Raw genomic sequence first — 43,397 nt, forward strand, 5'->3', positions numbered from 1 at the left:
CTGCTGGCGGCTCAACCGCAGCTTTCTGCAACCGCTGACGGACGCCGGCGTGCGCGTGGCGTACTTCCTGCCGGTGTACCATTTCCCGTTCCGCAAGCGCTGGAGCCTGCACCTCCGCAATCACCGCAAGATCGTCGTCATCGACGGGCAGACCGCGTTCATGGGCAGCCAGAACATCGGCGACGAGTACCGCGGCCGGCTCGCCCGGCTCAGCCCCTGGTACGACACGCACATGCGGCTGCGCGGGCCGGCGGCGCTGTTCCTGCAGCAAACCTTCGCCGAAGACTGGTACCTGGCGACGCGCGAGGACCTGAGCGCCGGCCTGTACTTTCCCGAGCCCGAGCGGCCGGGGCCGTCGATTGTGCAGATTCTCCCCACCGGGCCGGACCGCCGGTTCAGCACGCTGGCGCAGATCATGTTCGCCGCGGTGTCATCCGCCCGCAGCAGCATCAGTATCGCGACGCCGTATTTCGTCCCCGACCTCGCCGTGCGGCTGGCGCTGGTGCACGCGTGCTATCGCGGCGTGCAGGTGCGGCTGGTGCTGCCGTCCCGGAGCGATTCGGCGCTGTCGCTGTGGGCGGCGCGCAGCTTCTACGCGGAGCTGATCGAGGCCGGCGTGGAGATTCACGAGTACGACGCCGGCGTGCTGCACTCGAAGCTGGTCACGGTCGATGACCGCTGGTGCATGCTGGGCTCGGCGAACATGGACGCGCGCAGCTTCCGGCTAAATTTCGAGGTCACCGCAGTCATTTACGATTCGCAGGTTGCCGCCGAGTTGGGGCGCTCGATCGGCCAGTTCTGCGACAACGCCCGGCGGATCACGGCGCGGGCGGCGTGGCGCGGCGACATGTGGCGCCGTATGGGCGAAGGCGCGGCGCGGCTGTTTGCACCGCTACTCTGATCGGATAGAACTCCCCTCCCTTCCATGGAGGGGGCAGGGGGAGGAGTTAAAGCACGCGGAACCAGAGCACTTTCAGATACGCCGACTCGGGGCAGTCCAGCAGCATCGGATGATCCGGGGCCGCGCCGCTTTGATCGAACAATTGCAGCGCACGCCCAGCACGCTGCGCCGCGCGCCGCACCGTCTCGAGAAACGCACTGCGCGACACCAGCCCGCTGCAACTGCACGTCACGAACACGCCGCCGGGACGGACCACCTGCAGCGCGAGTGCGTTCATGTCGCCGTACTTCCGCAACGCGTCCTCGTATTCCTCGCGATACGTGACCAGCTTCGGTGGATCGAGGACGACCACGTCGAACTGTCGCTGGTTCGCGAGCATCTGCCGCACATACGTGAACGCGTCGGCGTACACGAAATCGACGCGCGTCTGGTTGAGATTGGCGTTTTCGCGCGCAATGGCGATCGCGGCCTCGTCGAGGTCCACGCCGGTGACGGCCCGCGCGCCGCCCAGCTTCTGCGCACAGAGCGCAAACCCGCCGGTGTAACAGCACAGGTCGAGCACTTCCGCGTCGCGGCAAAGCGTCGCCAGCCGGCGGCGGTTGTCGCGCTGGTCGCAGAAGAAGCCGGTCTTGTGCCCCTCCTTGACATCGACGCGGTAGCGGATGCCGTGCTCGCGGATCGTGAGGCGGGTCGATGCATCGCCGCCCGGCAGATCGGGATGCACGGGGACGGTGAAGCCTTCGAGCCGTTCAACGCGCGGGTCGGCGCGGAGGAACATCCGCCAGGTCGGCGACGCACGGTCCGGGCGGTCGAGCGATGTCGGCGGGCCGAGCACCTCCGCGAGCAGCGTGCCGAGCTCGCGGGCGCGCTGGAACATCGCCAGCGAGAAGACCTCGAACACGAGGCTGTCGGCGTAGCGCTCCACGATCAGGCCGCTGAGGCCGTCGCCCTCGGCGTGAACGAGGCGATACGCGTCCGTGGCGGCGTCGAGGTCGAGGCGGCGGCGGAGGGCGACTGCCCGCTCCAGACGGGCACGCCAGAACGCCGTGTCGACGGGAATGTCCTCGTGCGTGAGGATGCGGACGACGATCTGCGAACGCGGGTTGTACAGGCCGCGGCCGAAGTAGCGACCGGATTTGTCGTACAGGTTGACGATGTCGCCGGGCCGGGCGGCGGGGTCGGCGGAGCGGACCATCTTGCGGTAGACGAACGGGTGCAGCGACGCGGAGCGCAGGAGGACCCAGGGCGACCGGGCGTCCGGCGGGGGTTCGACGTGGTGCGGCTCACGCGACACGGGGGCTAGACCTCAGCCTGGAAGCGTACTCAAAACTCCTCCCCCTCTTAGCGGGAGGGCAGGGTGGGGGTGCAGCGTCCCGTAAGCCGCCGCTCCCTCCATCCATCCGAGCCCGAAGCGCAAGCGAGGGCCATCTGTTCCTTTGCTCCTTGACCGGCCACGCACATAATTGTCACGGGGCCGCGGCGTGGCAAGAGAGGCCCCGGCGAACTTCGGAGTCAGCGACCGTGCGCGAGCAACCGGACGATGCGATCGAGAAACGCGACGACCCAGCAGTCGTGCGGTATGCGGCGCGTCCATCGCCGCGGGGGATCCGTTTCCTTATCTATTGCGTCCTTGGCATGTCCGTGGGCTTGCTTCTGCTATTCGCATACTGGGCTCGCCCGAGGGTCCACAGTCGCGACATTTCTCCGCGGGCATGGTGTGCCTCAAACCTGCGCGGAATCGGCCAAGGCCTGAAAGTGTACGCTTCCGATTACGCGGACGCGTATCCTCCCACGCTGCGGACCTTGATCGATGACGGCGTAGTAACCGCGTGGCAACTCATCTCCCCCGTCTCGGGGCATGCCACGCCGGCCTGCGACTACTACTACGTCACCGGCCTGACACTCAACGATCCGGCCATGTGGATCGTCGCCTACGGCGATCCGGCGTACCTGAAGGGCGCAGGCGCAAATGTCCTTTATGTAGACGGGCACGTCGCTTTCGTGAAGGAGCCGCAGTTTTCGCAGGACCTGGCGCGCTTCAGGGCCGACTACGAGACGGCCCGCGGCACGCCGCCGGTGATCATTCCGCCGCGCTAACGTCGTAGCGGCCGACCCCCGAGTCGGCCGTTGTGTGTGATACCGCGCCTACGCTCGACCCTCCCTCTGCCCCCTCCCTGGAAGGGAGGGGAGTTACACCGCGACACACATCGATTCCTTTGCTCCTTGACTGGCCACGCACATAATTGTCGTGGGGCCGCGGCATGGCAAGAGAGGCCCCCGGCGATCTTCGGAGTCAGCCACCGTGCGCGAGTACCCCGGCGATGCGATCGAGAAACGCGACGATCCAGCAGTCGTGCGGTATGCGGCGCGTCCATCGCGGCGGGGAACACGTGTGCTCGTCCTCTGCGTTGTCGGCCTGCTCGTGGGCATGCTCCCGCTATTGGCGTACCGGTCTATTCCGCGGATTCACAGTGGGCGCGACACGTCGCCGGGAGGCCAATGCCGTTTCAACCTTCGTATGATTGGCAACGGTCTTGAAGTGTACGCTCTTGGCAACTGTGACACTTATCCGCCCGCCTTACGGGCTTTGATTGACGATGACACGCTCATCCCGCAGCAACTGGTTTCGCCTCTGTCGGGACATACCCAGCCCACGTGCGACTACTACTACGTTACCGGCCTTACGCCCAACGATCCCGAAACGTGGATCGTCGCGTACGCCGATCCTGCCTACACAAACGGCGAAGGCGCCAACGTCCTGTATCTCGACGGTCACGTTGACTTCGTGAAGGAGCCGCAGTTTTCGCAGGACCTGGCGCGCTTCAAGGCCGACTACCAGAAGGCCCGCGGCGCGCCGCCGGTGATTATTCCGCCGAATTGAGGCGCGATCCGCGGCGCCGTATTGCGGCAAGGCGACAGCCGAGCGCTCAACCCTCCCCCTGCCCCCTCCCTGGGAGGGAGGGGAGTTGGAGGGCCGCGGACCCTCGCTCGCACTTCAGGATTCGATGGCCCTCGCTTGCGCTTCGGGCTCGGATTGGGGGCGCGCTACGTTGTGAACCGTGCTTGCAGCCAAGCTCGGAATGGCTCGTACGCCGCTGGCAAGTGCTCGTAGGACTCCGGCTTCTTTTCCAGGCCCGCCAGGCTGGGCGGCACCTCCGGATCGACGCCGATCGTCGCCTGGATCTCTTCCGGGAACTTCGCCGGATGCGCCGTCTCCACGCTGATCGCCAAGCGCTCCGCCGCCGCGGGCTCGTCGCGGAAATAGCGCATCAAGCCCGCCCAGCCGACCGCGCCGTGCGGCTCCAGGATTACGCCGTAGCGGTCGTACGCGTCCTTGATCGTCGCACGCGTCTCGTCGTCCGGAATGCTGACGGCGTACAGGTCGCGACGCATGCGGTCCATGTCCGGCGGCCGGCGCAGTCCGCCGGTCTCGTCCATGTGGCCGCCGTAGGCATCGACGAGCCGCGCGAGGTTCGACGGGTGGCCGACGTTCATCGCGTTCGAGATGCACACGCGCGACGGCGCGATCTTCTGATAGCGCCCCGTGCGCAGGAAATTCGGCACCTCGTCGTTCGCATTTGTCGCGATGACCAGCCGCGCGATCGGCAGCCCCATGCGCCGCGCGATGACGGCCCCCATCATGTCGCCGAAATTGCCCGACGGCACGCAGATCGTGACCGGCTCGCCGCTGGCGGCGTCCGCCAGATTCACGTACGCGTACACGTAATACACGCTTTGCGGCAACAGCCGGCCGATGTTGATCGAGTTCGCCGAGCTGAGCCGGATCGCCCGCAGGGCCGGGTCGGCGAACGCCTGCTTCACCATTGCCTGGCAATCGTCGAACTGCCCATCTACGGCGATCGTCGTCACGTTGCCGCCGATCGTCGTCATCTGCTTGCGTTGCCGGTCGGACACCTCGGCCGGCGGGAACAGCACGACGACACGCACATGCGGCACGCTGTGGTACGCGTGCGCGACGGCGCTGCCGGTGTCGCCCGACGTCGCGGTCAGGATGACAAGGTCGCCCCCCTGCTGCCGCATCAGCACGCCCATCCAGCGGGCCATCATGCGGGCGGCGAAGTCCTTAAACGACGCGGTCGGGCCGCGATCCAGCCGCAGCAGATGCCAGTTGCGCGTTACGTGCTCGGTCGGCACCGCAAAGTCGTATGCGTCCGCGCACAATTCCCGTAGCGTCGCGCCGTCGAACACGCCGCGCGTGTACGGCTTGAGCAGCGCGAATGCGACCTCCGGGTACGGCTTGCCCCGCAACGTGGCCAATTCGGCGGCCGAGAACGCCGGGAATGATTCCGGCATGAACAGCCCGCGATCGGCGGCCTGGCCCTGCAGCAGGGCCGCGTCCAAGGTCACGGGCGGCACGTCATGGTTGGTGCTGTAATATCGCAGTGGTTCGGTCATGTCCGGGCACCCGCAAACGGCGGCCCAGCCGCGACCACCGACCGGGCAGCGCCAAACGCGACTGTACCGGATCGTCGCTCGGTGAACCAGCGGCCTGACGCTATCCGCGCTCGCCCGTTTGGTGGCGTGGTGGATAATCCGATATACTGGGCATGTTGCACAGCACCGGCGGGGGCGCCGCTGTGCCCATCAAAGGAGTGCCACCGTGTACGGCAACGAAGACGTCCACATCACGCCGGGGATGCAGCGGTATATCGAGCACAACAACGATTACCTGGCCCGCCGGGCGCAATACATCCGCGACGTGGTCAAGAAATGGAAGTTCGACACGATCGCCGTCCACGGCCTGTACTCGGTCCAGGACGCGCTCGACGACTACCAGGGCGCGATCATCGAGCCGGTGTTCATGAGTTCGTCGCAGGCCTACCGCGACTCGGACGAGATGGCGGCGGCGCTGGCGTATCTGATCCCGACATGGTGCTACTCGCGCATCGCCAACCCCTCCACGTATTATTACGAGTGGACACTTGCCCTGCTCGAAGGGTACGGCTTCAGCGGCGAGACCGGCTGCTGCTCCACGTCGTCCGGCATGGCCGCGATCATGACCGCCGTCCAGCCGTTCCTGGTGCACCGCTTCCACAAGAAGCTCGAGCCGCGCAACTTCATCGCCACGGCCCAGTGCTACGGCGGGACGTTCCAGCAATTCAACGTCCGGCTGGCGGAAGAGCGTGACATCGAGTGCCGCTGGGTCCAGGACCCCACGAACATGGACGAATGGGCCTCCAAGATCGACCAGAACACGCGGTTCCTGTACGGCGAGCTGCCCAGCAACCCCGGCCAGGGCTTCTTCGACATCGCCGCGGTCGCCGACCTGGCGCACAGCCACAACCTGCCGCTGATCTGCGACACCACGGTCGCGTCGCCGGCCCTGTTGCGCCCGATCTGCCACGGGGCGGACATCGTCGTGCAGTCGGCGACCAAGAGCCTCACGACGAGCGGCTTCGGGGTGGCCGGCGCGGTGATCGCGCGGCAGAACGTCACGACCAACCTCGACAATGACGACCTGAAGCGGGATTTCGCGGCGTACGTCAAATATCTGCCGAACCGCGATTACGGCCCTAACCTGCATCCGATGCAGGCGATCCTGACGCTGAACGACATGCGGACCTTGCGGTCGAAGATGGACCTGATGAGCCGCAACACGATGAAGGTGGCCGAGTTCCTGCAGGGGCACCCGCAAATCGCCGGCGTGCAGTACCTGGGTCTGCCGGACCATCCGCTGCACGAGCTGGCCAGCCGGTACATGTGGCTCGTGGACGCGGAGTACGACGAGCTGTACGGCAAGCCGGTGAACCGCTACGGCCACCTGATGTCGTTCCGCGTCAAGGGCGGCCCCGAGGCGGCCCGCAAGTTCTTCGACGGGCTGCAGCGCATCTGGCGGGCCACCGACCTCGGCCGCATCAAGAGCGTCGCCACGATTCCGGCGATCTCGACGCACCAGCAGCAAGGCGAGGCCGGCCGCTGCCTGGCGAATATCTCGCCGGACATGGTCCGCTTGTGCGTGGGGGCCGAGCACCCGGACGACGTCATCGCCGACTTGGACCAGGCGCTGGCGAAGCTGAAGACGAAGGCGGCTTTGCAGCCGGCGCGCGCCAAGTAGCGCTGCGCGGCAGCCCGCGGCTGGCAATGGTCTGTTCCGCCCGCCCGTTGCATCGGCGGTGGCGCTCTGCGTCCACGCGTCGGCGAACCAACGATTGTCCCGTGCGCGACCGTACGCGCCGCTCCGCTCGCATGACTCCACCCGGATTTGCGGACTGTCACGGATCGGCGACCGCGGCCGACCGCCTCCAGCGCAGCGTTCGGCCCAGCGTCATTCCACCGCCCGGCCGCCGGGGCCGGCAAATTGTTTTGCCTGTCCGATAACGGTCTGGTATGATACTGGCTGAAGGGAGCCGGCGCAGCTCGCCGGCGTCATGATTCAGGCTCCGCGGCATTCTCATCTCTGCGACCTTGGCCAGACGGACCTGCGTGTGTCGGGCTCGGCCGGTTGAGTGTCGTTTCATGCCGCCCGCAAGGAGGAGGTAGATCCATGTCATTGCGTTTGAATTCCAGTTGGTCCCGAGTCTTGCTGGGCGCGGCGGTGGCGGCGCTCTGCGCCCCCGCGCTGGCCGACAACATCGAGGTGATCTACACCGAGATCACCGGCCATCCGACGGCGGTCGTGCCCGGTGCCCGCGATGCGGCGGGCAATCTCGCGTTCGCCGAATGGACCGCCATCGAGGAAGTGGCGCTGCGCGCCGACGGCGGCGAGTGGATGATCAAGGGCCGCAGTTCGCTCGCCTCGACCCTGGACGCCATCCTGGTGCTCGGCTCCGACACCACCGGCTGGGCCTTCGCCCAGGATGGTCAGCCGCTGCAGGGCGGCGTGGCCGGCGAACTGTATGACTTCTTCGATTCCCCCGTGCCCGCCGCGTGGGATGACGCAGGCAACATCGCGTTCAGTTGCCGCGCAAAGGGTGGCGTTGCGTCTGTATTCGAGAAGGTGATCGTCTACAGCGGCGGCGTCCACACGGTCGTCCTGCAGATGGGCGACCTCGCGCTCGGACTGATTGACGCCCCGCCGAACCCGTCCGGCGACGAGCGATTCGGCAATTCGATCAACTCCGTGTACCTGCTGAACTCCGGCCAGGTGGCCTTCGTCAACACGCCGATCACGAACTGCCACAGCAGCCGCTACCCGGCCAGCTTCCGCGGCAACACCGGCTTCCGGCAGTCCGGGGTCAGCGTGATCGGCGGCGAGACGTGGGACAACATCGACTACGACGATTGCGGCGGCACCGCGGACGGCCTGCACTACTTCCACAAGGGCGACACCGAGAACCCGAACACCGCGGTGGACGACATCCTCGACGTCGACGGCGTCGTCGTACTGCGCGAGGGCTCGCCCGTCGCCGGCTCGTCGGTCACCATGGCCGCCGTGTTCTTCACGCGCATGCTGTCCGACGGCACCTGGTTCTGCCGCGGCGACGATCCGCTCGACAACGACTGGGCGGTGCGCAACGGTGTGCTGCTCGCCAAGACCGGCGACCCGATCACCGCGACGGAGAACTGGGGCAACTCGTTCTCCGCGTTCAACGGCAACCGGGTCGGCGACTGGATCATGGCGGGCAACACCGACAATCCGGATGTCAACGCCGACAACGTCCTGGTCCTGAACGGCACGGAGATCGTGGCCCGCGAGGGCGACCCGGTGGATGTGAACGGCGATGGCGTGTTCGACGACAATGCCTTCATCAACACGTTCCAGCCGAACGACCTGTTCCTGACCGACGCGCGCATGGCATACTTCCTCGTCACGCTACGCAACAGCGCGGGCACCGGCATCGGCGACGCCTTCGTCCGCCTGCAACTGCCGTGGCCCACCCTGCCGGGCGATATGAACTGTGACGGCGAAGTCAACTTCCGCGACATCAACCCGTTCGTGCTGGCCATCACCAACGCGCCGCTGTGGCAGGCCACCTACCCGGACTGCAACCTCATGAACGGTGATATCAACGGCGACGACGAGTTCAACTTCCGCGACATCAACCCGTTTGTCGAGCTGCTCACCAGCTTCTAGCGTGCGACCGGTAACCGGAACCCGCGGCCGGCGCCGTGTTTCGTGCATGGCGCCGGCCTTTTCTTGCGCCCGCCGATAACGTCGCGGGCGGCATCGCCGGATGGACGCGCAGAATCCGCCTACATCACTTTCTGTTTGCCCCACGCCCCGGCGATTCGCAGGTTACCTGTACGGGACGGTCTGCCCGTGCAGGATACGGTGTATGCAGGTCAACACAAACTACAGCCTGACCAGCCTGTGGGGCACACCCAAGTCCGGCACCGGCACCAGCACCGCCACCGTGCGTCTGGTCAGCCGGACCGACGGCTCAACCTTCGGTCCCGCCACCGACGTCTCCGTCAACGAGAACGCGCCGAACATCACGGGGTTCACCGACTACACCGCGCTGGGCAGCTCCGGGCTGTGGCAGTTCGATCTGACCGGCGTGCTGAACGCGACCCCGACCGGGCTGGGCGAGGCCACCGTCTCCGCGGATCAGCAGAAGGCCGAAGAAAAGGCCGTCGCGCTGGCCTACGAGTACATTGACCAACTGCAATATGACTCGGCCCGCAAGCTGCTCCAGAGCGTGCTGGACCAGAACGCGCGCAACTCCGCCGCGCTGCGAGCACTGGGTTATGTGAGCATCGGCGAGGGCGACTACCAGGGCGCAGAGGAACTGTTCCTCAAGGCGCACGCGATCAACCCGTCGCTGGGGTATGACAGCGACGCACAGATCGCGCGGATTCTTCAGAAGGACGACCCGTCCGTGCTCGTCGCGGCGCGCGGCATGCTGGCCACCACGAGCCAGCGCAAGGCCGGCCGGCAGCTGCTGATCGCGCTGACCGAGCGCAGCCCCCGGAACACGGCCGCGCACATGCTGCTGGGCGAAACGCTGCTGAAGCAGGGCGACACGCTGAACGGCCTGATGCAGTACAGTTCCGCGATCACCAATGCCGACACCGGCGAGCTCAGCCAGCTCGCATCCCGCTTCGAGCGGATGGCCAGCGAGAAACCGGGCAGCGCGTTCGTGCAGCAACTGCTGGGCAAGGTGCAATTGCGCCAGGGGGACTACGACGCGGCGCTGGAGACGCTCACGCATGCCACGCAGATCGCCGAGGATCCGACCCCCTATCAGGCCACGCTGGCCCAGGCGTACATCGGCCGCGGGCGCGCCAAGCTGACCAGCCGCGACATCCCCGGCGCCATGGCCGACTTCACACAGGCCCAGACGCTCGATCCGACCGGGCGCGACACCAAGGCCGCCGTCGCCGAGGGCCGTGTCGCACAGGCCGAGGAATACAGCCGGCGCGGCGACTACCGGGCGGCGAAGGATGCGTACCGCGCGCTCAGCGAACTGCTCGCCGAAAACCGTAACCAGGCGCTCAAGACGCGCGCGGCGGCCGGGGCCTACGCGGTGGGCCGCGCGCTCGAGCGCCGCCGGATCGCCGCCGGCGCGGAGATCGACAGCGAAGTGACGGTGTTCCAGACGGCGTACGATCTGGATCCGGAGAACAAGGCGTACAAGCGCAAGCTGGCCGAGACGCGCAACGCGATCGGAGACCAGCTCTACGCCACCGACAAGTACCAGGAGGCGGCCCAGTCGTACAATCGCGCGCGCGAACTCTACAAGTACGACAAGACATACAAGTCCAACACGATTAACGCGTTCGTCAAGTACGGCGACGAGCGGGCGGCGAACCTGAACTACGGCGACGCGATCGAGGCGTATCGGCAGGCGTACCTGGTCGACACGTACAACGCGGAAGTGAAGCAGAAGCTGGCGACCCAGTACAACGCGCGCGGCCTGGACTACGTGAGCTGGGAGAAGTACAAGCTCGCCGCGCTGGACTTCAAGGAAGCGCTGCGGCTCTTCCCGGGCAACGCGGAGTACCAGGCGAACTACAACAGGTACAGCGCCTGGGACACTACGAACGATGAGGAATAGGGCCGTCGGCCGTCAGCTACCGACCTCAGGCCATTAGCCATGGGCCGTAAGCCGTGCGCCCAGCTGGCGGCGCTGTGGGGGAGATCAATGGAGACAAGGCTGGAGAGCTGGGGCACCCGGTCCTACCGCTCCGCCCCGACCGGTTCAGCTTTGCCGTTGAGGTAGCCGGGCGGGAGTTCCTTCGTACCTTTGCACTTCGGGTAGCCACTGCAGCCGAGGAACTTGCCGCGGCGGCCGGCGCGAATGACCATCGGCTGGCCACATTCGTCGCACGGGATGTCCGTCACGATCGGCTTCGGACGGACCGGCGCAGGCATCAGCTCGTCTGCCTGTTTCTTCGCTTCGCCGCGCAGGTTCGAGTTGAACTTGCACTGCGGGAAATTGCTGCACGAGAAAAACGGGCCGAAGCGGCCGCGCTTCAGCTCCATCGTGCTGCCGCACTCCGGACAGCGCAGCGTCCCCGGCTCCGGCAGCACTTCGACCACCGGCCGGCCCGTCCGGGTCAACGCAAACCCCGGCGGCGGCGCGTCGCCCGGGCGCCAGGGCTGGCCCGCGGGGCCGGGCGGCGAAGCAATCGCCGCGGGCGCGGCCGCGCTGGCCGGTGCGGCGGCGCGGGCTTCATCGAGCTTTTCGAGCGGCATCGTCTGGCGGCACTTCGGGAAGCCGGAGCAGGCAACGAACTTCCCGCGGCGGCCGGAGCGCACGACCATTGGCCGGCCGCACTTGGTGCAATTGACGCCGGCCTGCTCGGGCGGCGGCGTGGGCTTCTTCTCCAGGCGCACGCCGTCAGGCAGGCTCGCGGTGTTCTTGCATTCGGGATAGCGGTTGCAGCCCAGAAAGGCGCGCTGGCCCTTGCGTTTCACGATCATCGTGCCGTTGCCGCAGACGTCGCAGGGGCGCTGCAGCTCAGCTTCCTGCACCAGACGCAGGGGCTCGCCTTCCTCGTTGCAGGGGATGGTCTGGCGGCAGAGCGGGTAGGCGCTGCAGCCGAGGAAATAGCCGGAGCGCGACTGGCGCACGACCATCGGCTTGCCGCACTGCTCGCAAACATGGCTGGAGGTCTTTGGCTGCACCGGGCAGCCGTGGCGATCGACGTTCAGCGTGCCCTTGCACTTGGGATACGCGCTGCACGCGAGGAAGCGGCCGGTCTTGCTCCAGCGATAGACCATCGGCGACTCGCACAGCGGGCATTGGTGCGCGCTGGGCTGGCTGCGGACGGTCTCCATCTCCTCGCCGGCCCTGAGCAGCAGCTCGCAGAACGGATCGTGGAACTCGTGCAGGACGCGCACCCAGTCAAGGTGCGCATCTTCGATCTTGTCGAGCTCGTCTTCCATGTACGACGTGAACTTCACGTCCATGATCTTCGGGAAGTGCTGAATGAGCTTGTCGGTCACCAGCTCGCCGAGCGCGGTCGGGCAGAACTTGCGATCGTCCTGCTCGACGTAGCCGCGGCTCTGAATCGTGTCAATGATCGTGGCGTACGTGCTCGGCCGCCCGATGCCCTCGGCCTCCAGTGTCTTGACAAGCGAGGCTTCGGTGTAGCGCGGCGGCGGCGAGGTGAACTGCTGCTTCGCTTCGAGGTCGAGCAGCCCGACGGGCTGACCGGTCGCGAGCGCCGGCAGGAGCTGGTCTTCGCTGGACACGCCGGCCACCCGGAGGAACCCGTCGAACACCAGCTTGCGGCCGTTGCCGGCGAAGCGCGCGGGGCCCTGCGACGTCGGACAGGTCACCGAGACCGACGTGGAGTCCCACTGCGCGGGGACCATCTGGCACGCAATGAACCGCTTCCAGATGAGTTCGTAGAGCTTGAACTGCTCGGCATTGAGGGCCTTGCGGACGCGCTCCGGCGGATGCTGCAGCTCCGTCGGGCGGATGGCCTCGTGGGCTTCCTGCGCGCGCTCCTGGCGCTTGCCATAGACGTTCGGCTTTTCCGGCACGTACTGCGGGCCGTATTCGGCCGCGATGTACGCGCGGGCGGCGGCGACGGCCTCCGGGGCGAGGTTCGTGGAGTCGGTACGCATATAGGTGATGAGACCGACGGGGCCCTCGCCGTTGAGATCGATGCCTTCGTAAAGGGACTGCGCGATACGCATCGTGCGCGAGGCGGCGAAGCGCAGCGTGGTGCTCGCCTGCTGCTGGAGGCTGGCCGTGGTGAACGGGGCCGGCGGGCGCGTCGTGGTGCGCTTCGTGTTCAGGTCGGAAACGGCGAGTCGCAGGGCGCGGCCCTCGTCGAACGTGCCGATCAGCGCGGCCTGCTCGAGGTGCAAGTGACGGTATTCATCCCAGGGCCGCCGATCGACGCGTTCAACGACGAGCCCGAGCGCCTCGGCGACGGCACGGGCCTGCTCGGCGTTGGTCGCGCTAAACGGCTGGCCACCCACTTCGACGAGCTCGGTGCGCAGGCAGCCGTGCTCACCGAGCCAGGCCTGAATGTCCTTCTGGGTGCGCTCGCCGGTGCGAAGGAATTCGCGCCAAGGCGGCCTACAGGCGGCAGTAGCACTCGCGTCACCGACGAGATAGGCGACGATCTTCCAGCTTTCTTCGGGGACGAACGCGCGGATTTCGCGCTCGCGCTCGACGATGAGACGGACGGCCACCGACTGCACGCGGCCGGCCGAAAGCCCTTTCGCAATCTTCTTCCACAATAAAGGGCTGAGCTCGTAGCCGACGATGCGGTCCAGGATGCGGCGGGCCTGTTGCGCGTTGACCCGATCGTGATCGATTTCGTGCGGATGCGCAAAAGCTTCCGTAATGGCAGCCCGCGTAATGGCATTGAAGATGACACGCCGGACGCGATTCTCTGGCAGGTTCAGCGCCTCGACAAGGTGCCAGGCGATGGCCTCGCCCTCGCGGTCCAAGTCGGTCGCGAGGTAGACGGTCGGGGCCTCCTTGGCCAGCCGCCGAAGTTCGTCCACGACCTTGGCACGCCCTTTCACAATCTCGTAAGTCGGCTTGAAATCGTCGCTTACATCGATTCCGAAGTCCTTGGTCGGCAGGTCGCGCACGTGCCCCAGGGAGGCCTTCACGACATAGTCGTGGCCGAGGTACTTGTTGATCGTCTTGGCCTTCGCGGGGGATTCGACGATCACCAGAGCCTTGCCTTCGGTCTTGCGCTTGGTCATGGAATACGACCTAACCCATTGTATGATCGCCTGTTACACGCCAAGTAGGCCCCGCCGCACGCAGCGCCCAGGGCCGGCACCGAACAGACAATATCGGAATTTCGAACCATCAACTTCCTCAGATCGTTAGCGGCTGCCGCCCCGGTGTCAAGCCGCACGCGACGTCGCGGCCTGCCGCGGACCGCACGAAGAGCGGCCTGAACGGCTCCAAAAACCGCGGCTGCGGCGTTAGTATCAGGCTCGCCGCGAGAGTGGCGGAATTGGCAGACGCACCAGATTTAGGTTCTGGCGGGGAAACCCGTGCGGGTTCGACTCCCGCCTCTCGCAGTGGTCGGTTCGTGGGCGGCGGCGGGGCTACTCGCCCTTGAGCCAGTCGACCCACATTCGGCCGTGGGGGAAATCCACCGTACAGCTCTTCATCTCCCGGAACGCCGGCATGCCAATCAGGATGTCGATGCGGACGCCCAGCACCGGGCCGAGCACGTCGTCCAGCACGTCCAGCCCCAGCCCGCTGTAGTTCTCGAACTTGCGCCCCGCGAACTCCAACGCGACGCCGGAACCGACGGTGATGCTCGGCGTCTGTTCGCCGCCCACGCCCAGCGCGAGGCCGGTATCGAACTTGCGGACGGGGCGATCGGGGAACAGCTCGGTCAGCCGCGTGGGCGCGAGCGCGACGGCATCGGCCCCGGTGTCGAGCATCGCCACCGCGGGTTGACCTTCCAGCGTCACCGGCACGATGAGCTTGGAATCCGCGACGAGGCGAAGCTCGGTCTCGTGCCCGGCGGCCGGCTGCGCGCCGGAGGGCGCGATGATCAGTTGCCCACCGACGAAATCGAGCGTCATGCGTCCGTTCGCAAAGATGCCCGTGCCGATGATGCCGTCGGCGGCGTTCATTATCGCGCCACGCACGTCGAACGTCCGCGTGACGACGCGCCGGCACTTGATCGTGCCGATTTGAAGCTCATCAATCAGGACCTGGCCGGTTGCCTGCTTGCCGGACACCCCGCGAACACTGGAGGACGCGATGGATTTAAGGCCGATCTCGTGCGCGACTTCCTGGTCCAGCGCGACGGTGAGGCTGCCGCCGGTGTCGACGACCATGCGGTATGGGCCGCGCCCGTTGATGAACACCTCGCAGCTCGGCAGGTTCAGCAGCACCAGCGGCGGCATCGGCGCCGCGCCGTGCGCCGCGATCTGATTGAGCGGCTGCGTCCCGACGGCGTCGAGGAACTCGGCCAATCCTTCGATCGCTTCCTGCACGTACATCTCCGGGTAGCCGTGCGCGGAGTCGCTGAGCTTTTCCGCCCGGCGCAGGATCGCGGGCAGGCCGTCCAGTTGATTCAACGCGAAGCGGGCCGCAAAGACGGCGTAAAGATCCTCGGCCGATTCCGGCTTGAGCCTGGCCAGGCGCGTCGCGCGCTCCTCGACCTCCGTGAACCGGCTGCGTACCAGGTTCAGCTCAATGCCCGTGCGCAGCGCGATCAGATCCGACGTGTCCGCCGGCAGTCTGGCGAAGAGGCGCTCGGCGTCCGCGATGCGCCCCCCGCGCCACAGGGCGCGCACGGCGGGGGCGAGCAGCGTCGGGGCGTCGGGATGCTTCTGCTGCGCGAGGTCGGCGAGTGTGAGCCCGGCACGCCAGTCGTCGGCCCGCCAAGTCACGTCGAACGCCTCACGGATCGCCGCCACGCTACCGTCGCGCTCGGCGCGCTGCACCGCGGCGGGGACTTTGGCCTTCCAGGGGTTCTCGGACTGGTCGCCCGCGGGGAACAGCAACATCATGACAACCACGGCTGGCGGCAAAGACATTGAGCACCTTTCATGGACACAACGTAGCTACGAGCGGCGCCGGCCGCGACCGGACGCACCCGGGCCCTTCGATTTCGCCGGCCGCAGCCCACGGGCCTCGGCTTCCTGCGGCGAAGAATAATAGCGCAAGTTCGTCGCCGCGATTTCCTGGACCCAGTCGGAATCGCCGGCGTGGTAGATGTTCCTTTCGATCGAGCCGTAGACGGTCGTCGTGGTGGACGAGCCGACGCTCTTCTTCAGGAAGCGGGCGATGCGCTGCTCGAGTTCGGGAACGACACCGAGCATGTCGGTGCCGTGGGCCTTCTGGTCCTGGAAGATCTCGACCTCGACGCCCTTGGATTCCCTGCGCAGTGTGTACGGGGCGTCGCGCTCGTCCGCAGTGGCGAGCATGAGGATCTTGCGGCCCGTGATCTGGCGCAGGTCGCCCGCCGAGTCGAGCCCCATGTAGTTCAGCCCCGGCGACAGGCACACGACCGCATCCACGCTGCGGTCCCTGGCGGCGTACTGCAGCGCGATGCTGCCCCCGACGCTGGCGCCAACGAGCGCAAACCGCGCGCGGTCGATGCGCGGTTGTTGGACAAGCCAGTCGTAGGCCCCACGCACGTCGTCCTGCATCTTGCGGAAAATCTCGGGGTCGCGGTTCAGGACCAGCTCGCGTGTCTCCGTCGTCGCACTCTCACCGTGGCCGCGCAGGTCGAGTGCCAGCACGGCGAAGCCCGCATCGTGGAGCGGCGCGATCAGCGGGGCCCACGCCGTGCGGTCGCTCCGGTACATATGCAGCAGCATCACCATCGGGGCGTCACCACGTTCGGCCGGCGGCGGCGCGTAGTAGTCGGCCGCGATCCGGACGCCATCCGCCGCGTTGAACGACACCGGCTGCGGTTCGACCGCACCGGCCCAGCGCGCCGCGGCCAGCGCGCCGAGCCACACCCCCAGCCACCGCCCCGTCACAGCCTGCACGCACATGTGCGTCCCTCCGGTGCGCCCCGCGGTCGAACCACCCGGCTCCGCCGGCCGTCACGAGACGGCGGCGGTATTCACCGCGGGCCGCATTTCCAGCCGTGGCCGGATTCTACCGCCGTGGGCGGGCACGCCGCCACAGAATCACCCCGATGCCGCGCGCGTGATTGTCGGGAGTTGTCCCGCGACGGCGGTCGTTGCGGGATCATGGCTAGCTGCCCGCGGGACGGCGGGCCGGGGGGTAGACGGTGCGGAGGGCCGTCAGGATCGTGCGCGTCGCCGGCGATTTGTTGAGCGTGTAGAAGTGGATGCCGGGCGCGCCGCGCTGGAGCAGCTCGACACATTGCGCGGTCGCGTGGGCGACGCCGAGTGACAGCACTGCGTTGGGATCGTCGCGCAGCAGCCGCAACTCGCTGAGCAACGGCTCGGGGATCGTGGCGCCGCATTGCTGCGTGAAACGCTCGATTTGGCGGACGTTCGTGATTGGCATGATGCCGGGGATGATCGGCACGCCGATGCCCGCGGCCCGGGCCCGGCCAACGAAATCGAAGTAGCGCTGGTTGTCGAAGAAGAGCTGCGTGATGAGGTATTCGCAGCCCGCCTCCACCTTGGCCTTCAGGTTCTCTAAATCAATCTCCGGGCTGGGCGCCTCGATATGCCCCTCGGGATAGCACGCGCCACCGAGGCAGAAATCGAAGTAACGCCGGGCGAACGCCGCCAGCTCGCTCGCGTAGGTGAACCCGTCGGCGTGCGGCACGAACGGCCCAGTGCCGCCCGGGGGATCGCCGCGCAGCACGAGCACGTTTTGGACGCCGGCCTCATCGAGGCACTCGAGCACGCTCAGGATTTCCGAGCGCGACGAGTCGACGCAGGTGACGTGCGCGACGGGCCGGATGCCGTATTCGCTCTGGAGCTTCGTCACGAGGTCCAGGGTCTGCCGGCGGGTGCTGCCGCCGGCCCCGTATGTGACGGACACGTACGTCGGTTGCAGCTCATGCAGGGAGGCAATCGTCGCCCGCAGTTGTGCGAAGCCCTCGTCGTCCTTCGGCGGGAAGAACTCGAAGGAGAAGCTCGGCCGGCCCGTCGTCAGCAGTTCGCGAATCCGCATCGCCTGTCGATCCATCCGTGATGCGCCCGGCAGCGTCCCGCCCGAGAGAGACGCCACACCCAAGCTTTGGCCCGACATTAGAACGCCTGGGCCGATAGATGAATAGTAGCGGCGGGCAGACAACTGCCGTCCCGGCTACTGTCTGGCGTGTGGACGACTATGATCACGCATTGCCCGCAGGCGGCGGGATCATGGCGTCTCACGGCGGAACCACACGATGACTCAGGTCACCACGCTCGCGGCAAACCCCCGGCACTACAAGTACTACGACCTCATCATGGCGGCGTTTGTCACCGTGCTGCTGTGCTCGAACCTGATCGGGCCGGGCAAGGTGTGCCTGCTGTTCGGTGTCGCGTTCGGGGCGGGCAACCTGTTCTTCCCGATCAGCTACATCTTCGGCGACGTATTGACCGAGGTGTACGGCTATGCCCGCACACGCAAGGTGATCTGGGCGGGCTTCGGGGCGCTGGCGTTCGCCGCGGTCATGGGGCTGGCCGTCGTCCACATCCCGGCCGACCCGCGGGTGCCGTACAACGCGGAGATTCAGCCGGCGGTCGCGCTGCTGTTCGGCGGCACCTGGCGAATCGTGGCGGCGTCGATGCTGGCGTACTGGGCCGGCGACTTCGCCAACTCGTTCGTGCTGGCGAAGATGAAGATCCTGACGCGCGGGCGCTGGCTCTGGACGCGGACGATCGGGTCCACGCTGGTCGGGCAGTCCGTGGACAGCCTCATCTTCTACCCGCTCGCGTTTCTGGGCGTCTGGCCAACCGAGACGATCTTCATGGTGAGCTTGTTCAATGCCGTGTTCAAGGTCAGCGTGGAGGTCGTGTTCACGCCGGTGACGTACCTGGTCGTGAACTGGCTGAAGCGCGCGGAGAACGAGGACTACTACGACCGGCACACGGATTTCACACCGTTTTCGCTGCAGGATTGAACGCGCCCACGCGGCGTACTGCCGGCAGCGGCGAGGAACCAGCCGGTCCCGGTGCGTTGCCGCGGCTATGGCCGGCCGGTGGCACCCGGCGGTGCGCCCGCGGGCACGGCCGGTGCCGACGTGGGTGTCAGCGGCTCCCAGAATCCGAAGTTCTCTTCCTCGATCTTGCAGTAGCCGGTGGCCTGGTACTTCGCGAACGAGTTGTAACCCCACCCCAGGTACGTCGAGTCGCCGCCGCCCTGCGTGGTGATCAGAAAGCGGTTGGACAGCTCGCCGAAGCCGCGGGCCTGATCGGCCGGCGATTTCGCATCACCGCGGTTGGCGTCCACCGGCACCCACCCGTAGCCGGGCAGAAACACCTGGGCCCAGCGGTGGAACGCTTCGTCGATGCTCGCATCGTCGCCGCGCACCACGATGCTGCCCTCATAGCGCGCGGGCAATCCGGCAGCACGGCACAAGGCAATGAAGGTGAACGTGTACTCGGAGCACGAGCCGAGCCCGCGTTGCAGCACAACCTCCGGCACGTCCCAGCCCCCCACCATCTCATACTCGAGCTTCTCGATGACATGGTCGAAGATGCGGCGCGCGACCCAGTACGCGTTCCGCTCCTCGCCCACGATCTTGCGCACGGTCTCCTGCACGAAGGGTGTGTGGACGCCGTAGCGCGCTCCGTCCGCGGTATATGCCTGGCGAATGTCCGCCGGGATGTCGGCGAGCGTGCCGACCGCGTCGGGGAAGATCAGGTAGCGCATCGCCGACACCTGCGCGTTTACGCTGTACGACAGCGTCTGGCGCGTGCCGGCCGGTACTGCGGGAATATCGAAGACCGCGCAGCGCTGCCCCCATTGATCGGCGGCGGTCTGCGTCGGCGGCTGCGAAAACTGGATCTCGGACAGCAGCTCCTGCTGGGGCAGCGTGCCGGGCAGCGCGACGCCGACCCGCAGGTCACGGACCTCGCCGGGGCCGTAGTTATAGAGCGACCAGAGGAACTCCACGCGCGCCGTCCGCGTCTCGGTCAGGCGCGGCTTGGGCTCGTTGCGCACGGCTAGCGCGTAAAGCTTGCGCGTCTGAAAATCGACGTTCCACAGCAGCCCCTCCAGCCAGGCGAGCCCGGCCGCGTAGGGCCCCGGGGCGTCGACAATGCCAAGCACCTGCCCATTCACGGGTGACACGAGGTACAACTCGTTCTTCACGCGGTCCGCGGCCCAGAGATACTGGCCATCGTGTGTCAGGCACGTACAAGTGTCATTGGGGGCGGCGAAGTACCCGTAGATCGTGCCATCCTCCGGCGAAACCTGGTAGATCTGGCCTGACTTCCGTTCCAGGATGAACAGCCGCCCGTTGGCGTACGCCAGTCCCGTCGGGCGCTGCCCTGGAGCCTCGAACGAGTTCTCGACGACACCGGTCTGCGGATTCAGCGCATACACCCAACCCGTGTGGTCATCGGACACGAACAGGTGGCCGTCGCCCCAGGCGAGACCAGCGGGCTTCAGGGTCGGGGCCGGGAACGACTTGTCCACGTCGCCGCTGGCGGGCGTGAGCTGGTGTATTTCGCCGGCGCGCCAGTCCGCCACGAACAGGCGCGTGCCGTCGGCCGTGAGCCCACTGGGGTAGCGACATGGGGCGTCGAGCGTGCGCTGGACGTCACCGGGGGCCGCGTGCGCCGCGACGACCTGCAGGACCAGGAACGATACCGGGCTGAAACGGCGACGTTGGGACATGGCAGACCTCCGTGCCGAGACCCGCGCAGTAGACCCGCTTCGCGACGGCGCGGCAAGCGTCTGGTCGGGGTTGCGCCGGGAGGTGACCCGCAGAGGTTGACGCGCCGGCCGGAAGCCGCAATAGTTGCCACACCATCCCGCTGAGGCGGGCACGACCCATCAGACTCTTGCGACAGGAACGAGAAGATGCGCATGGCAAAATGGCGGCGGCTGGCGTTCGCGGTGCTGAGCGGCGCAATGTTGTTTCAGGCTCCGGGCTGCACAGACGTGGCCCTCGGCATTACGACCCTGGCATCGGTCGTGACCGCCGGCGGCGTGGTCTACCTGGTCGTCCGCGTGATTGACTAACTGCAGACCGCGCGGCAGCGTGGACGAGACTCGGAAAGGCACGGGCGGCGTGTCCGTCGGCCTGTGTCATCCGGGGGCTGGTATTTTCGGCAGACACGGCCTGAGGCGCGACTCATGAGCAAGAACATCATCGCATGTCGGACACCGAGCTACGCTCCCTTTGAGAGCCTGGCGTACGCGCATCTGGCCGGCCTGGGCATCCGATACGTGGAAATCCCGCTGCCCGCCGCCGACGCGCTCGAGCAGGAGCGGGCCGCGCTGCAGCGACACGGCCTGATGGCCAGCAGTCTGCACGGCGAGTGCGACGTGCGCCGAGCCGACACCGGGGCGCAGATCGCGGCCCAGATCCCGATACTCGCCGCCCTCGGCACGAAGATCCTGTTTGTCTCGGTCAAGGCCGAAAATACGCCGCTGCCGACGGTGTACGCGCGGCTGCGTGAAGCGGGGGAGGCCGCGGCCAAGCATGGTGTGACGATTGTTCTGGAAACGCACCCGGACCTGATCACCAATGCGGAGGTGGCGCTGGCGACGATGCGGGGTGTGGGGCACGCGAATGTGCGCATAAACTATGACACCGCAAACATTTACTTCTACAACCAGGATGTGGACGGCGTCGCGGAACTGCGACGGATGGCGCCGTATGTCGGCGCGGTGCACCTGAAGGACACGGACGGAGGCTATCGGCACTGGCATTTCCCGGCGCTTGGACGTGGGATCGTGCGTTTCGCCGAGGTGTTCAAGATTCTGGATGGAAGCGGTTTCGCCGGCCCGTACACCCTCGAGATTGAGGGCATCGAGGGTGAACCGAAGACGGAGAGGCTGATCTGTGACCGAGTGGCGGAGTCGGCGGGGTACCTGCGGGGGTTAGGGCGACTCTAACCGACGTTCCGGCCGAACCTGTGGGGGCTCGAAGTGGCATGCACACGGATTGGCGCGCTCCCGTCGCACGCGGCGTGGGCGCGTAACTTGCTTGTAGTGCGTTGTTTCCGGCTCAGCCAGTCGATAGAATGGACGAAACCGCGCTGGTGAGTCATATGCCGTATCGGAACATAACGCTGGAGGAGCTCGCGCGCCACATCGGCATGGATGCGCGCATCGTGCGCCGCATGGCCGAGAAGGGGACGCTGCCGGGGCAGATGGTCGGCGGAGAATGGCGGTTCAATCGCGCGCAACTGCTCGACTGGCTCCAACGCGAGATGCACACCCTCGACGAAATCCACGTGCGGAACCTCGAACGGGCGATGCGCGAGCAGGGCGACGCCGGCGACCGGGTGATCGGGGCATACCTGGCCTCGGAAGCCGTGGAGATGTACCTGCCGGCCAAGTCACGGCCGTCGGTGCTGCGTGAGCTCGTGCGGCTGGCGGAGCGCACGGGCCTGGTCTATGACGCAGCAGAAATCATCGCCTCGCTGGAGGAGCGTGAAGCCCTGGCACCGACCGCCCTGCCCCGCGGCATCGCGTTTCCGCACCCGCGGCGTCCACTGCCCTACGCAACGGCGGAGCCGTTGGTGTGCCTGGGGCGGATCCCCGGCGGGATTCCGTTTGGGGCCCCGGATGGGCGGCTGACCGACCTGTTCGTGCTGGTGTGTGCCAATGACGAACGGCAGCACCTCGGGATTCTGGCGCGGCTGGCCATGATGTTCAGCACGGACCTGCCGGCCAGGCTACGCGAGGTGGAATCATCGCAGGAGGCGCTGGAGCTCATGCTCGCGACGGAGGTGGCGTTCGTCGCGCAGGACTGAACGCCGTTTCCCGCGACTTGGGCTTCGGGTAGACTCCGCGGGGGCAGAGCAAAAAGGGCAAGACGATGCGCGCTGTGTACATCCCGCTGCTGACGACCCTGTGTCTCGACTGCATCGTGCCGGTTTGGGGGCAGACGCCACCCGCGTCCGCACCTACGGCCGCAAGCCAGCCGGCCACACAGCCCGACGCCGTCGCTGCGGTCGTGAATGGAAAGCCGATCCTGGTCCGCGAGGTTGAGGAGCGGGTGAAGGAGCGCACACCCGCGGAGGTATTGAACAACCCGCAAATGGCGAATGTACTGGCGCAGCAGCGCTCGCGCTATCTCGAATCGCTGATCGAGAACCGCTTACTCGACGACGAGGTGGACAAGGAAGGCATCCGGATCACCGACGAAGAGATGGCCACGCTGATGGACGAGGAACTGGAGGGCTACCTGTCGAACAACGGGCTGTCACGCGACGAGTTCGAGGCCCAGCTCCTGGCCCAGCGCGGCAAGACGCTCAAGGAGTTCCTGGCGGACCGCGTCAAAGACCCCACGCTACGGGCGATGGCGGCGCGCAAGCGGCTCCTGGAGAAGCGAAACGCGGCGGGATTGGCCGCGTCCGACACCGACGTGGCGGGCTATTACGAGAAGACCAAGGAGAAACGGTACACGCGGCCCGAGCAGGTCCGTGCCAGCCATATTCTCATCAGCACCGAGAATCTGCCGGAGGCCGAGAAAGCGGCCGCGCGGAACCGGGCCGAACTCGTGCGCGCGGAAGCCTGCAAGCCCGGCGCCGATTTCGCCACGCTGGCGGCGCAGTATTCCGCGTGCCCGTCGCGGGCGCGCGGCGGCGACCTGGGTTTCTTGTCCCGAAAGGGTCTGATGACGGAGGCGTTCGCGGCCGCTGCGTTTGCCCTGCAGCCCGGACAGGTCAGCGAGCTCGTCGAGTCGCAGCACGGCTTCCACATCATCAAGGTGACAGATCGGCGGGGGCCGGCATTGCTGCCGTTTGAACAAGTCGAGCGCGGCATCCGGGTCCTGTTGTCGCAACAGCGCGTCGGCACCGAGCTGAAGAACCTGGGGACCACGTTGCGCGCCGCGGCGCAAGTGACGTATACGCCGGGCTGGGAACCCAAGTTCCTGCCGCTGCAGCCAGGGGCGGCCGCGTCGCAACCCGCGCCGGCGCCACAATAGGACAGCACGCGAGACCCGAATCCGCACCATGAGAGCCACAACCGACCCTGCCCTGCAATCCTGTCTCGACGTCGCCGCAGTGCCGCGCGGGCTCATCCAGTGCCAGCCATACGGGGAGTGCGTGCCGGATCCGGGCGAAACGACGCGGCACAGCGCCACCGGCCTTGCCGCTGTAACGGAGTCAGCACCGGTACAAGCGTCGTGAGGCATAGCCGATGGCAGAGAGATTGAACACGATCGAGCGGCGGGTGCTGGGCGTCCTCATCGAGAAGGCCCTCGCGCAGCCACAGTATTACCCCATGACGCTCAATGCGATCGTCGCGGCGTGCAACCAGAAGAGCAACCGCGACCCGGTGCTGGAGCTCGACGAGGAGGAGGTCTGGAACACCCTCGAGGTCTTGCGGGCGGCGGGCGTGATCTCACGACTGCTGCCCGGCGGGGCCTCGCGCGTCGAGCGCTTCAAGCACGAGGTCAAGGAGTTCTTCGGCTGGGAGAAGCCGCAGCGCGCCGTGATGGCCGAACTGCTGCTGCGCGGACCGCAAACCGTCGGTGAGCTGCGCACCCACTGCATGCGCATGTACGCCTTTGAGAACACGGAGGCCGTCGCCGCCGTGCTCGACACGCTCGCGCAGAGCACGCCGCCGCGCGTCGCCCCCTTGCCGCGCGGCCCGGGCCAGTCGGCCATACGCTACGCGCACCGGCTGTACAACGACGCCGAGTGGACGGCACTCGCGCAGGTGGGGCTGGCCGCAGCCGCGCCGGTTCAGCCGGCGACTTCCGCGAGCCCGGCGAGCGACTGGCAGACGCCGGTGGAGCGACTGCAGGCCGAGGTGAACGAGCTCCGGAGTACGCTCAGCGATTTGCAGCGGCGCATCGAGGCGTTGGAGGGGTAAGTTGCGGGCGGGGAACAACGCTCTCATTCCGTGGCACGCAACTCCACGAGGTGCAGCTCAGTCCGGGCGTCGGGCCCCGGCCGCACGAAGTCCAAACCGACGTACGCCGCCACGGCTGGATCGTGCAGCAGCTTGTCCAGCAGCTCGCGATTGCCGGCGCGCTCGAAGCCCGGCCCGACCTCGAGGGCGAAGTAACCGCGTCCGCCGCGCGTGATGAGGCGCGTCAGCGCGGCGTAGTACTCCGGCTGCTCGGCCCAGAATTCCCAGCGCATGTCGGCATAAAAGGCAATGCGACGCGGGCTGCTGCCCGACAGCAGCCGGCATGCACGGATGTCCGGATCGTGCCCGGTCAGCCACGCCGCCGCGTCCGTGAGATACCCGTCCTGGCCATTCGGGATGCGCAGCGCGTATAACGCGGACGGGACAACGCTGACCGCTACGACCAGGACCGCCACCCGCCGCCAGCCGACCTGCCAGAGCAGGGTGGTCACGCGTGCCAGGAGCATCGCCGCCAGCGGCGTGAGGAGCATCACGGGCACGAGCAGGTGGCGGGTAGAGAGGTAATCGAAGCGTCCGAGCAGCACGAGCGTCAAGGCCAAGTGCCCGGTCGCGCAGGCGCTCAAACCCGCCAGCGGGTATGCAAGCAACCGGCGGCGGAGATCCAGCAGCGGCGGAAGCGCCAGCAACGGGACCACGACACGGCCGGCATGCATCAGTTCGTAGAGCACAACGGGCAGCAGCGCGTACCAGCGCACGTCGCGCAGTTCGAGCTTGCCGAGCGCATACGACGGTCCCTGCGCTTCGTCCGCGACGGTCGCCACGGCGCGCTCGGTGGGCAGCATCTCGAGGACGTCCTTCTTAGCGCTGAACCGACCGACGACCGTCCAGTACGGCACGGCACAGACGAGGAAGCCCAAAAGTAACAGGCCGGCCCGGGCCAACAGCCGGCGTGGCGGCATCTGCGGGCGCGCGGCCACCAGCGCCACCAGCCCGGCGAGGAGGGGCACGGCACCTTCCGGTCGCGTCAGGAAGGCCAGCCCGCTCAGCAGTCCGCAGGCCGCCGCCGCGCGCCACGACTCCAACTGCACGAGCAGCAGACCGGCGGCGAGGTAGAACACGAGGTGCGGCCCATCGGAGAGCACGTCGCAGGACAGCCAGACATTCAGGTCCAGCAGCGCCGCCAGCAGCATGGCGAGCACCGCTGCCAGCCGCCGGTCGAGCGGCAAGGCCAGGCGTCGCACGAGCCGCGCGGTCAGAGCGCCGACGAGCCCGACCGCCGCCAGGCCGGCCAGCCCGCTCACAAGCTGCCCGCTGCGCTGCCAGGTCAGCGGGGTGTCGGCCGCGCCCAAGGCGCGCGCCGTGCGTTGCGCCGCCAGGATCAACACGGGGAAGAGCGGGTGCTGCCGCGCGTCCGGACCACGCAGGTAGGCGCTGCCCTGCGTCCCCAGGTCGCGCGCGTACCAGCAGAAGGTCACACCATCGCGGGAGACAGCCGGCATCGCCCCCGCCAGGACGAGGCGCCAGACGCCCGCGAGCAGCAGCACGGCGAGCACGCCGGTGTAGAAGAGACGCGTGCGACGGTCGGCGGGTGGCGGCACCAGTGCTCTCGCGGTGTAACCAGCGGGGCGCGCCCCGCCCGGGGTGCGGCGGCCCGTGGCCGCGGATTATAAACCAGGTTGGGACCCCATGACGATGCGCACCAGGCCCACGGCGCTGTGCACCCCCATTTTCTGCATGAGCCGTTTGCGATGCACCTCGATGGTTTTCTCGCTGACGCCGAGCTCGGCAGCGATCTGCTTGTTCACTTGCCCGCCGACGACGAGATCGAGCACTTCCCGTTCGCGCGGCGTGAGCGTCGCCAGGCGGGCCGCGAGGTCGTCCTGGGCGGTCTGCTGCTGATGGCGGCGCTGGCTTTCGAGCAGGGACATGCGAATCCGGCGGATGAGCACCTGGTCGTTGACGGGCTTTTCCAGGAAATCCACGGCCCCGACCTTCATCGCCCGCACGGCCATCGGGATGTCCCCGTGTCCGGTCATGATGATGACCGGCAGCGCAAGGTTCTCGCGCGCCAGGCGGCTTTGCAGCTCGAGGCCGCTCATCCCGCGCATCCGCACATCCAGCACCAGGCAGCCCGGCACACCCGGCCGGTAAGCCGCCAGAAACGCCTCGGCCGAAGTGAAGCACTGCACGCGCAGCCCCTCGGACTCGAGCAAGGCCCGGAGCGCGTCGCACAGCGCTTCGTCGTCGTCCACCACGAAGACGGTCGGTTCACTGACGTTCATGCTCAGCCTCCGCGGTGACCGGGAGCGTGAATCCAAAGGTGGTCCCGCCCTCCGCACCGCTGTGGACCCAGAGCTCGCCGCCGTGCGTGTCCTCGACGATCGTGCGGCTGATGGACAGCCCCAGCCCGGTGCCATGCGGCTTGGTCGTGAAGAACGGATCGAAGACATGCTCGAGCACCTGGGCATCCAGCGGCGGACCGTTGTTGTGCACACCGACCTGGACGTGGTCCGCGTCCGGCCGCGCGGTGCGCACGACCAGCAGGCGCTCCGCCGGGGGCAGCGCGAGCAAGGCCTCGATCGCGTTGCGCAAGAGGTTCAGCACCACGTGCTCGATCTGGATCCGGTCCAGCAGCGCCATCAGCGGCTGGTCGGCCAGCTCGAGCCGCGGGGCCATATCGTGTTCGAGCAGGTCAGGCGCCGCAAACGTGAGTGCTTCGCGGACGACGGCATTGACATCCACCAGCGCGCGGCCGGGCTCGGCCTTCCGCACGAAAGCCTTCATGCGTCGGATGAAGTCGCCGGCCCGCTCGGCCTGGGCCGCAATCTTCTCGAGCGTGCCCAGGGCCTGGGGCACGCTCCAGGCGCCGCTGTTCAGGCGCGTGCCGCAGGCGCGGGCGTGATAGAGAATCGCGGACAGGGGCTGGGTCAGCTCATGGGCGAGGCCGGACGTCATCTCGCCGAGGGTGCTCACGCGCGCGGCGTGGGCCAGCTCGTCGTGGTGTCGCCGGTTGGCTTCCTGCGCCGCCTTGCCGACGGTGATGTCCTCGACGGTCCCGACGCGAAGCCATGTGCCGTCGGTCTGCGTGGCCATGTCCGTGACGCGCACGTGCACCCAGCGTTCGGCGCCGTCCCGGCGCAGGAGTCGGAACTCGCGGCCGAACGGGCGGCGCTCGGCGAGGGTGCGCTGCATCTCGGCGCGCACACCGTCGCGATCCTGGGGATGCACCACGTCCAGCCAGCCGTGGCCGTAGCATTCCGCGGCGGACAGGCCTGTAATCGCCTCCAGGCTGGGGTTGGCATATAAGCACTGCCCACTGTCGTCGGAGAGGAAGATACCGGTCGGGGCGGTCGTGCACAGGACGCGGAAACGCTCCTCGCTCGCGCGCAGGGCCAGCTCGGCCCGGACGCGGGCCATCGCGCCGCCGACCGAGGCCGCCACAGCCTCGAGCGCGTGGCGCGCCATGGGTGGCAGCTCGTCGAGCGCACGCGAGCCCAGATTCAGCGATCCGATGACTCGGCCTTCGTGCCGGATCGGGATTACCGCCAAGTATCGGATCCCCTCACGCTGCAGAGCTTCGTCCAGGACGGGCAAGTCCACGGCGGGGCCGTAGAACGGCTCGCCGGCCAGAACAGCCTGCACGTGCGGCTCGTCCGCGGGCCAGTGGGACTCCCGGTCCACGAACGCCGGGGAGAGGCCCCGGTGGGCCCAGAGATGCAACCCGCCCGTCTGCGGATCCGTGAGATAGATGCCGCCGGCCTCGATGCCGGCGATGTGGCACGCCGCGTCGAGGACCAGGCGCAGCGCCTCCTGCAGATCGCTGGCGGCGCTCAGGGCCAGGCCGAGGTCACGTTGGATGCGCAGCAGCTCCTCGGCCTGCTTGCGATCGGTGATGTCGATGGCCGTCGCCGAGACGTATTCGCGATCTGCGTGCTCGTCCTTGATGGACGTGATGTTCATCAGCGTGGGAAAGACGTGCCCATCGCGGTGCAGACGCCACACTTCCACGCCGACCAGAGTCTCGCCGCGCCGCAGCCGCTCGGTGAGCTCTCGCACGTGTACCATCTGCTCGGGCGTGTAGAGCATGGAGATGTTGCGGCCGACCATCTCGGCCACCTCGTACCCGTGCATGCGGGCCCCCGCGGCGTTGACGTAGATCATGCGGCCGTCGATGTCCGCGATCGCGGCCCCGTACCCGGCGCTGTCCGAGATCGTCTTGAACAGCCGCACTTCCCGCTCCGCGAAGCGGTGCTCGGTGATGTCGCGGGTGACCCCGACGACAAACCGCGCGCCCGCGGCGTCGACGTACCGCGACTTCTTGGTGACGACTGTGTGCGTCACGCCGCGCGCATCCGTGTACTCCTCCTCGCTGACTTGCGCCGCGCCGCTGGCCAGCACGGCGTCGTCTTCGCGGTGATAGACGGCCACGCGGTCCGGCGGCAGGAGACCTGCTTCGGTGCGGCCCAGTAATTCCTCCCGCGGGCGATCAACCAAGGCGCAGAACCTGTCGTTAGCCAGCACCAGGCGGTGGTGCTCGTCCTTCACGAACACCGGATCCGCGATCGCATTGATGATGCTCTCCAGATGCTGCCGGGAGTCGCGCACCGCTTCTTCGGCCCGCTTGCGCTCCGTCACATCCGTGCCGAGGCCGATGATCTCGCGCAAGCGGCCCTGCGCGTCGCGCCGATTGATCGAGTTCCACGAGATCGTGCGCTTCTCCCCCGTCTTGGTGGTCAGCACCATCTCGTAGTCGCGGACATCGCCCTGCTCGAAGTCCCGCAGCAGGCGCTCGATCTGGACGCGCTCCTCGCCCGGATAGAAGATCTCGAACCAGTTCCGGCCGATCAGCTCTGGCGCGCGATAGCCGGTGACCTGCTCGACGGCCGGGTTGGCAAACGTCGTCAACCCCTCCGGCGTGACGACGCACACCAGCGCGGCCGCGCCCTGAATGATCTGCGCCGAGTGGTCCCGCTCGGCCTGCAGCCGTGCGTTGGCCTGTTCCAGCTCGCGGGTGCGCTGCGCGACCAGGGTCTCGAGGTGCTCGCGGTGACGGCGCAATTCCTCGTCCGTCCGCCGTTGCTCCGTCACGTCCCGGACCACACCCACCGCCGCACGGGTCGCCGCGTTCCCGTCGGCGATGAAACACTGTGTGACACTCATACAGCGGTAGGTGTCATCGCGATGCCGGAAACGGAACTCCACGGTCGCGTCACCAGTCGCCTGCAACACGTCCAGCGGCCAGACGCGCCCCCGGTCGTCGGGATGCACGCGGGCCACGAGACCTTCATAGCCCAACGCGGTGATTTCATCGCGCGTCAGACCCGTCAGCGATTCACACGACCGGCTGACGTACTCCATGACCCCGTCAGGAATGCGGAGGCAGTAGATCAGGTCGCGGGAGTGCTCCAGCACTTCACGATAGTACGCCTCGCTGGCGGCGCGCTCCGGCGTGCCACCACCGCGCGCGGCTTCATAGGACGCGACCAGCCGCGCAAGGGCGCCCATCGCGGCCGCCACGCACTCCCCTCGCACGACACCCTCCGCGGCCGCCAGGTCCGCCAGCCCGCGCGCGTGGGCCGCGATCAGCTCCGTCAGCGGCACCCCCGCCTGCCCGAGTTGCGCGCCCAGCTCCGCGGCCCGCGCCAGGCCCGGCTCTCCCGGCTGCGCGACCTGCGCGCGCAACAGTCGTCCGTACTCCTCCACCCACGCGCCAAGACTTGCCGGAGCCCCTGCGGCCATGTGATCAACTCTCTCGCGTCCGTGCAGGCGCCGACGGCCTCGGCCGGACGCACGCCTTCTGGCCACGCACGGCAATTGGGGCGCCCGGCCACGGCACCCGACTGCCGCCGCGTATATCATAACAGGCGGATTGTGCGTCCCGAAACCCCGAATGGAGTAACCCGGTCAATGGCAAAGAAAGTGGTGATTGTGGGCGGCGTGGCCGGCGGCGCCACGGCCGCCGTGCGGGCTCGCCGCCTGGATGAAAACGCCGAGATCGTTTTGCTCGAACGCGGCCACGATGTGTCGTTCGCCAATTGCGGCTTGCCTTACCACATCGGCGGTGAAATCGAGGATCGCGCCGAGTTGCTGCTCCAGACCCCCGCCAGGCTCAAAGCCCGCTTCAGTCTCGATGTCCGGATTCGCTCCGAAGTGACGCGTATCGATCGTGGCGCCCGGCGTGTTCACGTCCGCGATCTGGCGCACCACCGCGAATACACGGAGGACTACGACGCCCTCGTGCTGGCGCCCGGCGCGGCGCCCATCGTCCCGCCACTGCCCGGAATCGACCACCCCGCGATCAGCACCCTCCGCAATATGACGGACATGGACCGCATCAAGGAACTCGTCGAGCGCGGGGCGCAGGCCGCCATCGTCGTGGGGGGCGGGTTCATCGGGCTGGAGATGGCCGAAAACCTCCGGCGCCGCGGCCTGACGGTCGCGCTGGTCGAAATGCTGCCGCAGGTCATGCCGCCACTGGACCCGGAAATCGCAGCCCGCTTGCACCGTGAACTGACCACCCACGAAATCGCCTTGCACCTGGCCGACGCCGTCACCGGGTTCGAAGACCAGGGCGGACGCGTGCGGGCACGTCTGAAGAGTGGTGCCGTGCTGGATGCCGACCTCGTCGTCCTCGCGGTGGGCGTGCGCCCTGAATCGACGCTGGCGCGCGAGGCCGGGCTGACGCTGTCCGAGCGCGGCGCGATCGTCGTCGATGAGCACATGCGGACCAGCGACCCGCACATCTACGCCGTCGGCGATGCCGTCCAGGTCCGCGACCCCGTGCTCGGCGGCGAGACGCTGATTCCGTTGGCGGGGCCGGCGAACCGCCAGGCCCGCATCGCCATCGACAACATCTTCGGCCGGCCAACGCGTTATCGCGGCACGTTCGGCACGAGCGTGGTCCGCGTGTTCCGCGTGACCGCAGCATCCACCGGCCTCGCGGAGAAAAACCTGAGGCAGCGCGGTATCGCGTACAAGAAAATCTACGTGCACCGGTCGCAGCACGCCGGCTATTTTCCGGGGGCGCATCCGATGACGATCAAACTGCTGTTTACGCCAACGGACGGCAAGATCCTCGGCGCGCAGATCGTCGGCGTGGCTGGCGTGGACAAGCGGATCGACGTTCTGGCGACGGCGCAGCAGGCCGGCCTGACCGTCACGGACCTGGAAGACCTGGAGCTGGCCTACGCCCCGCAGTACGGCTCCGCCAAGGACCCGGTGAACGTCGCGGGCTACGTCGCGACCAACGCCCTGCGTGGCGACGAGGATTTCATCGATCCGGCGGAACTCGACGACGACGCGCGGCCTAACTGGACGATCCTGGACGTGCGCGAACCGCGCGAATACGAAGCCGGGCACATACCCGGCGCCGTGTTGATTCCGCTCGGGCAGTTGCGCGCACGCTGGGAGGAAATCCCGAACGACAAGCCGCTGGTGGTATATTGCGCCGTTGGGCAGCGGGCCTACTACGCCACGCGGATCCTGCGCGCAAAGGGCCTGCACCCGCGAAACCTCGCCGGCGGGTTCACGATGTACTCGCTCTGCCACGCACAGCCGCCGGTCCCGGGCACCTGTGGATGAAGACGATGGAACTGGCATGACGCCGCACTACGAGCTCTTCGATCACACCGCCGATCTTGGCGTGCGGGTGCGCGCGGCGTCGCTGGCCGAACTCGTGCCGCCGGCGACAGAGGCGCTGTATGCCGCGATCGGCGAAGTGGTGACGACGGACGCGGCCCGGCCGTGGACCTTGGAGCTGCGCGGCGATGATCCGGCGGTTCTGCTGCGCGACTACCTTGCGGAGTTGTTGCACGCGTTCGATTGCGGGCAACAGCGGCTAACCGATGTGCACGTGATGGAGTTCACGCCGCAGCGGGTCAGAGTGTCAGGCAAGATGCGCGCCGTGGACCCGGCGGCGAGCGATTTCGCGCGCGAGATCAAGGCGGTGACGTATCACGAGCTGGCGATTCGCCCAATCGCCGGCGGGTACGAAGCGACGTATATCGTGGATATCTGAACACCCCCCTCCGTCTCAGGGAGGGGGGAGGGATCTCAACCGGCCGTGCCGCGAGGTGCCGTATGTCTGACAACTACACCGGTCCGCTGGAGCGGATCGACGCCTGCCGCTGGCGGATTCCGAAGGGCTACAAGGCGGGCATGCGCGTGGATGGCATCATCTACGCCGATGAACGCCTGATCCATTCGATCCGCGAGGACAAGTCGCCCGAGCAGGTCGCCAACGTCGCGTGCCTGCCCGGCATCGTCGGCCAATCGCTCGCCATGCCCGACATTCACTGGGGCTACGGTTTCTGCATCGGCGGCGTCGCGGCCACCGACCCGGCCGCGGGCGGCGTCATCAGTCCCGGCGGCGTCGGCTACGACATCAACTGCGGCGTGCGGCTGATTCGCACCGACCTGACCCGCGCGGAAGTGCAGCCGCGCATCGAGCCGATCGTCAATCGCATGTTCGACACCGTGCCGTGTGGCGTCGGTCGCGGCGGGCGCGTGAAATTCGACCGCGGCGAGTTGCGGCGGCTGATGCGCGACGGCTCGCGCTTCGTGGTCGAGTCCGGCTTTGGCTGGGACCAGGATCTCGAAGTCACCGAGGCGCACGGTTGCCTGCCGGACGCCGATCCGGACTGCGTGTCCAGCCGGGCGATCGAGCGCGGCGCCGACCAGTGCGGCACGCTCGGCAGCGGCAACCACTTCATGGAGGTCCAGGTCGTCGAGGAAATCGTCGATCCGCAGTCGGCGGCGGCGTTCGGGCTGGCCGTCGGCCAGATCACGCTGATGATCCACTCCGGCTCGCGCGGACTGGGTTACCAGGTGTGTGAAGATGCGATTCACGAGCTGCGCAACGTGCCGGAGAAATACGGCATCGAGCTGCCCGATCGTCAGCTCGTCTGCGCCCCGGTTCACTCCAAGGAAGGTCAGCGCTACCTGGGGGCGATGCAGGCGGCGGCGAATTTCGCTTGGGCGAACCGGCAGATCATGACGCACCTGGCCCGCGAAGTGTTCTCCGAGATATTCCGCCGACCGCCGGAACTGCTGGGGATGCGCGTGGTCTACGACGTCGCGCACAACATCGCGAAGCTGGAGGAGTACGAGGTCGCGGGTGAGGTGAAAACGCTCTGCATCCACCGCAAGGGGGCGACGCGCGCGTTTCCCGCGGGCCATCCGGAGGTGCCGCTCGCGTATCGGCAGGTCGGGCAGCCGGTGCTTGTGCCTGGCGACATGGGCCGGTCGAGCTGGGTGCTGGTCGGACAGCCGGCGGCGATGGAACAGACGTTCGGCAGTTGCTGCCACGGGGCCGGGCGGCTCATGTCGCGCGGGGCCGCGATCCGCGCCGCGAAGGGCCGCTCGATCGAGAAGGAGCTGCTCGCCGGCGGGGTAGTGGCCCGCGCTCGCGGCCGCACCGGGCTCGCTGAAGAGCAGCCAGCCGCATACAAGGACGTAAACCAGGTGGCCGAGGCGGTCGACGCGGCCGGGATCAGCCGCAAGGTCGCGCGGCTGCGACCGATCGGCGTGATCAAGGGGTAGCGTCGACCGTCGTCACCCGCGCCTGCACCCCCAAAAGGACGACCCGCCGCGCGGCGCTGGTACCGGCGACGGGTCTGTCGTCCCCTGACAACCCCGGGTCAGATGTCGGAGGTGAAGATGTCGTACATGTCGTAGTCGTAGCCGTAAGGCGAGAAGTCAGCGGGCTGGACGCTCGGCTCGTTGAAGTCGCCGGCCGCCACGTAGTCGTCGCAGCCCGTGGCCAGCACGCCGAGCAGGATCAGACCCGCACACGCCATGGCCGTCGCCGCCCGCTTGATGTTCGTGGTCATCGTCATCGCCGTATCTCCTGACCGCTTGGTTCTGGTTTGGGGTTCGCGGTCCGATCCGCGTCCCGACATGGAGTCTTAGTGCGGCGGAAACGCCGATCTGACGAAACTTGGCGTTTTCAAAGCAGTCTGCGAGCGCCGACGCCGTTGTGCGGCCCCCGGCGGTCTGGAATAGGCCGGCGGACCAGCCGGAGGGGGTTGACGCGGCGGCCGGCACTTGGAAAATAAGGAGGTCAAGATGCGACGGGCGTTTAGCTCAGTTGGCTAGAGCGCATCCTTCACACGGATGAGGTCACAGGTTCGAGTCCTGTAACGCCCAATGGACATACTTGTCCTGTTTCGTGCAATGCCGTATCCCCCGGTACGGCGCTGTAATCGCGGGGGCCAGGGTACACTGGACGATCGGAAGGCGTCGCAGGATCAGCGGACCGCGCCGGGATCCAGTCTGTCCGATCCGTTCGTCTGCGCGCAGTCGGCACGGTCGGCCGGCAGGCCGCCGGACCGGCAGAACACGCAGTCCCCGTGCAGAGTCGCATGCCGGGTGCCGGGCGCGGAGCGGGGCCGACGATCCACCACCGCCGGCATGTGCTCGCGCCGGCGGCCGGTATGTCACCGGCGCCTGCTCAGCGGAGGCACGGAAGCACTCCGGCTTGAGCATCACGAACGTGTACGCGCACCTGCTGTACGATGACGGCGCGGATGGACACCGGTTTACACCCGCGACGTGGCAAGAGCAGTGCCAGCTCACGGGCCGGTCAGCAGCGTGACGAACGGGTTGATGTCCGCGAAGGCCGGGTAGCTCCCGTCACTGTTGATGTCGCCGTTCGTGGCCGGGCAGCCGGGGTACCACGCCTGCCAGACCTCGAAGTTCGACAGGTACAACACAAACGCATTAATGTCACCGAAATCGACGGTGCCGTCGCAGTTCAGGTCGCCGGGGAGGGTTGCCGTACAGGTCGCGTGTCGCACGGCAAAATCGTCGATCAGCGACTCGATCAATGAGCCGGGATCCGTGTCATTCACCGTGAACCGGACCTGCACCGTCGCGGAGGGCTGGACGAAGTCGCTGACCCGCCATTCGGCGTGGATCCACTCGGCCGCGCTGCGACGAACCTCCTCTACCGGCGCCCAAGTCACGCCATCGTTGCTCACCGCCACAACCAGCGCATCGTCCATGTTGACACTCATGTGATACCAGCGCCAGTAGCTCACGAGGGCATCGCGCCCCGCGAGGTCGAGCACCGGAGACAGCAGGTGTGATGGCCCGCCGTCCACGTCGTAGGCCGAGGGATGCAACCCCGCCAGCGGCCCGGTCGTGTAGCACAGGTAGCCGTCCTCCGGGCTGTGATCATCTTCCGGTTGAGTCACCACGCCCAGATTCACCACCTGCTGCGGATCGGCGCGCTCCCAGTTGCCGGTGATCGCGCCGGCCAGAACGGTCCAATCGCTCGGCTGCTCGAAATCATCAGCGAACAGCGGGGTCCATACGCCGATCTCGTGTGAGAACGTCTCGCCCGGGGCGGCGGCCGGCAAGGTCACAGTGCCCTCAATGGTCGCCTCGACGCTGATATAGTAGCCCGGCACCTCGCCGCACGCGCGCGGCGGCAGTGTCACTTGGTACAAGTCGCCACCGAGCGCGGCGAGTGGGATCACGGCGAACGGCCCGTCGTTGACGCGGTAGTGAAGCCGCGCGGTCCCGGGCACCAGGCTCTGGCCGAAGGCGGCGATCCGCACGTCAAGGTGCCACGCCGTGTGCGGGGGGACCAAATCTGGCCGGCCATTGGGGAGCGCGATGACGGTAACGATGTTCTCAGCACCATCGCCCACGAGCGCGAAAGTCTGCGGCCCGTCGGGGACATTCTGGCCGACGACCGCAATCGTCCACTCGCCCGCCGCCGGGTTGTCCACCACCACTTGCTCGATGTTGTTGACGTGGTCGGCCTGCGTCTGGACCGCGGCGTTGGCCGGATTCAGCGGATCGAGCGACCAGGGATAGTGCTGCGTGGCGTCCGGCCCGGTGACCACCAGGTCGAGATCGTTGACGAGCGCCACACTGGCATTGGGCACCGCCGGCACATCGTCCCAGGCCAGGGTGACCTTCAACTGAGGCGTGTCGGGGGCCACCACGACAGTCCGCGTGTAGCTGCCGCCCTGGTCAACGGTGGCCTCGCAGAAGTGACCGGTCCGCAACAGTTCGACCGCATCGCGCACACGCACCGAGCCATAGCCGAACTTGAAGTCCGGCCCGGGGTTGCCCAGATCTACGGCCGTGTGGGCGAACAGCGCCCGGAGCAGCGCGTTCCGCGGCAGCGGCTGGCCGGGAAACTGGGCCTGGAAGTCCTGCAGCACCAGCGCCGCCAGGCCGCACACGGTCGGTGCGGCCATCGACGTTCCGCAGAGGCTCACATAGCTGGCATCCCCGGTGGCGCTGCATGAGGTCACACCGAAGTCGCCGCCAATCTGACAGCCCGGAGCACAGACATCGGGTTTGATGCGCCCGTCGTCGGTTGGTCCCCAACTGCTGAAGGTCGTCATGGAGTCGTCGTTGGAGTTCACGCCGCCGACGGTCAGGTGGTTCTTGGCACCGCCCGGCGGGGCGATACTGTAGTAGTCTCCGTACCCTTCCACGTCGCAGCGGCTGCCGGAGCGTTCGTTGCCGGCGGCCCAGATCATCCGGAATGGCGCGCCGAGCGCGCCACGTACGATGGCATCGATGAGCGCGTCGGTCACGCCGTAGTCGCCCTGCCAGGCGCAGTCGAAGCCGTTCGCCTCGACGTTGCTGCCGAGCGAAGCATTCGAGACGACCGCGCCACCCACGTTGACCGCGTCGGCGAAGTCGGTCTCGATGTCGCCGGGGTTGGTGTAGAGCGGTCCGACGGAGCCGGCCCCCTCCAACCCGTACGACAGCATCGTGACCCCCGGCGCCATGCCGCGGTACGTGGCGTTCGCGATGCCAGCGCCGCCAATCGTGCCGGCGACGTGCGTCGCGTGGGTGATCGTGCCGGAGTTGTCGAGTGCGCTGAGGCGCCCCGCGAAGTCGACGTGCGACGCGCGCGCCGTGCCGCCGTCGTAGACCAACACCGTCACGCCGGAGCCGTCCAGGCCATACGGCGGTTCCTGCACGAGATCGGCCTGTGTGCGGGCGCGGTTGCCGTCATTCGTGCCGGACAGCAGCGGCAGCGGCGGCTCGATCCATTGCACCGCGTCGAGCGCGGCGACGGCCGGAATGCCGGCCGCGGGCAGCTCGAGCACGAGACCGTTGACGCTGGCAAGCAGCGCGCGCACGGTTGCGCCGCACGCCTCGACCAGGGCTGCGCCGCCAGAAAGGTCCACGTCCGCGTGCAGCAGGACGTAGACCGCGACGCGCTGACTGTCCGGCGTGTCGCGTGCCACCGCCGCCCAGGACGGAATCTGCCCGGCGGCCAGAGCCGGGTGCAGCTTCCACTCCGTGCGGAGCGTATCCAGGCCTACCAGGCCCGCCGTCGCGCCGAGCTGGTCCGGGTCCGTTGCATTGGCATCGAGTGCCGCGAAATATGCGCCTCCGCCGATGTAGCGCAGCAGGCGCAGCCCTCGGGCGGCGAGCGTCGCGCGCTGCTCGGCCGGGGGCGGGACATCAAACTGAACGACCACGTGCGGCCGGCCACTGTTGACTTCCGGCCAAACCGCCGCGAGCCGCTCCGCCGACACGGCCGGCAGCGCGGCCTGCCCGAGGCGCCAGGGCACGTGCCGCTCGGCGGCAACGACCAGCATTGAGCCGGCGAACAGCAGTAGAGCGAGCACCGGCATGGCAAGCCGGCGGCGGACGTTCATCGTCACGGCGCAATACCTCTCTTGCCCAGGTCGCCAATCAACGCGGCCGGGGACACCGCTGGCAGTCCCCGGCCGCCGCACTGGCCACGAATCGGCGTGCGAACTACCTGCCTGTCAGCAGGGCCACGAACGGGTTGATGTCAGCAAAACTCACCAGACCGTCTAAGTTGATGTCCGCGTTGTAGATCGTGCAGTCAATGAAGGTGGTCGCGTAGGTCTCCGGATTGGCGAGGGCCAGCACGAACGGATTAATGTCCTTGAAGCTCACCACGCCGTCGCAGTTCAGGTCGCCCGTCACGGGGCCGGGCACAAACGCGGCTCCGCTCGTGGAGTTACTGTCGGGGAACGGGTGCGTCATGGGTGTCCACGTTCCGCCCGGACCCTGCGCGAGGTCATACATGTACATCGGGTAATCGGCGCCGTAGACCGTCACGGCGTACACCTTGTTGTAGCCGCAGGCCAGGCCACGGGCCGCCGAGTTGCCAGCGGGGACTGAGCTGGCCACATGGACAATTTCCGCGGTGTCGATGTTGATTGAGCACAGGCCGCTCGGCGAGCCATACTCGTCATAGCCGTACAGCAAACCGTCAGCGGCGTTGTAGTCCAAGCCGAAGAAGCGCCGCGAACCGGTGGCCGCGACCAGTGACATTGCCCCGGTGACCGGGTCGATCTCATAGATGCCCATCGGGCTGGCGTAGTTGCAGAACCCGAACAGTCGCCCACGGCCATAGGCCAGCGCGCTGACGTACTCCTGGAGATCCGTCAGATAGATCGCCGGACCTTCGAGTGGCGCGATGTAGAGCTCCGTGTTGAAGTCGCCTGAGCTGAGGTAGAGTGCGCCGTCAGGCCGACCCGCCGCGCCGTTCATGCCGAACGTGAAGCCATTGTTCCAGGTCACGTTCGGGAACCCCTCCAGGTTCGTGCTGCGCGTCGGCAGGTCGCCGTACTGGACGCCGACGAAGAGCGGACGTACCGGCTGAGGAGGCTGGGGCCCCGTGGAGGGGACGACTGAGAGGTCATCGTAGTAGACGGGTGTCGCGTGTGGCGCGTAGAGATCGATGTTTGCAATGGCCAGAGCGCCAATTCCGCCTGCCACCCAGTCGCCGGTGTAGAGCAACTGGTTGTTGTAATACTGCGTCACGGTCCCCAGCGAAGTGTCGAAATCGACCTCGACGCGAATCTCAACCCACTGGTCATACACGATCGGCAGTGGGCTGAAGGCATTGGGATCGCGCAGCGCATCGTACACCTGACCCGTGGCGGGGTCGAAATGCAGTTCCACGGACCAGTACTTGGTCCCGCCGTCCTCGTAGTAGGCGTTCACAATGAAGTAGGTCGTTCCTGACAGGGTCGCAGGAATGTACTGCCAAGCGGTGATCACCCACTGGTCGCCAGTGAAAGCCGGCACGAACGGATGGATCGCGTCCGAAGTGTCATTCACCATGATCGAGTGCGGAGCCGAGTGCGCCTGGGCATCCGTTACGGTCCCGCAGGCAGCCGGGTCATCGTCCCAGCCATACCAGCCGCCGACGTGGTACAGATACGTGCCGTTTGCGTAGCTGTCGAAATTGTCGGACCAGCCGAGCGAGGGCGGCTCATCGCCGCAGGGGTTCGGCCAGCAGATCGTGTCGGCGCCCTGAAACTCGCCCCAGTACTCCGCGCAGAGGTATTCCGCAATCACGAGGCAGCCGCCCGTGCCGAAGCAGCAGGCTCCCACGTCCGGCTGCGGACACTGCACCATTTCGCAGGTCGTATCGTCGCCCTGATACACGCCGCCCCAGGAGTTCACGCACTCATTCACGGTCAGGTTCGGCTGGCAGATGCCGCTCGGCAAGCAGCAGGCCCCGCGCGGCGGCTGCGGGCAGGGATTCTCCCCCGCGCAGTTGGTGCCGGCGCCCAGCCACGTACGTCCCCAGTAGAAGACGCACAGCATCTCGGTCGTCGTCATGACACAGTTGCCGCTGTCCGGGTCGCAGCAGGCCCCGATCGGCGGACAGGTGACCTCCGCACAGGTCGTGCCATCGCCCATGTACTGCCCGAAGATGGAATTGGCGCAGTAGTCCGCAGTGACACCATCGGTGCAGAGGCCGTCGATGTAGCCGCAGCACGCGCCGGTTTGGGCGAACGCCGCGCTGGCCGACAGGGCAGCCACGAGTGCCAGGGCTGGTAATAGTTTGAACATTTTTCGTCCTCCAGGTCTTGCGGAGCCGCGCCGCCGCTCATGCACCGCGCACCAGCGGTCGGTAGGCCGTGAAAGGGGGCCGCTTGGGCATCGATCTGACTCTCGCGACCCGCGCCTCCGTCCGCACGAGCCGCACGCCGGCAGGTACGATAACACTTTGCCACGCCAATTGCAATATCAATTTATTTTTTGGCTATAAAGCATTTCTTATGAAGAACTTATGCAGACAGATTGACGCGGTATCCAAAGGGGGGTACACTCACATGGATGAAAGCCTCGCGAGCGAACCAACGGTCGCTGGACTTCGCCGTCCAAGCGGAGAGCGTTATCCAGCACCTGCGCCGCGCGCTGGCGGACGTCATCAACGGCATGCCGGGCTTCACCTATCGCCGGCCCAATGACCTGGCGGGCGCCTTGAACCTCGACCCGAAGCTGGCCTGGAAAGTCGGCCGCTGCATCGAGGGCGGCGACCCCTTTGCCTGCGCCCAGTTCGTGCCCGGGCCGACCGGCATGCGCGCTTTCTTACGCGCAGCGCAGCGCCACGCCGCTCCCGCCGGCGCGCTCGAGCGCGCCCGCCACGCGTTCGACGCCTTCCGCGAACTCGTGCACACGCACGCCGGCACACGCAAATCCTTCAACATGCTCGCCGCCGGCCTTGCCACCAGCGAACGCGTCCGCGCGGACGTCGAGCATCGCCGGCTGACGTTCGAGGGCGGCACGTATGTCTGGGGCGTGCAGGCCCGCACGATCTTTCGCGTGAACCTCGTCCATCCGTCGGCGAATCCGGATGCCTGGGATGGGGCGACGCTCCGCGGCTTCATCGATTTTCGGCGCATGCGCCCCAACGTCGCCTGGCGAATCGCGCGTCCGGTCTCGGTCGACTGCGCCCACGGGGTGCATGCCGCGCCGGTCCGCTCCGTGCTCGATCCGCGCGCCGCCGATGGCGTGCCCCTGCTCACGGATTTCTGCACGCAGCCCTATCCCCAGTTCCGCCCGGTCGTCGGGGCTCACGGCGAGCGGGAATTCGAGTTCGTGGCGGACTCGGTCGGAAACACCGCGCGGATCACCTGTGTCACGGGCGAAGCGCTGCGGGCGGTCGAACCGCGCTATCGCACCGAGCTGTACCCGGAATTCTGCGCGGCGTTCCCGGTGCGGATGCCCGCCGAAGTCCTGATCTTTGACCTGCTGTTGCACCGCGCGCTCTTTGCCAACGGCGGCCCGCTGCGCGCCGAACTGTATGGCGACCTGTTCGGCGGCGGACCGGGCGTCCGGTATGAGCCGAGCGACCGGCTGCCGCTGCACGACCCACTGGTCCATCTCGGCACCGGGCCCGACGCGGCCCTTACGCCGGATATCCCGCGGTATCCTGACATGCTGCACTACGCGCTGGAACGGCTCGGCTGGAACGGCCAGGAGTTTGACCTCTATCGCCTGCGCATGCAGTATCCGCCGATTCCCACCACGTTGATGCTCTGCAAGCCGCTGCCCAACCACCCCACCACAGGCGCGCTGCACCAATTGTGATGCCACCGCGTGTCTGCGCGCCAAGCCCGGTGGGCGAAACCGCAGACGAGCTGCGCCGCGCCAAGTCGCCCTGTTCAGGCCGGCGCCCCTTCCGGACAACCGACCCGTACGACGACTTCGGGTCCATCGACGCCACGATCGTTCAGGTTTCCTCGGACCACGCGGTTGACTCCTCCAGGGTGTACGCGGCCGGCTTCCAGATAGGTGGGGGCATGGCGTCCCTGCTGAGCAGCACACGGCCGTAGACGCTCGCGGCGTTCACCTCGGACGACAGGCGGAGAAGGCACGCGACACGACTTGCTCAATTGGCGCCGAATCAGAGTGCGGCGTAAACGACTCTGCCGACGCGAGTTGTCGCGTCGCGACGTGTGGTGTCACGGACGAGGGGGAAATGGTGGCGGACGGACTTGAACCGTGCGCCTCCAAATCGCAAGCAGTTGTCTCCACAAGCACTTACGAATCCACCGGACCGGCGTGTTGTACTCCTGGTTGTACCCAGCTCGCCGAAAAAGCGACATTGGACGCGCGCCTCGCCGAGGTCGCCGCAACATGGCCGACGCTGCCAGAGCCCGTGAAGGCCGGCATCCTGGCGATGGTCCGGGCGAGCGCTGGTGACGGGCAAGGGGGCAAGCCATGAGCTTCGACCTGCGTGCCTACGCTGCCGAGCATCGGCTCCGGGTTCGCAACGTGCACGACGGTGGCCCGGTGCCGCCGGTGCGGCGTCGGAGCGACCGCACCGCCGTCGCCTACCGCAGTGGCGCCGATCGCGCCGACGCCATCATCTGCCGCGACGGGTACGTCGATTACGGCGGGCAGGGCCACGACCGCGTCGAGTTCTGCGTCCTGTGCCGCAGCTCGCGTGTCCTGCGTGCCCGGCTCCGGCTGCTGGCCGAGGTCGGGGCCACGATCACCCAGATGGGCGACACGGAGGCCGTTGGGCATGCTCCGCTGACACGGATTGACGAGGTGCTGGCGGCATTGCGGCCGTACCGGCGCCGGGAAGCCCCGGCTGGCGCGCGGGTTCCCGGCCCACAGGCGACGCAGCCCCTGGAGGTGGGATGATGAACCCGGCCGACACGAACTGGGCGGTGAACTGCCACGTGAGCCCCGCACCGACGGGACCTCAACGGCATTCGGCACCGGGCACGTGGGCCGGCTCGTTCTCGCCGACGGTGCCGCGCCATCCGCCCACCGGCGCCGGCATGCCGGCCGGATCGCGATTGCGCGAGTCGGCCACCCCCCGGGGGGCGCGCCCCAATTCTGTTCGGCACTCGACTTGCTAGGGCATGCGAAAAACACACGCGGGTTTAACACGATCTTAATTTGCGCTTTGCCTCAGGCCTGCGCATTATCTCCCGCATGGGTAGGCCGCGACGCCAACG

31 protein-coding genes and 2 tRNA genes (1 of these 33 running past the window's edge) are annotated in these 43,397 nt (G+C 67.3%); 20 read left to right on the plus strand and 13 right to left on the minus strand.

Features of this window, described 5'->3' with window-relative positions:
* Nucleotides 1–901, plus strand: partial view of a cardiolipin synthase gene (gene cls / locus KA383_10335; GenBank protein ID MBP7746522.1) — the 3' portion only. Its footprint begins 548 nt before the window's first position; the window shows 901 of its 1,449 coding nt (coding positions 549–1,449); its start codon lies off the left edge, out of view; it ends in the stop codon at nt 899–901.
* 46 nt (nt 902–947) lie between these two features.
* On the opposite strand, the gene KA383_10340 is transcribed toward cls, so the two are convergent.
* On the minus strand, nt 948–2,195 hold the full coding sequence (locus tag KA383_10340) for a class I SAM-dependent rRNA methyltransferase (GenBank protein ID MBP7746523.1): 1,248 nt from the start codon (nt 2,193–2,195) through the stop codon (nt 948–950).
* A gap of 461 nt (nt 2,196–2,656) precedes the next feature.
* Between KA383_10340 and KA383_10345 the strand changes: the two genes are divergently transcribed.
* Complete coding sequence (locus KA383_10345) at nt 2,657–2,998, plus strand: hypothetical protein (GenBank protein MBP7746524.1); 342 nt, start codon at nt 2,657–2,659, stop codon at nt 2,996–2,998.
* A gap of 421 nt (nt 2,999–3,419) precedes the next feature.
* Complete coding sequence (locus KA383_10350) at nt 3,420–3,782, plus strand: hypothetical protein (protein MBP7746525.1); 363 nt, start codon at nt 3,420–3,422, stop codon at nt 3,780–3,782.
* 164 nt (nt 3,783–3,946) lie between these two features.
* Here KA383_10350 and thrC read toward each other — a convergent pair whose 3' ends face one another.
* Nucleotides 3,947–5,317 (minus strand): threonine synthase, encoded by a 1,371-nt coding sequence (gene thrC, locus KA383_10355; protein ID MBP7746526.1) that lies wholly within the window; start codon nt 5,315–5,317, stop codon nt 3,947–3,949.
* A 205-nt stretch (nt 5,318–5,522) separates the two neighbouring features.
* Here thrC and KA383_10360 point away from each other — a divergent pair, with 205 nt between their 5' ends.
* The 3 genes from KA383_10360 to KA383_10370 all read left to right on the plus strand — a co-directional run bounded on the left by KA383_10360 (nt 5,523) and on the right by KA383_10370 (nt 10,860).
* Nucleotides 5,523–6,977 (plus strand): O-acetylhomoserine aminocarboxypropyltransferase/cysteine synthase, encoded by a 1,455-nt coding sequence (locus KA383_10360; protein MBP7746527.1) that lies wholly within the window; start codon nt 5,523–5,525, stop codon nt 6,975–6,977.
* A 429-nt stretch (nt 6,978–7,406) separates the two neighbouring features.
* A complete protein-coding gene (locus tag KA383_10365; protein MBP7746528.1) occupies nt 7,407–8,936 on the plus strand; it encodes a hypothetical protein in 1,530 nt (509 codons plus the stop codon).
* Between the two features lie 202 nt (nt 8,937–9,138).
* A complete protein-coding gene (locus KA383_10370) occupies nt 9,139–10,860 on the plus strand; it encodes a tetratricopeptide repeat protein (protein ID MBP7746529.1) in 1,722 nt (573 codons plus the stop codon).
* Between the two features lie 122 nt (nt 10,861–10,982).
* Here KA383_10370 and topA read toward each other — a convergent pair whose 3' ends face one another.
* Nucleotides 10,983–13,982: a type I DNA topoisomerase gene (topA, locus tag KA383_10375; protein MBP7746530.1), complete on the minus strand. Its 3,000-nt coding sequence runs from the start codon at nt 13,980–13,982 to the stop codon at nt 10,983–10,985.
* Nucleotides 13,983–14,227: 245 nt separating this feature from the next.
* On the opposite strand from topA, the gene KA383_10380 reads away from it, so the two are divergent.
* Nucleotides 14,228–14,309 (plus strand) — tRNA-Leu (locus KA383_10380).
* 27 nt (nt 14,310–14,336) lie between these two features.
* Here the strand turns inward: KA383_10380 and KA383_10385 are convergent.
* From KA383_10385 to metF, 3 genes are all read right to left on the minus strand, one after another.
* Nucleotides 14,337–15,788 carry an aspartyl protease family protein gene (locus tag KA383_10385; GenBank protein ID MBP7746531.1) on the minus strand — a complete coding sequence of 484 codons (1,452 nt, stop codon included), beginning with the start codon at nt 15,786–15,788 and terminating at the stop codon, nt 14,337–14,339.
* 27 nt (nt 15,789–15,815) lie between these two features.
* Nucleotides 15,816–16,754, minus strand: a complete 939-nt coding sequence (locus KA383_10390) for an alpha/beta fold hydrolase (GenBank protein ID MBP7746532.1) — start codon at nt 16,752–16,754, stop codon at nt 15,816–15,818.
* Nucleotides 16,755–16,959: 205 nt separating this feature from the next.
* On the minus strand, nt 16,960–17,856 hold the full coding sequence (gene metF, locus KA383_10395) for a methylenetetrahydrofolate reductase [NAD(P)H] (GenBank protein MBP7746533.1): 897 nt from the start codon (nt 17,854–17,856) through the stop codon (nt 16,960–16,962).
* Between the two features lie 217 nt (nt 17,857–18,073).
* Here metF and KA383_10400 point away from each other — a divergent pair, with 217 nt between their 5' ends.
* Entirely contained in the window at nt 18,074–18,790 is a 717-nt protein-coding gene (locus KA383_10400; GenBank protein MBP7746534.1) for a queuosine precursor transporter, read from the plus strand.
* A 65-nt stretch (nt 18,791–18,855) separates the two neighbouring features.
* Here KA383_10400 and KA383_10405 read toward each other — a convergent pair whose 3' ends face one another.
* Nucleotides 18,856–20,511 (minus strand): transglutaminase, encoded by a 1,656-nt coding sequence (locus tag KA383_10405; protein MBP7746535.1) that lies wholly within the window; start codon nt 20,509–20,511, stop codon nt 18,856–18,858.
* 186 nt (nt 20,512–20,697) lie between these two features.
* Here KA383_10405 and KA383_10410 point away from each other — a divergent pair, with 186 nt between their 5' ends.
* From KA383_10410 to KA383_10430, 5 genes are all read left to right on the plus strand, one after another.
* Nucleotides 20,698–20,859: a hypothetical protein gene (locus KA383_10410; protein MBP7746536.1), complete on the plus strand. Its 162-nt coding sequence runs from the start codon at nt 20,698–20,700 to the stop codon at nt 20,857–20,859.
* Between the two features lie 114 nt (nt 20,860–20,973).
* Nucleotides 20,974–21,738: a sugar phosphate isomerase/epimerase gene (locus tag KA383_10415; GenBank protein ID MBP7746537.1), complete on the plus strand. Its 765-nt coding sequence runs from the start codon at nt 20,974–20,976 to the stop codon at nt 21,736–21,738.
* Nucleotides 21,739–21,893: 155 nt separating this feature from the next.
* Nucleotides 21,894–22,601, plus strand: coding sequence for a PTS sugar transporter subunit IIA (locus tag KA383_10420; GenBank protein MBP7746538.1), 708 nt, complete (start codon nt 21,894–21,896; stop codon nt 22,599–22,601).
* 65 nt (nt 22,602–22,666) lie between these two features.
* A complete protein-coding gene (locus KA383_10425) occupies nt 22,667–23,779 on the plus strand; it encodes a peptidylprolyl isomerase (GenBank protein ID MBP7746539.1) in 1,113 nt (370 codons plus the stop codon).
* 215 nt (nt 23,780–23,994) lie between these two features.
* Nucleotides 23,995–24,672 carry a YceH family protein gene (locus tag KA383_10430; GenBank protein ID MBP7746540.1) on the plus strand — a complete coding sequence of 226 codons (678 nt, stop codon included), beginning with the start codon at nt 23,995–23,997 and terminating at the stop codon, nt 24,670–24,672.
* Nucleotides 24,673–24,695: 23 nt separating this feature from the next.
* Here the strand turns inward: KA383_10430 and KA383_10435 are convergent, their stop codons facing one another.
* From KA383_10435 to KA383_10445, 3 genes are all read right to left on the minus strand, one after another.
* Nucleotides 24,696–26,270: a glycosyltransferase family 39 protein gene (locus tag KA383_10435; protein ID MBP7746541.1), complete on the minus strand. Its 1,575-nt coding sequence runs from the start codon at nt 26,268–26,270 to the stop codon at nt 24,696–24,698.
* A gap of 66 nt (nt 26,271–26,336) precedes the next feature.
* Entirely contained in the window at nt 26,337–26,960 is a 624-nt protein-coding gene (locus tag KA383_10440; GenBank protein ID MBP7746542.1) for a response regulator transcription factor, read from the minus strand.
* Complete coding sequence (locus KA383_10445; protein MBP7746543.1) at nt 26,941–30,411, minus strand: PAS domain S-box protein; 3,471 nt, start codon at nt 30,409–30,411, stop codon at nt 26,941–26,943. The genes KA383_10440 and KA383_10445 overlap by 20 nt, the downstream gene beginning before the upstream one ends.
* 168 nt (nt 30,412–30,579) lie before the next feature.
* Here KA383_10445 and KA383_10450 point away from each other — a divergent pair, with 168 nt between their 5' ends.
* From KA383_10450 to KA383_10460, 3 genes are all read left to right on the plus strand, one after another.
* Complete coding sequence (locus tag KA383_10450) at nt 30,580–32,253, plus strand: FAD-dependent oxidoreductase (GenBank protein MBP7746544.1); 1,674 nt, start codon at nt 30,580–30,582, stop codon at nt 32,251–32,253.
* Nucleotides 32,254–32,269: 16 nt separating this feature from the next.
* Nucleotides 32,270–32,689, plus strand: coding sequence for an archease (locus tag KA383_10455; protein MBP7746545.1), 420 nt, complete (start codon nt 32,270–32,272; stop codon nt 32,687–32,689).
* Between the two features lie 62 nt (nt 32,690–32,751).
* Nucleotides 32,752–34,212, plus strand: a complete 1,461-nt coding sequence (locus KA383_10460) for an RtcB family protein (GenBank protein ID MBP7746546.1) — start codon at nt 32,752–32,754, stop codon at nt 34,210–34,212.
* Nucleotides 34,213–34,310: 98 nt separating this feature from the next.
* Here KA383_10460 and KA383_10465 read toward each other — a convergent pair whose 3' ends face one another.
* Complete coding sequence (locus KA383_10465) at nt 34,311–34,508, minus strand: hypothetical protein (protein MBP7746547.1); 198 nt, start codon at nt 34,506–34,508, stop codon at nt 34,311–34,313.
* Between the two features lie 236 nt (nt 34,509–34,744).
* Here KA383_10465 and KA383_10470 point away from each other — a divergent pair.
* Nucleotides 34,745–34,818: transfer RNA gene (locus tag KA383_10470), tRNA-Val, on the plus strand.
* Nucleotides 34,819–35,243: 425 nt separating this feature from the next.
* On the opposite strand, the gene KA383_10475 is transcribed toward KA383_10470, so the two are convergent.
* A complete protein-coding gene (locus tag KA383_10475; protein MBP7746548.1) occupies nt 35,244–38,315 on the minus strand; it encodes a S8 family serine peptidase in 3,072 nt (1,023 codons plus the stop codon).
* Nucleotides 38,316–38,412: 97 nt separating this feature from the next.
* Complete coding sequence (locus KA383_10480; protein ID MBP7746549.1) at nt 38,413–40,491, minus strand: hypothetical protein; 2,079 nt, start codon at nt 40,489–40,491, stop codon at nt 38,413–38,415.
* 267 nt (nt 40,492–40,758) lie between these two features.
* Here KA383_10480 and KA383_10485 point away from each other — a divergent pair, with 267 nt between their 5' ends.
* The 3 genes from KA383_10485 (at nt 40,759) to KA383_10495 (ending at nt 43,077) form a co-directional block, all read left to right on the plus strand.
* Complete coding sequence (locus tag KA383_10485; GenBank protein ID MBP7746550.1) at nt 40,759–42,015, plus strand: hypothetical protein; 1,257 nt, start codon at nt 40,759–40,761, stop codon at nt 42,013–42,015.
* Nucleotides 42,015–42,260, plus strand: coding sequence for a hypothetical protein (locus KA383_10490; GenBank protein ID MBP7746551.1), 246 nt, complete (start codon nt 42,015–42,017; stop codon nt 42,258–42,260). The genes KA383_10485 and KA383_10490 overlap by 1 nt, the downstream gene beginning before the upstream one ends.
* A 388-nt stretch (nt 42,261–42,648) precedes the next feature.
* The gene (locus tag KA383_10495; protein MBP7746552.1) at nt 42,649–43,077 is read left to right on the plus strand and encodes a hypothetical protein; all 429 of its coding nucleotides are present in this window, start codon (nt 42,649–42,651) and stop codon (nt 43,075–43,077) included.
* Nucleotides 43,078–43,397: the final 320 nt, after the last annotated feature.

The organism is Phycisphaerae bacterium, from assembly GCA_017999985.1.
GTDB lineage: Bacteria > Planctomycetota > Phycisphaerae > UBA1845 > Fen-1342 > JAGNKU01.

Excerpts from the sequence above, each read along its gene's own strand:
- KA383_10350 (MBP7746525.1), top strand. The coding sequence starts at position 3,420 with ATGATTGGCAACGGTCTTGAAGTGTACGCTCTTGGCAACTGTGACACT.
- thrC (MBP7746526.1), bottom strand. The coding sequence starts at position 5,317 with ATGACCGAACCACTGCGATATTACAGCACCAACCATGACGTGCCGCCC.
- KA383_10365 (MBP7746528.1), top strand. The coding sequence starts at position 7,407 with ATGTCATTGCGTTTGAATTCCAGTTGGTCCCGAGTCTTGCTGGGCGCG.
- KA383_10370 (MBP7746529.1), top strand. The coding sequence starts at position 9,139 with ATGCAGGTCAACACAAACTACAGCCTGACCAGCCTGTGGGGCACACCC.
- topA (MBP7746530.1), bottom strand. The coding sequence starts at position 13,982 with ATGACCAAGCGCAAGACCGAAGGCAAGGCTCTGGTGATCGTCGAATCC.
- KA383_10385 (MBP7746531.1), bottom strand. The coding sequence starts at position 15,788 with ATGTCTTTGCCGCCAGCCGTGGTTGTCATGATGTTGCTGTTCCCCGCG.
- KA383_10390 (MBP7746532.1), bottom strand. The coding sequence starts at position 16,754 with ATGTGCGTGCAGGCTGTGACGGGGCGGTGGCTGGGGGTGTGGCTCGGC.
- metF (MBP7746533.1), bottom strand. The coding sequence starts at position 17,856 with ATGCGGATTCGCGAACTGCTGACGACGGGCCGGCCGAGCTTCTCCTTC.
- KA383_10400 (MBP7746534.1), top strand. The coding sequence starts at position 18,074 with ATGACTCAGGTCACCACGCTCGCGGCAAACCCCCGGCACTACAAGTAC.
- KA383_10405 (MBP7746535.1), bottom strand. The coding sequence starts at position 20,511 with ATGTCCCAACGTCGCCGTTTCAGCCCGGTATCGTTCCTGGTCCTGCAG.
- KA383_10410 (MBP7746536.1), top strand. The coding sequence starts at position 20,698 with ATGCGCATGGCAAAATGGCGGCGGCTGGCGTTCGCGGTGCTGAGCGGC.
- KA383_10415 (MBP7746537.1), top strand. The coding sequence starts at position 20,974 with ATGAGCAAGAACATCATCGCATGTCGGACACCGAGCTACGCTCCCTTT.
- KA383_10420 (MBP7746538.1), top strand. The coding sequence starts at position 21,894 with ATGCCGTATCGGAACATAACGCTGGAGGAGCTCGCGCGCCACATCGGC.
- KA383_10425 (MBP7746539.1), top strand. The coding sequence starts at position 22,667 with ATGCGCGCTGTGTACATCCCGCTGCTGACGACCCTGTGTCTCGACTGC.
- KA383_10430 (MBP7746540.1), top strand. The coding sequence starts at position 23,995 with ATGGCAGAGAGATTGAACACGATCGAGCGGCGGGTGCTGGGCGTCCTC.
- KA383_10445 (MBP7746543.1), bottom strand. The coding sequence starts at position 30,411 with ATGGCCGCAGGGGCTCCGGCAAGTCTTGGCGCGTGGGTGGAGGAGTAC.
- KA383_10450 (MBP7746544.1), top strand. The coding sequence starts at position 30,580 with ATGGCAAAGAAAGTGGTGATTGTGGGCGGCGTGGCCGGCGGCGCCACG.
- KA383_10455 (MBP7746545.1), top strand. The coding sequence starts at position 32,270 with ATGACGCCGCACTACGAGCTCTTCGATCACACCGCCGATCTTGGCGTG.
- KA383_10460 (MBP7746546.1), top strand. The coding sequence starts at position 32,752 with ATGTCTGACAACTACACCGGTCCGCTGGAGCGGATCGACGCCTGCCGC.
- KA383_10465 (MBP7746547.1), bottom strand. The coding sequence starts at position 34,508 with ATGACGATGACCACGAACATCAAGCGGGCGGCGACGGCCATGGCGTGT.
- KA383_10480 (MBP7746549.1), bottom strand. The coding sequence starts at position 40,491 with ATGTTCAAACTATTACCAGCCCTGGCACTCGTGGCTGCCCTGTCGGCC.
- KA383_10485 (MBP7746550.1), top strand. The coding sequence starts at position 40,759 with ATGAAAGCCTCGCGAGCGAACCAACGGTCGCTGGACTTCGCCGTCCAA.
- KA383_10490 (MBP7746551.1), top strand. The coding sequence starts at position 42,015 with ATGCCACCGCGTGTCTGCGCGCCAAGCCCGGTGGGCGAAACCGCAGAC.
- KA383_10495 (MBP7746552.1), top strand. The coding sequence starts at position 42,649 with ATGAGCTTCGACCTGCGTGCCTACGCTGCCGAGCATCGGCTCCGGGTT.